The organism is Ramlibacter albus (genome assembly GCF_014297445.1).
In the GTDB taxonomy this organism is placed as follows: Bacteria; Pseudomonadota; Gammaproteobacteria; order Burkholderiales; family Burkholderiaceae_C; genus Ramlibacter; species Ramlibacter albus.
Map to the genome: position 1 here is coordinate 111,551 of NZ_JACORU010000011.1, position 56,479 is coordinate 168,029.

Genomic DNA, 56,479 nt, shown 5'->3' on the forward strand with positions numbered 1-56,479 from the left:
GAGAGATTGAGATGATGACTGCCACCTACCTGGCTCAGTACCAGCAAGCGAGTGATCGCATGGACTTCGTCGTGAAGTCGCTCAGCGAACGGCCCGGCCGCGCGCTGCAGATTGCGATCGACGCCGGCGGCGAACAAGCCGTGCAAGCGGTGTTCGACGCTGTTCTGGATCAGGGTCACCGTCAGGTGCTCGTCCAGGCGCTCGATTCCCCGTCGCTGCCCCAGTGGGTGCGCGACAAGCTCTCGACGTTCCTCTACGGAACGATCTCGCGCCGCCCTGCGGCGCTCTTGAGCTGCAAGGAACTGCACTAACAGCGTCGCCTTAGAGCGTCGCGGCAAGAGGCCTTCTCCTTCGGGGGAAGGCCTTCTGCATTTTCGGGGCGATAAGCGCTGCTGCCGCGGCGCCGCGGACTCGATCGCTTGCCGGCAATTGCTCCCCTGAGGAAAATCATCGCGTTCTCGGCGACTTGCCGCGACCCGACGTGCGTCTGTCACGTCATCTACCACCCGACCGGGACTCTCTCCCGGCAAGGGAAGGTCCTCGGTCTTCCACAAAGACAAAGGACTCTCCATGAGCAAAAGAGCCGAGGCCGAGCAATGGCTTCGCAGCATCGTGCGCCAACACATCGGCGCCAACATCCGGCGCTTTACCTGGGCCACCTGGCTCGCAGAGGTGCGACACAACGCGCTCGGTGGCGTCACCTACCTGCTTCCCTGCGAGGGCAAGGTGGTCGACGCGAACGACTCGTTCACCCTCGTGAAGACGGGGGCCAACTCCTTCTGCCTGGTCCTGAGCGAGCTGCTGTCGCAGCCCGTGGCGATCGGCGACAAGGTCTCGCTGAAGTTCTACAAGCTGCGCCGCTTCGACGGCACCGCAGCAGACGGGTCCGAGGACCCTTCGACCGACGGCGTGCGAACAATCTCGCTCACCGGCGCCGAGACACTCTTCCCGGTGAAATGGGAGGATCGCTACCTGGGCATCAACGAGAAGTACGCCGCGGCCTACCGGACGATCCAGAACCGGTACCTGCGAGATCTGATCGTCCAGTGCGAGAAGATGCGCGTCGACGGCGGCCTGCGCAGGGTGGTGAACATCCTGACCGATGCCAACCCGGCGGACCTCGACTTCATCGACCCGCCTGATGCCGAAAGTGGATCAACCCCTCCGGGTATCCAACTGCGCGTCACAACCGGGAAGTTCGCCGGCACCGTCGAGATCTATTACGACGTCGCCGACGACTACTACGGTCTGAAACTGCTGCCGGCTGGCGGCGACGCTCAACCTGTGGTGCTGACCGACATCTGTTTCGATGAGCTGGGCGAGGTGCTGCTCGACACCATCGACGACAGATCGTGGGCCAAAGTGGACGTGACTGTCCTCAAGGCGGCTTCCAAGCGGGCGAAAACCACGAGAAGTGTCGTGCTCTCGGCGACGGAGGTACCCGATGCCTCTTGACCTGACGGCGGCCGCGCTGGAGGGATACCATGCCCCGCCAGATGTCACGTGCCCGTACTACAGCACGAGCCCCAACGGCAGCGCGTGGCATGTGGGTCGGTGGATGAGAGCCAATGGAAAACCGGCTCCGCGCAACGCAGCGACGAGCCGCGGACACCGACTCCGCGTTGACGGCGCAGTCCTCGCGGTGAACGCAGAGGAGATCACGCTGGTCACGTAGAACAACAACGACTCGGACGAAGCCCCGCCCTTGTGGCGGGGCTTTGTCGTTTCTGGATTAAAGAAGCAGCGTCGGAAGCCAAATGCTCCAGCCGTTAAGCTCGCAACTTCTATGCGCCTCATCTTGCCGGACATCACGCGATGACAGCAGCTCGCATCTTCGCGGCAGTGGACGCCAGTGGCGCCATCCGGTTTGTCGGAGATGTGCCCGGCGGAAGCGCCTGCGGCTGTTTCTGCGCTGTCTGCGGCAGCCCGTTGGTCGCAAGGAAGGGAGACATCAATGTTTGGCACTTCGCGCACGAAGCGCAGCAAGAAAGGGTCGAGTGCCTGGTCGGCGCGATGAACTTGCTGCGGCGGGTGGCCGCGGATTACCTGAGGTCCCTGCCGCGTCTGGTGCTGCCGAAATACAGGCGCGATGTGTCACGGGTTTTGCAGACACGGCGAGCTTCGGAAACTGTGGAGTGGGATGCCCAGCCTGTCGCCGTCGACTGGTTGGAAGCCGGCGCACAGGACGCGCCAATCGCCCGCCTGAAGCTCGATACCGACGCCTTCGCGGACTTGTCGGTCGAGATCTCGGATTCGCCCCCTGTGCTGCGGTATCCGCCCGCCGACAACCACATCGGATCGATCGTTTTCTGGAGCACCGTCCCTGTCGACAGCGACTTGCGGAAAGAGATCTACGCGCGACAACACGTGCATCGCTGGGGCAGGATGGTGTGGCTCCATCAGCCGGACAGCTATGGCCTCATCGCCGACGCACAGGCGCGACTCGACGCAGCTGGACTGGCGGAAGAACGGCAACTTGCGGAACAGGCCAGGCGCGATCGGGAGCGGTTGGAGCGTTGGCATGCGGAGAACTCCAAGCGGCCACCGCCGCCGGCGCCGGCGCGAACGGAGCAGCTGCACCTGCCGCCATGGGCCAGGCACAAGAAGGCGAATCGGCCGTTTTTTGGTTTTCGGTTTTCCGGTTACGGAGCCTGGGTGCTTTTCGAAATGGAGGACGGCCGCGCGGCCATCAGGCAGCTCGATGGAAAGGACCGATGGTTCGACCTGGTGAAGGCGCCTGGAGCAGTATTCGACAGCGGCCTCGATGTGCTCGTGGTGCCCTCGTTCACCATCGGGCAGTCGATCCTTCGCGGCCCTCTGGAAGCGACGCGCATCTCGTCAGACTTCGCGGACATCCTGCAGCTGCGCTAGCAGCTTGGCGCTACGCCGCGGCGCCCGATTACTTCGAAGGAGGCACTAGCTCCAAGCGCGGCTTGCCAGCCGGGGCTTCCGCTGCATCCTCGAAGTCGGCCAGCTGGGCATCCGTGGGCCAGATGCCATGAACCTTCACGTATGCCATGCGGCGCTTGTCGAGGGGGAAGTTCACTTGGCCATCATCGCCAAACTTCATCGCGTCGATGGCGATCGCGTGCATGAATCCCGCGCCGTCTGTGTTGTCCGCGAGGTGACGGGCCATTCCCAGTTCGCACATCGCATTGAATTCCGCAATGGTGCGGGGTTGCCACGGAGCAAACGTCGCGGCGGCGAACTCCTGAAACTCGGCGGCGCTCATCGTGATCTTGTTGTCGGAAACCAGCATTGCTATGACCTTCTACCCGGTGAATTCGGGCGTATGAGATCAGCTTATCAGCGCGGTCGATCGCCGCAACCTTCCTGAGGCGACTGGCGGCGCGCACTCGCGTGCCGATAGGGTCTTCGGTGTCCAGATGACATGTAGCCGTGCGTAGTCGCACGAAGTCGGGGTTAGATCGGCTCCTAGCATCGTGAGAAGCCTTCCACTTTCGAACGGAAGGCGCACATCGCTCCATGGAAGACAACTTGTCCAGCTCGTCGCACCCCCCGCGCCGCGGGAAACACTGCCACGTTTCCAAGCTGATTTCCGCCGCTGCGGTCGCTTCGGTGATTTCACTGCTGCCGTGGAACGTGTACGCGCAGTCGGCTCATGTGCCTTTGTGGCCGGCGACGCATCCCGCCGACCACGCTTACTTCTGTGGCGTGGACGTCGACCAACCGATGCCTGATGGCTACGGGCCGCGTTGGAAAGAGGAGATGCTGCGAAGGAGCCGACTTCTCGGCGGCGACGATTCGAAGGCCCGGTCGCAACTGCTCAAAGACGCCAAGTGCCGGGAAGTGCAGCAGAAGGCGCAGATCCTGCGAAGCGCGAAACCCACCTGACGCAGCTCCGCACGCGCACAGCGACATGCCCCGTGGACGCCATCGGTAGCGTCGGCCGGGCGTGCATCGCAAAATCCGAGGAGTACTGCTCCCTCTGAGCATACGGCGTGCATTCTGCGCGCCATTCACCACACCCGTGCCGGGCCGAGAGCCCGCGCGGGCTCCGGCGTGGCACAACCACACGGAGATATTCGAATGCGACATTCAACGGCAGTGCCGGCGCGCGAGTGCCGCGCTCCGATGCCGGGACCAGCGCCGCAAGTGCAGGAACCCCCGCCCGAGCCGGCAGCTCCGAACAGAGAAGCGAGGCTCGCAATTGCGCAGGCGCTCGCGCGAAAAATCCTCGCTCAGCGCAGCTCGTCGGCATGAACGGAGATCAAGACACCGAGGGCGAGCTCGCCGCGTCCGATGCCTGGCTTGCAGACCAGGGCTACGATCTGGCCGCGCTCTCACGCGACCTCAACGCGGCCGGGAGCGATCAACATCAGCTTCCCGACCTCGACAGCTATGACCACGTGCTCGTCGCCTTCAGCGGTGGGCGCGACTCACTCGCATGCCTGCTGCATCTTCTAGAGCTCGGCGTGCCGAAGGAGAAGATCGAGGCACAGCACCATCTGGTGGACGGGAGAGAGGGCTCGACCTTCATGGATTGGCCTTGTACGGAAAGTTATTGCGAAGCCGTATGCAAGGCACTCGGCGTCAAACTCACCTTCAGCTGGCGAGAGCGCGGCTTCCTCGGCGAGATGTTAAGAGACGCTTCGCCGACCGCACCGATGTGGTTTCCTGGTGCAGATGGCGGCTATGCAAAAACCGGAGGGAAGGGTCCGCTTGGCACGCGGAAGAAATTTCCTCAGGTATCCGCCAACTTGGCCGTGAGGTGGTGCAGTTCGGCATTGAAGATTTCCTGCATGGATGCCTATCTCGCCAACAATCCGCGATTCCTCGGGAAGCGCACACTGGTGATCACCGGCGAGCGAGCTGAGGAGAGCGCATCGCGGTCCAAGTATGCACGATTCGAAGCGCACCGGGCCGACACCCGTTCAAGCAAGCGGGTTCCGCGTCACATCGATGTGTGGAGGTGCGTTCACGAATGGGCCGAGCAACGCGTGTGGGGGATCATCGCAAGGTGGCGCCTCCTCGCGCACCCTGCATACTGGCTTGGCTACTCGCGTTGCAGCTGCAGGCTGTGTATCTTCAGCTCACCCGACCAGTGGGCCACCGGCCGCAAGATCGCACCAGCAGCATTCGAGACCGTGGCGAACTACGAGCGCGAGTTCAAGGTCACTATCCACCGAACGAAAACAGTGACGGAGCGCGCCGATGCGGGGACGCCCTACGCCTTCGATGAGAAGTGGGTGGCGATCGCGAACAGTCGGACCTTCGACATGCCGGTCTTCATGGATCCTTGGATCCTGCCGCCCGGGGCCTACGGCAACTCCTTCGGACCGACATAGATCCGAAGAGCACAAAAGGGAAGAGCGGCGCCATCACACGATGGCAGCCGCTCTTTTTCGTTTTCGGATCGTTCCGGCATCAGGCGCGTGCACGACGCGCGCGCGCGGGACGCTTCACCGAAGCCAGGAAGCAACTCACCTTGCGGCGGTTGGCTTCCAGACGGTCGCAGTCCACAGCCCGGCCGTCGCGCGGCTGGCGGAGAAGCCATAGGGCGTCGGCGAGTGTGACACCTGCTTTTGCGAGCAGAGCGGGGCCCTGCGGCAGGATCATTTGGGTGGCAATCATCGAACTCTCCAATCAGATTCGGGCACGTCGCCCCCTTTGTGCTTTCGCCAAGAAAGCGCAAAAGGGGAGACGCGCACCGACTCGCATGGGGAGAACGATGTGCAAGCCTTCAAGCGCGGCGCGGGTTGGAGAGTTCGTTGCCGGCGGCAAGAACAAGCGCTTGAAGTCAGGGAAGCAGGGCGCCGAAGCGCCTTGCCAAAGAGGTAATCCGTTACGGGACGGATGTCGGCAGTCCGAGTGGACAACCGATCTGTTAATGCAGCCAGAACGACTGCCGATCAGTGCTGAGCACCGAAAGTAGAACAAAGGATACCACGTTCGCCGCAGCACGAACAAGCTAGCGGCGCTTGAACCTCTGGGGCTCTACCGCGCCTTTTCGCTTCACTTTGCGCCAGTTGTCCGAACGCCCGGACGTGTAGGGCGCGTCGAGCTTTTTCATCATCAGCCCTTCGAGTTTCAGCGGCAGGACGATCTGCTCGAATAGTTCCGCCTCCGCGGGGAAATGCTGAACGTACAGGACTCCCTTGCCGTTGATCGGAGTGAGCAGCTGCGACAGGGCGTCTTTTCGCTCGCTAAGAGGCCAGCTGGTGATGTCGCGCCCGTTCAACATGAGCAGATCGAAGGCCATGTAGCTGACCTGGGGCGCGCCCGGATACCACCGGCGCCGTGATGCACGTTGCTTCATCGCGTTGAAGTCGCTGCGGCCAAGGTCATCCTGGACCACGAACTCGCCATCCAGCACGTGCGGTCCCCCCGCGAGCGGCGCAAGGGCGCGAGCCACTTCAGGGTAGCAGTGCGTGACGTCCGTGCGGCTCTTGTGAAACAAACGCACAGCGCTGCCGTCGATCCGGGCCATGCCCCTGAAGCCATCCCACTTCACTTCGGCGATCCAGCCAGCAGCTGTGAAAGGCTTGTAGGGCCGTTGCGGCGCTCGCATCGGTTCGGGCACGGGATCGAACTTCACGCCCCATTTTGGCGGGGGGTGGACGCCATCGGTTGCCATCGCACCTCAAGGCGCAAAGAATCCCGCCAACTTCACCAGAAGTAGCAGGCCTCGCGCCTCGCACCAACCATCCGCCCGGCCGCACTCCGCGTCCGGCCCATGCCAGCCCATCTGCTGGCGCCTTTTTTTCATTCGATCATGAACTCAACCTCATTGAAGGGCGAGGGCGCCCGTGCGCTCGCGCCCAATCCGATGCAGGAACTGCTCGCGCTGTGCCGCGACGGCTCCTTGTTCCCGCTTGTTCGCGAACTGCTGTTCGACGGCGTCGCGCGCCTGCGAATCCGTGGCGCGCTGCCGTATTTCGAATACGAACTGGTGTTCCGGGAGACCGTGATCGCCAGAGACGAGCAGCTCGCGGCCGTGTACGCGCGCCTCGGCTCCGCGATCGGAAACCCTGACCTCAAGGCAACTCCGCAGATCCTCCCGGGCCTCGAAGCGCAGGAGACGCTCGTGTTGCCGTCAGCTGCGAAGGCAACCTTGATGCGCGTGTCCAACTCGCCGGTGAACTTGCGAACCCCGAGAACGGTGACCAGCTGGAAGGCGACTTGGACCATGGCTGACCTCGACAACTCGGTGTACCTGGCCACGATCAACTACGCACGTGAACCGGGCCAAACGCGCTGCCGATGCGGCAGCTGCGACTGGAACGGCACGGCCGCGGAGCTGGTGGAGATCGACGACTGCAGCCTCACGCCTGGTGACGCTTCGCCGGCGGGCCGATGCCCTGCATGCGGGGAACTCGCCTACGTCACGCCGTCCGAGGATGACGACGCGGTTTCGCTCGCCCGATGGCAAGCAATCTGCTCGCAGGAGAACTGGGACGGCGACCGGCGGGTCCGGGTCCTGCTTGCGTTTATCCGCGAGCGAGGGCTGCTCGAAAAACTCGCGAACTACGCTCAGGTCGAAGCCGACGGTCCGTAGGCGCCGCCGCGACGGACTTCGCAACCACAGCAGACGGCCGCCCTAGTGGCGGCCGTTTTGCTTTGCACGGCGTCTACGAGGAGAACGCCAGAGTGTCGATTACGCGCGACCAGTGAGCTGCCCTGCGCCCGAAAGCTCTCAGTTTCAAAAGACGCTCTGGTTGATCGCGCGCTGCCCTGTGAATGTTCTCAGCCCCACCGGTGCTATGTCCTCCAACGGGTGCAGCGCCGCAAGCAATGACGCGCGAGGGCCGACACTCCATGCCGGCAGCACCGCACAACCACGCTGGCCCAACTCGCGCCGAAGTTCGATGTCGCAAAGCACGCTGCCGTTGCGGATCGAAGTGAGATCATCCGGACGAACATTCGCGCAACTGGCCATGTCCGCAAGTTCGTCGAGGCGTGCCTGCAATTCCAGCTGCAGCCAAAACGGGCGTCCTCCAGCATCGAGCGCGACGACGCCGAACGGCTGCCCGATCACGATCCATTCAACGAACCTTGCGCGCAGGAACGCGGAGATCTCGCCACCGACTTGGGCGTCTCTGAGCACGGCCGCCTGGTCTGACTTGAGGGTGGATCGCCATAGTTGTTGGCACCGCGGATTCGGCTGGGCCATCAACCCGTCGATCGCAGCCGTGAGCTCGAGGCGGAAGACCGGTGCGCACTTGCTGAAGAACCGATCGATCTGGCCGGAGTTGAAGGCCGTGTACACCAGCCTATCGTCATTCGCGCCCGTGAGAAGCACCCGGCGCGCTTCGAGGCCAGGGAGCTCGCGCAGAAGCTCCAAACCCGTGAGTCCGGGCATTTCGTAATCGACCACGATGGCGCTGGTGTACATGCGGCGGTCCGTTGCCGCGGCGAAGTACCGGAGGATCTGCGGAAGCAGCGGTGCACCCAGGTGCTGGAGGTTGACGATCTCCTGCTGCGCCCAGAGATCCGCCTCCCATCGTTCCGGTTCGGATTGCAGTGCCACCAAGCACTGTGACGGCCTCGCGTAGGTCTCGATCTGCCAGGTGCGCGGGAGCGTCAATGCCAGCATCTCGACGAAGTCGGCGTCGTCATCCACCAGCACGATCTTTCCCGGCCGGTGAGACAACGCGAGCGGCCCTGACTCGGCGTCCGGCATCAGGCGCCTTGGACCGTGCGTGGACAGGTCGCTGTCTGCGCAGGCCGTGACGGGCGCGAGCACGGGTGCCAGGGGGTGCAATCTCGGCGAACCCACTCTCAACGCCCCAGCGCGCGACGCGTGATGTCGTCGATTTCGATGAAGCACGCCACGGTCAGCACCTCGCCGATCCGCAGGGGAGGGCCCAGGCGGGAGACATTCACACCTTGCTTCTTCAGCAGCCGCTCGATCGCGGTGGTCGTGACGGTAACGAAGCGCTCGACCCCATTGCGCTCGGCCCAGCGCGTTGCTTCGGCCATCAGCTGCACCGACAGCTCGCCAAAGCCGATCTGCGGGTTGCCGGCGTTTTCCGCAGCCTGCAGGCGGTCGGTGGCCAGCGCGAATCGACTCAGTTCCCAGACGTCGGCCGCCGCCGGTGCGGGCTCGCCATGAAGCAACTGAGGAAACACATCCCGCAGCATGTTGGGCCCGAGGGTCGGCAAAATGCGCCAGCAAGCATCGACGCCGTCTGCGGGGGATTGCGCGACGATGTAGTGCGCGCGCTCAAGTTGGTCGAACTGGTCGACCTCGAGGCCGTCCTGCGTCTCTACGTTCCACCCGAGCCGCTCATGGAAGACCTCGTACCGCAGCCGGAACATCCCGTTGCGGTCGGCGAGCGACAGCCCGCCCAGCGTGCTTGTGATAACCCTGTGCTGCATCCTTGACCCCGTGAATCGAACCCGCGGGCTCGATTCTTCGGAAAATGAGCACCTTCGTAACCTACGGAGTCCCGTGGGGCCCGCAAACCCGCTTTTACCGGTCTCCTGCTGGCAGTGCTGTGGCTTTATACAGGGGCATTAGACCGCGCCGCCGGCTGCCACGACATCGCCCCGATCACGCTCCAAAGAATTGCGTGCGTATCGTGCTCGGTGCGGTCATAGCCGCGGGCGTCGATCGGCTGGAGGTTGCTTCGAGGAGGCACACTGGTGTCGGCGATCAGCGTGCCGTCCTTCGTGCGCATCCAGTCCCAGCTCAGGGAAAGCAGGTGGCCGTCGAAGCGGGCCTGCCATTCCGTCATACCGGCGGATACCGGAGGCTCGCCGATGTGGTTCGAGTCGTCGAGAATGCTAAGGTCTTGCAGCGTACAAACGTGTTCAAAGACAATCGTGCGCAGCGGCTCCGTTTTCAGTCGAACACGGCGATCGAATGAATGGGAAGGAACGGACATGCCAGGACTCCTGTGGGGCGTCGACGCTCTCAATTGCGTGACAGGTTGATGGCGCCATGGGCGACGCGCAGCACCTGTTCACGATCGCTTCGGTCACATCCGCGACGGACGAAGCTGACTTGCTGCGCCGGCTGCAAGACGCTTCGCGGGTGCTCGGCTTCGACTACGTCCTCGCGGGCATCGAATGGCGCCGTCGCGCGCTGCCACCGATCCAGCACATCACGAGTGGCTGGCCGCAGCCTTATCAGCAGGTTTATGCGCAACGCGGACTGATCGCGGTGGACCCGACGGTGCCACACTGCCAGACGCACACCGAGCCGCTGGAGTGGTCTGAGGCCATGTACGTCACCGCCGCGTCCCGAGAGGTGTTCGAGGAGTCGCGTCGGTTCGGTCTGCACCATGGGTTGAGCGTGCCCGTGCACGAGAACGGCAACATCGTGAGCATGTTGAGCCTGGGACGCGACCGGGCGTTCGACTCGGATAACGAGAGGCAGCTGGTGGTAGCCGGCGGTCTGATCCTCGCGAACTGCACGCACGTCGTCATCAAGCGCGTGCTGTTCCCAGGGTTCGCCAAGCAGATCGCCAACGAACTCACAGGCCAGGAGCTCGAATGCCTGAAGTGGCTTGCCCAAGGCAAGAGCAATCCGGTCATCGCCGACATCCTCAACATCTCCGACAACACCGTCGAATTCCACATGAAGAGTCTGTTCCGAAAGCTGAAGGTCACCACGCGCGTTCATGCCGCGATCGTGGCCGTCGAGATGAACCTGGTGTGAGCACATACAGGAGGGCAGTCTATGCAGCAGACGCCGGAAAGGCACCTACGGAACTCCGTAGACGTGTCGCACTGGCGTCACGGTTGGATCGGCTCCGTGCGTTTCCGGCGTCGTATGCGGCTTGTGACGAGTGAGCGACTACCGATTGTGGCCAACGATTTGGCTGTCTCCACGTGATCCTGGTCGCCGGGATGGCGGCCCCAAATCACAGGCCGGCGGCATGGCGCTGGGCGCAGGATGCGTCTTCCCGTCGGGATGTTTCGCTTCGGCGCAAGACGAACAGGCCCCGGCTATCGTTCAAGAGATTCGACGATGAAGTTCGCCGCTGCGTACATGGTGTTGCACCTGTAGACCACTGCGCCGGCGCGCGAAAAAGTCACCCATTCGCCGTCCGACACGGCTTCACACGCGGGCCATACCGCGCTGTGTCCGTTCAGGCCCGCGCGAAGGAGCGACTCCTCCCGGCATCGCAGGACATACTGGCCTGCGGCTAAGGGCTTCGGCCCAAGCTCAGAGATGGGCGCAGTCACTTGGGAATTCCTGCTCATGGTCGGCGCCCGGCCGCGGGCTCGGTGAGATTCACGCGCAGGCGGCGAGCACGTTCCTGAAACGCGCGCTCACCGCCCTCCAGAATGGAACACACTGCCTCTCGAATCTTGGGATTCTCCAAGCCGCCGCCCTCGTAGCTGATCTCGGGCAGCGCATCCGGGCGATGAGCACCGCAACGCGCAACAATGACCTGGTCGACGTCGGTGTTCACGACCAGGTTCGCGTTGTGGGTGACGATGATGATCTGGCGCCGCTTCTTGGCCTCGCAGAAGGCCGGAACCAGCTCCTCGAACACCGACTGCGGGTCCAGATTCTCTTCTGGCTGGTCGATGATCAGCGGACGCTCGTCATGCGCGTCGATCGCGAGGTACAGCAGCAACAGCACGATGCCCCGCGTACCCGGAGACAACCGCTCGATGTCGACGTCGTCATAGCGCAGGCCGTAGCCCACTTGTACATGGTCCGTGCTGTACAGCCACTCCGAAACCGAGCGCGCCCAGTCAAGGTGAGGCATGTCTTCAAGCCGTTGTTGACGCAGCGATGTGGCGTGCTTGTCCATGAAGGCCTGCATCGCTGCTGCTGCCTCTTCGGCCGTGCCGTTGCGCCACGCCTTGCCCAACGATTCTTCGGCGGCCTTGTGTAGCTCACCGCGGCCGCGAAACGGACCTTTGCGCAAGTCCAGCAGCAACTCGCCGCGAGCAGCCCACGCATCGATGTCGACCTCGCGCCGAACGGAAAAGGAGAGCTTTTTCACCGCACGCGGGCCGATTGCGATACGTTCATGAAGCGGTGCGTACAGCGCTGCGAGCTCGCGCTCTTCCTCGATGATCGCCGCGAAGATGCCCTGATAGGCCTCCGTACGCGCCGCCCTCAACTGCTTGAGCATCTCGTCGGCCTTCTCGGCGCGATCGATCTCCATGTTCTGCTTCGCAAGGAGTGAATCGGTGCGGGTGATCTTCTCGGTCAGCAGCCGGTACCTGCGCGCGTTCTGTTCGTCGATACCTGCCAGCTTCTGCAGCCGGTCTCGCTCTCGAGTCAGCAAGCTCAAGGTGCGTGTGGACAGGTCCGTTTCGGGCGGGACAAGGGGCACATTGGGGTCGGGTGTCGGTGAGTCGGAAAGCGCGCGCGGTGCCGCGCCTTGGAGCCGGGCGGCCTCCGTTCGTGCCTGCTCCAGGCGCTGCCGCAAAAGCGCATCGACGTCGCCCGTGAAGTCCATCTTGAAGCGCGCCCACTCGTCCTCGGCCAAGCCTGAGTCGGCGCGCCGATCCTGCGCGTCGGACAGCCACTCCGGGGCGGTCTGCGTCCTGAAGGTGTTCACGTCGTCCTGCAACCCCGTCAACGCCTGGATGCGCGCCTGCACGCGGGCGAGGGTGCGGTGCTTGGTTTCCACAGCGGCAGTGACTTCTTCGAGCTGCTTGGCGCGCTCATCCTGGCCCTTGGGCACCAGCTTCGCGCGATCCTCCCGGTCCACCTTCAGCGCGCGCAGCGACTCGTCGCGATCTTTCACCAGCCTGGTCAGCCCTTCTTTTCGGGCGATCTCCGCATTGATGCCGTCGGTGGCGCGGCCCAGCGCGTGGCGATGGCGATCTCGGGCATCGTGGGCGGCTTGCATTCTCATGGCCAACAAGGCGCCGAAGTCCGCGGCGTCGAGGCGGTCTTCCTCCGGATGCGCCTCGAAGATCACACGCTGGATCTCGGCCACCAGCGAATCATCCAACCCTTCGGAAGAACACAGCTGCTCCACGAACTGCTGCGACAGATACTGGACGTGCGGTGCGTCCAAGAACGTCTCGGCATCGAGCGATTCCAGCGCGTTGGACGTGCGTTCGTTGTTTTCCCATTCCAGCTCGGCGCTGGTCGATTTAAGGAACTTCGCCGCGCGTCGCAGAAACGAGTTGGCACTCAAGCGCTCGGACACGCCGTAGGCGCCCATCGCGATGAAGTCGGCCAGGGCCGTCTTTCCGGATCCACGCGCTCCGATGATCGCCACCATGCCGGCGTTGATGGGCACCTCGCACGGCCGCATCCATTGCGCGTCGGTTACATGGACCAGTCGGATCGCGTTGCCCGGCAGGGCGCCCTGCGGCGGCGCTTCTCCGATATGCACACGCCCCTCTGGCTCGATCACGGCCTGACGCAGTGTGTCGAAGGTAAGGTCGCCATGAAGCCAGCACCGTCTCGCCTGATCTGGCAGGCCGACGCGATCGGCCGTGTGCGCGTCCGAACCGTGCAGGCAGGGCTTGCGGCCGCCCCACTTGGTTTCGAGGTCGTCGAGCGTCGCCGCACCTTTGCCGAGGTAAAACGCGACCTGCTTCGGGTTGGCCGAGAAGATGATGTCAGCGAACCGCTCGATGTTCTTGCGCGTTGCGGCCCATTGGCCACCATCGCCTTGCAGGCCTGACGTCCCGTCGCTGCTCCCGCCGGAAACAGCCACCAGGCAGTTGTCTCGCAGCCACGCGCTGTCGTTGAATGCATCCTGCAGCGCCGGCAGGCTGACCTTGAACTGGTTGATGCCTTCCCGGTAGGCTGCGGCGTCGTCCACCAGCGATGCGTTGAAAGCCCGGCCCAGGCGAATGAGGTCCGGGCGGGTGCAGCGGAACTTCTCCTGTTGGTGAGGGAAGGTCAAACCGCTGAGGAATGCTTCGATGCGCTCCACGTGGTCCGGTGGCTCCGGCGAAAACAGCAGGTGCAAGTTGATGCCCGCGCCCTTCGCCGTCTCGATCGACAACCGGAACTCGACGTTCGGAAAGATCAGGCCGACGCCCTGCAGGCGGCCGCCCTTCTGGCGCTTTACGGTCTCCACGTAGCAGTCAATGCCGCAGTAGTCGGTGATGCCCAGCGCGCGGATCGGCGGCTCGCTTTTCTCGACCTTGTCGAGGAACTCGGGCCAGGGGTCGGCGCCGCTGTAGCCGTCGTTCAGGGCGGTGCCAGGTGCATGGATGTGCGGGTCCCAGCGATGCCAGGCGGAGCCGCGCGGATGGACTGTCTCGATTCCCTCTGCCATGTGTTCTTCTTCGTGAGGTTGTCAGTGGCCCTCACATTTTGCAGCGTGGCGCGAAGCGCTCCTGGATGCGGCCGACGACGCGCTCGACGACGGAACAGCAGTAGGGCTGACACGCAGGGATTTGACCGTCAGGTCAAGCCGACGGCCGAGAAAATAGCTTTGGGATTGTGTCGATGCTGACGGAATGAGCCTCGAACGCGGCGGGCGGCATAGTCTCAAAGCCGCAAAGCTGGCCAACATCAGGGAAGTCGGACAGATAACCCACCTTCGCGTATAATATAGGTACTTTCTAATTAATACGATGTGCCTTATGTCAAATTCGGCGCACGCCGAATATTGGCTAAATGGCGAATATTCGGAGAATCGTCTATATTCGGCATATGCCGAATCTTCCAGATTCCTCCGTTGAGCAAGCCCTGCTGCCGAAGCTTGTGGACGCGCTTGACCAGGTTCCAGGTTTCGCCGTCGAGAAGCACATGATCGACAACCGCGAGCCCGATCACGACGCTCGGATCGAGCTGAACGCCGCCGGCCGGCCGATGGTCTTGCTGATCGAGTGCAAGCGAGAGATCTTCCCGCTGCAGGCCCGCGAAGTGCTCTGGCAATTCCGGCACCACCTGCAAAGCCGTTCCGACGTCACCCCCTTCGTGCTGGCCGAGTCGATCACCGGGGCCGCGCGAGACCTGTTAAAGGCAGAGGGGCTGGGGTTCTTCGACACCACTGGCACGCTGTTTCTACCCGCCGACGGTGCATTCGTGTTCGTCGACAAGGGCCTGCCGAGATCACGCACAACGGGCGAGCGCAAGCTGTTCGCCCAGCGCCGATCGCAGGCGGTACACGCGCTGCTGCGCGAGCCTTCGCGTTGGTTCGGGGTGAGCGAACTGGCCCAGGCCGCCGACGTGGCGCCCTCCACCGCTTCGGAGGTTCTCGGCCTCTTGGACAAACTGGAATGGGTGAAGCACCGCGGCCAGGGCCCGGCCAAGGAACGCCAGCTCAGCGAGCCGTCGCAGCTGCTCGATGCGTGGGCGGCTGCCTTCGCCGCGGCAAAGCGCGAACCGCTGCAGCGCTACTTCGTGCCGAAGCTCGGTTCGCAGGACCCGGAGCTGGCGATCGCCGCGGCATTCGAGAAGGCCAAGGTGCATTACGCCATCAGCCACGAGTCGGCTGCCCAGCGCTTCGCGCCGTTCCTCACCCACGTGGGAAAGGTTCGCATTCGTGTGGTGGCCGGGGTCGAGCTGCACGTCGCGAAGGCAGAACTGGGTGCACAGCGCGTGGACACCGGCTGGAACCTGGGCCTTTGGGAAGGGACCGAAGCGGACCTGATGTTCAGCGAGCGGATCGACTCGGCGTGGTTCGCCAGCCCATTCTTCGTTTACCTCGACCTCCTTCAAGCAGCCGAAGGCCGCTCGAAGGAAGCGGCCGAGCACTTGCGCAAGACGCGCATCGGATTCTGAACATGGCCACGAAACCCACCACGCTTGAGAGTTACACCGCCACCAGCCACACGCAGGACTGCGAGCGCGTGCTCGTGACGCTGCTGCGCGGGCTCGGTCCTTGGAAGGATTCGGTCTACCTGGTAGGCGGGCTCGTTCCCCGCTACCTTGTCGAAGGCCGTCCGCCGGCGGTGCCGCCGCACGCGGGAACCTCCGACGTCGACGTCGTGATCGACGTGACCATCCTCCTGGAAACCGAGGCGTATCACACGCTCGAGGAGAACCTGAAGAAGATGGGATTCGAACGCGGCGAGAACGACAAGCACCAGAAGGTGGCCTGGCGCTGGCAGACACACACCGACAAGGGCGCGCTGATCGTGATCGACCTGCTCACCGACGCACCGCAGCTCGCAGGCGGGAAAGTCGGTCCACTACCTACCGACGGGAACGTGTCGGCGCTGAACATCCCGCACTCCTCCATCGTGTTCGACATGCACGAAGTCCGCGAAGTGCGCGCCGAGTTGCTCGGAGAGAACGGCGTCGCCGTCGAGAAAGTCCGGCACGCCGACCTGGTCAGCTTCACTTGCCTAAAAGCCTTCGCGTTCGACCAGCGCAACGAGCGCAAGGACGCCCACGATCTGGTCTACTGCATCGAGAACTGGAAAGCCGGATTGGACGCGGCAAAGCAAATGTTTCGCGAACGTCTGGATGGGCCACACGGCGATGTGCTTCGCAAGTGCCTGGACATCCTGAAGGCGCGCTTCGCTGGTGACGCTCAGACGGAGGGATTCGCGAAGGATGGATGTGTGGCGGTTGCGAAGTTCGAGCTCACGGAGGTCGACGAGCCGGCAATCAAGGAAGCACGTGCGCTGCGTCAACGCGTCGTCGCTGATCTGGTGGAATCGTTTCTGAGAATGTGACGCCAAACGGCGTCCCAACGGCCAAGCCAACGATCAACACTCGACTAGCCTGCGCCCGAGAAGCGGGTCAGGAATTCGCGTCGGATGATAGTGCTCCACGATGTGGTCCGCCGGCAAGGGCCGCCGCACTTCGATGCCTGCGCCGCGGCCTGGGGGCGGGTATTCGTAGTCGGGGTCCAGCAATCGCTCGAACAACGTCTCGATGGCCTGGCCGGCGAAGTCTGCGACCCAGTTGAACTCCATGTACTCCAGCGGGACGTCGCATGCAAAGACAGTTGGCTTCCCGAACTCCTTTAGGACTTGACGCCAGTCGCGCGGCGGCGGGAGATGTGCAGCGACACCGCACAAGAATTCGCTCCCGTAAAGGAGATAGTGTCCGCAGTGTTCCTCGAGAAACTCGCGGCCGGTCTCGAAGTACAAGCGCCCTTCCCTGTACTTGAAGCCGACATCGGTGATTGCCTTTTCGAGCATCGCGGCATTGAGATCCGGGAAACGTCCCGAAAGAAAAATCTCGCTCGCGCGCCGGCGAGCTGAATCGGCCTCGAGAAGCGTCAGGCCGCGTTCATAGTACGTGGCAACATCGAGCGGCCGCGCCCCGTGGTAGCCACGAATCGCGTCGTAGCGATCGTGCAGGCGCATCGTCAAGTTCGACTTCATGTCGACCTCATAACCCCACACGCGTTCAACGATGTCATCGAGCCAACCAAGGTCGTCGCCCACGACATACTTCGGTGGCTTCGCCAGGAACGCACGCACAACCTGATCGTCGACCTCGGGCTCAAGCAGCTTGCGCACATCGTCCTTCCAGCTGTCCAAGTTCTCGAAGTGCCACACCCGTCTCTCGGTCATTTGAATCCTGCCGCCTGTGTATTGATCAGCGGGATTGTGACGTCACGACTGGATTTAGCTGACCGTGATCGATTGACAGCACGTGTTGGCGTGGGAGACTGCTTGAATGGACGATCTGGTTCAATCTGCACTTGCCGAGTACGACCGTGTTGTGGCCGCTGTGTCTGGCTACCGCGCGCGGCCTGGCCAGCGCGAGATGGTGTGCAGCGTAGCCCGCGCGTTTGCCACCGCAGATCTGCGCACGAACGAGCAAACACCATCATCGGATGCCGAGAATCCAGTTCCTCCCCCTGCTCGTCGAATCGAAGTCATTTCCGCCGGAACAGGCGTGGGCAAGAGCCTCGCCTATGTGGTTCCGGGTGTTCATATTGCGCGCGCGCGCGGCGTACCTCTGGTCGTGAGCACGGCAACGACAAGCCTGCAAGGGCAGCTTGTGGAGAAGGATCTGCCCGCTCTGTCGGCTGCGATGGAGCGGCCGATCACCTTCGCCATCGCCAAGGGCCGCAACCGGTACCTCTGCCTGTCAAAGGCGTTGCGACTCGCGGGAGATGGGCCGACTGCCGATCTTGCGCTTGATCACGAGGACGATGACGTGTCTGCGCCGACAGCCGAGACGGCAGGGCGGCCGGCAAAAGCTGCAGCGAACGAAAGCCGCATTGAGTTCGTTCGGGTGCTGCAGGACAAGCTCGACCAGGGTTGGGATGGAGATCGCGACACGCTGCTAGAGCCTCCGCCCGCGGATCTCTGGGCACAGATCTCCGCGGAACAGACTACCTGTACCGCGCGGGGGTGTCCGCAGTTTCGCGATTGCGCGTACTACAAGGCCCGCGATCGACTGCGCGCAGTCGACGTCATCGTGGCGAATCACAGTCTGGTACTCGCGGCGGTGGGGACCAAGATTCTTCCTCCCTTGGACGAAGCGCTCTGGGTCTTCGATGAGGGCCATCACCTGCCGCAGACCGCTGTCGACCAATTCGCGGCCGAAGTCGACCTGACCGCACTGCGATGGATCGATCGACTGCCCCGGATCATCGACAAGGTGGCTGCTGGCCTCGACCACACCACCGCGAGGCCCGCCACTCAACCTGCACACGAGCTGAAGGCGGCTCTCAGCGATGTCGGCCGCCTCTTGTTTGACTTGTATTCGTCCGCTCTGAGCAAGGGCAACACGTATCGCTTCAAGGGAAATCAGCTACCCGAATTCGCGCTCGAACCGCTTCGACTCGCAAACGCGCAGGCTATCGCCCTCCTCTCGATCATGGACGAGCTGGTGACCGTCATCCGCGAGCGGATCCGTGATCGGCCTGAACACAAGGCGCTTTGGAGCACCCTTTTCGCTTTGCTTGGCGCGCATGTCCCGCGCCTGCGCGCCGTGATCGAAACTACCGACCTTCTGCTCGATGAAGAAGTGACTGCGACGACTGCGCGCTGGCTGTCGGCAACACCCTCTGTGCGAGGCGTCGCCATCAAGCTGCATGCCTGTCCCGTCCTGCCCGGCCCGCTGCTTAGCCGTGAGCTGTGGGACGCGACCCGTGCCGCCGTGGTGACTTCGGCGACGCTCACCACGTGCGGTTCGTTCAATTGGTTCTTGGAGGAAGCTGGGCTCGATCAGGACATCGCGGTCCAGACCCAGGCAGTCGCCAGTCCGTTCGATTACCAGCGGCAAGGTGAAGTCGTTGTCGTACGAACCGACGCAAGCCCGCGCCAGCGAGCTAACTTCCAGAGTGAAGTGTCGACGCGACTCGCCCACGATCTTCTCTCCGTAAAGGCTGGCGCGCTGTGCCTGTTCACCTCCAAGCAGCACATGGTCAACACATACGAGCAGCTACCCGACGGGTTGCGCGATCGTGTCCTAGTTCAGGGTTCCAGGGCGCGCGCATCCCTCTTGGCGTCGCATCGCAGCCAAGTCGAAGCTGGCGACCCATCAATTCTGTTCGGACTGCAGTCCTTCGGTGAGGGTCTCGATCTTCCTGGACGACTCTGCGAATACGTGTTCATCGCGAAACTGCCCTTCTCCACTCCAACTGATCCTGTGGGCGAGGCCCGCGCGGACTACGTGGAGTCCAGAGGCGGTTCCGCTTTTGACGAGATTGTGGTGCCGGAAGCTGGTGTTCGCCTGCTTCAATGGACCGGGCGCGGTATTCGAACAGAGAGTGACGAAGCAACCATCGTGATCTACGACAAGCGGCTGACGCAGACTCAATTCGGCCAACGTATCCTCGGCGGGTTGCCACCCTACCCTGTACGCCAGCAGCCCAGCGCGTTTGGGGCAACGTGAATGAACGCCGTCCCAGCGCTCGCACGTCAGCAAGAACGATTTCCTGCTCCGCTCGGGCGTCTGGGGCGAAGGCAACGTCGTCGGTAACCGGTCTACGATAGGGGACCAAAAGCGCCGCGTCGAAGCTGCGGCATTAGCAGGAGGAGCAATGCCGGCCGGAGAACGCGGAAAGTACGCTTTGACGAGCACGCAGATCGGCGTGATCGGTGAGAACGTGGTGGCGAATGCGCTGCTGTTGGCGTCCGGTGGCCGGCTTTCACCGTTCTACTCCATCGCGGACGACGACGGCATCGACCTCCTCGTGTACGACAAGGAAACTGGCGTCGCGATTCCAGTCCAGGTCAAGACGCGTACGAAGACACTCAACAAGTCAGGCACGACGACCCCGGGAAGCGGAGTGCACTTCGAGGTCCGTGAGGCGGCGCTGCGCGAGTTCGACTACGCGCACCTGGTCGCAGTGCTCCTGCACGAAGACATGACCGAGATCAGGCGTTCCTGGCTGATACCGATGCCGGTCTTGCGCGGCGTCGCGAGGGTCGCCAAGGACAAGTTCGTCATCCGTCCGAATGCGGAACGATCGTCGCTCGATAAGTTCACGCCATTCCGCTGCAACTCACCAGCCAACCTGTCGGAGCGGCTCATCAAAACGGCCGAGCAACTTGCGGCGATATCCTCCAAGAAGAAGTCCAGCGCATAGGAGACTGGAGGAACCGATGCTCCGCGAGCACTGGTGCCGGCGCTCACCCCGTCCAGCCCGCTGGTGACGCTCGCCGATGACAATTGCAAGCGCGGGAGTCGCCCGCAACTTTGGAAACCTCAAAGGAGAGAGTCGATGGAGCTGAGCGCAATCTTCAAGACCGTGATCAAGAGCGACGCCGAGGACTGGCATCGCGTGTCGATGCAGACCGGACGAGAAGTCGCGTGCTGGCGGGGTGACGTAAACCTCCGAATCGAGACGTCGATCGACGATACCCATGTGCAGAACGACAATTTCTTCGCAGAGTGGGCGAACAAGAACCCCGACCAAGGCGCGAAGGGGTGGTTCTACGACCTCTACTACAACTCGACACTGGTCCACCGATTCGTGTTGGTGTCGGTCGATGGCGCCCGGGCGTCGCTGCCACTGCCTCGTAGCGGAACGATGGACGTGCCGCAACTGACCTACCGCGTCGCCGAGATTTTCGACGCGGGCGGCTTGGGCGAGTACTTCCCCCGTTCAGGCTTGGTGGTGGAGAAGAACTACGTGGAACCGGACTGAGCGCGCATCGGTCATCCCGTACATTGGTGAGATGAGCGATCCCGTCGGCCCAATCTCCAAGGTCCTAGAACTGGTGAGAAAGCTTCCGCTTTGGCTGTTTGCCGGCGTTGCACTCGCCTGCGGCATCCTGCTCAAGGCGGTTCCGGCAGCCGACCTTCCAACCGACGCGAGGCCGTGGATCGTCCTCTGTCTTGTAGTGAGCGGGAGCCTCGCCACTGCCAAAATCGTAGAGTGGGTGGTGTTCGCCATCAAAGCGGTGTACGCGCGCGCTACGGCACCGCCGGCGATCCACCTTTCACCCTGCCCGCATTGGGATTTCTGGACGATCGGCAAGGACGCAGACGGACCAACGACGCAGTTCCGCGTCGGTTTCCTGGCACGCAATACCTCGGACCAGCCTATCGCGCTTGTTTCCGCGAAGTTAGTTCGGCCCCGACTCGGCGTGACGTCGCACCATATCGATGTGATGGTTAAGAACGAGCGCACAGGGATGTCGGGCTCAGCGCGCACCGGCCACCTTGTAACCACGGAGGACCTCACGGAAGGTACGTCTCACGCTCTTCTCAAGGGAAAGCCGTGGTTCCAGAAGTTAGAGGACCCGCTCGTCGTTGTCGTCGAATTCACCGACGATCTCGGCCGCAAGTACAGGTTCAAGCGGAATGTACGAGGTGTCCCGCGCGCAAAGGCGAAGCCGGCACGCCCTCCCTTGGAACAGCTCGGCCAGCTCGCCGAGCCCGCCAAGACCGTGGCCGCTGTGCTTCAAGCGGAGCTGTCACGGTACGACCTAAACGGACGGCAGGGCGGAGGCTTGGGCAGCGTGCACCTCGTCCTAGACGGACGCGAATCTAAGCTGGGGACCGACTCCTGGACCTCGAACTCGCCCAAGAATCAGAGCCTGTGGCTCGGTGACGGCAGTGATGAACCAGCGGTGGTATCGGACAATGCAGACGCCCTCGTCGCGACGTACGACAAGCTGGAGGGACGCGACGACGAGCTTCCATTCTTCGATGCCTTGTTCGACCGCATGGGCGGGAACTACGCGCGTGTCGCGTACCTGGTCGTGCTTGTAGCGTTGCGTGTCGGTCAGCTGGAACGCGCCCTCGAGGCTGCCATTGAGAAGCTACCGGACGAGGATGGCGACGATCACGCGTTGAGCAACATTCAGATGCTGCTGAATGGCATGCTGAAGTTCCGGCATCAAGACTTCGGCGAAGAGGATCTCGACGCGGTGGAGTCCTTCGTCGGCCGCTTGAAGTCCCCTCCGACGCTGCGCATCCGAGACAAGGTCGCGTCGATTCGCGCGATTCGAGCAGCACATTGACCTGGCGTCCGCGTCGGCCCGCCGTGTGTTAGCAGCGCGACAAGGCCCGCCACGATGACTCCATGGTTCGGGGCAACCATCCTCGAAACAATGGTGTGAGCGCGTTCACGCGTTCCGTTGCAATGAACTGTCCGTGATCCTGCGCCACGACCAAAAGGATCTCCGGACGAAGCAACCACAGGTCGAGTGCGCTTCTCGCGCCCTGAACCAGCATGAGGGCCCCTACCCTACGCGTGCCCGTACAGTCATGCAGCGCATGCTCCATCTCTCGGCGGATGCAATCGAGTTGAACTGGTTCATCGAAGCCTGAGGGTTGAACGGACCCTTTGTTGTTTGAAGGCGGCCGAAGTCGCGCGAGAAGCCCACCGAACAACCGACTGAAAGCTTCTGACACGTGGCGATGGTTTCCCGCGGCGTGCTCCATCTCGCGGCCTGCAATCGCTGCGACAGGGAAGCGCTTCATGCCAGAACTCCTCGCATACCGTCCAACTGCCACTCTGTGGTAGCAGTCGCATGTGCTCCCTTCGCCTGCAGAAATTGTGGTTTGAGGATGGCGATCCATCAAACAAGAAAAATTCCGATGCGCTGATCGATTTTCCTTGAGTCCTCGAATTGCGTACTGCTTCCTGGAAGGTCAGATCGCGGGTTTCACTAGCGACAGTGCTTGGAGCGCAGCTTCGCGAACGGCAAGCACGCGATGCGCAAACGTATGCCGCAGCCACTGTGCCGATGCCGCCAGGAAGAGCTGGCGCCGCTCTGCCATGTCCTCTCGGGTAGCAACTCGCGCAAAGAAGTCCTTCAGGATGATGGCGATCGAGCCACTTGCCAGCCGCCCCGTCAGATTCGGCTGGCGCGGCGCGTCCGCCGGTGTGAGGCCAGGGCCAGCCACATAAGCCTTGCGTCCTTCACGAAGGATCCCGATCGCCGGCGCGTCCTCGCGTGCGATCGCCGCGTAGCCTGCCGGCAGCACGCCTTCTTCGATCAGCCGCAAGCGGTCGGCGTAGTGAGCTTCCAGCGCGGCCAGGGTGCTGCGCATGAGCGGGATCTCGCGCACCTTGTTGCCCTTGCCGACCACGCGCATCTTCATGACGTCGGTCAGCTCGTTTGCGATGCGCACCGGCTCGGGCGTGCCCAAGGTGAGGCGGTCGACCTCAGCGCGCCGCAGGCCCGACTCGAGGAACAGCGACAGGATCGCGCGCAGCCGCCGACGAAACTCGTCGTCGGGCATCGCCTCGAGCTCGCGGCGCATGGCCTGCAGGTCCTGCTCCGCGAAAGAGCGCCCCACGTCCATCGTCTGCGCGGGCTGCGGGGCGGGGGGTGCCGCTTCACCGGCGTCGCGCGCGCGCCGGTGCAACAGGCCGTGGGCCGGGTTTATGGCGAGGTATCCCGCCGCGTGCCAGGCGGCGTACAGCTGGCGCACCACGATCACGATCTGGCGTACCGACTGCTCGTCGAGGGGCCCGCGCAGCGGCCGCCAGTCCTTGGAGACGCGCAGCACCCGTTCGGTGGAGCACCAGTGCGCGGGCGGCTCGTACAGGAAGGTGACGAAGGCGTTGAGGTCGGTGGCTGACAGCGACGACAGCGCGCAGCGGCGCTCCAGCAGCGCCCAGAGCACCAGACGCTCGATCGCGCGCCATGTGACCTCCTGCGTGGCGGTCGAGCGCCTCTTGATCGTTCCCTGGAACCAGGCGATGAAGGCTTCGCGGTCGTTGTGCGCGTCCAGGGTGTTGATCGCGCCACCGCGGAAGCGCCCGTCCGCGCCCAGCAGCGCCGGTGGCCAGAAAAACTCCTCCAGCGGCACCAGCGCGTAGCTGAGCGCGGCGTCGGGCGCGCCGGCGAGCTCGCGCGCACGGCCCGCGAGCGCGAGCGAATCGTGCTTCTGCGCATGCGCGCGCGCGAGATCTGCGTGCCCGCGCGGCTGCACGAGCGCGAGGGTGCGCGCGCGCAGCGCCACGCCGATCGCAATTTCGTGCTGCGCGAGCCAGCCGACCAGGCGCAGCGCGCGCGCGCGGCCCAAGCCCGCCACACGCTCGTACCAGCGGTTGCCGTTGGCGTTGATGAAGGCCGCCAGCTGCGCCAGGGTGGTCACGCCATGGTCGGTGCGCAGCGCGGCACCCAGCTTCTCGCCGAACCACAGGGGTACCGGCGCGTCCGGGCCCGGCGCAACGGCCACCAGCGGCGCCAGCTGGTCGAGCATGGCTAGGCGGGCGTCCACCTGCAGCTTGTGGCGCGGCACCGGCGGGGGCGGTGCAGGCACTTCAGGCGATGCGTCTTTACGTTTTACGGAAATCGGCAGAACTTGGGCGGCGCCCAGCGCGGGCGCGGGCAGCAGCACCGCAAGCGGCGGCGGCAGCGCGGCGGCGGCCGGCCGCTCGGCCGCCTCGGGGTAGCGCTCCAGGTACAGCTCCATCAGCTCGGCCTCGCTGTACATGTCCTCGGGGAATTCGCTGGCGAACGCTTCGAGCGTTGGCAGCGCCGGCGCTGCGCGCGGCGCGGGCGCGGGCGCCGTTCTGATATCAGAGTTTGGGGATTCTGATATCCGAATCTCGGCCCTCTGAATTTCACTATCACAAGCAAAATCAACGACTTGCGCGGAGGCCGCTCCATGCGCATCCGGTGCCGGCGAGTGCGACGGGTCGGTGGCTCGCTTGCGCAGCACCTCGATCTCGGCGACCACCGCCTTGCGCGTGTCGGCTGGCAGCTGCAGCTCGGGGCGGGCGGCGGCGTCGGCCAGGCGCTGCAGCAGCTGGCACAGGAAAGGGCGCGCGGCGCGGCCGTCCTGGTGCTCGTCGCCGGGCAGATACTGCAGCGCGGCGTTGCGCGGCTCGACGCCCTGGACCACCGCGCGCAGGAACGCCATCTCGCTGGAGGTGATCGGTGCGTTCTTGTGGGCCACTCTCGCAAGCGCCTTGGGTGGGCGGCCGCGGCGGCGCTTGATCGGCGCGGCTTCAGTGGCCTCGAGCGCGCCGCCCTCGTCGAAAGTGGTCAGGCGCCCCGAGTTGCCCGTGGCCACGGTGCTGATCGGGGGGTTCGCATCCCTAGTGGGGGAGCTGCTGGGGGAGTTCGGCGCGCTACCAGGGGAGCTCAGGTCGCTACTGGGTGAGCTGGCGGCTGGCTCGGCGGTATTGGGCACGCCGTGAATTTATCACCTGTGCCCGCCTCTGTCATCTCTAGCGTTATCGCGGCGGAGGAAAAATGTTTTGGGGCTCTCTGGAGTCATGGCGCAAGGCCGTGCTGCCGCTTTGGAGATGTGAGATCCGTATTGTCCGTCAACCGCAGGCGCCCGTCTACAGGTGCTCGGGGCGTCAGCGAGCATGCACTTCGATGTCTGCCAAGAAGCTCCAACTAAGCCCCCTCCCCCGTCGGGCTCATACTGCTACGAGGCCAACGCGCCTTTGATCTTGGCAGCAAGCGTTTGTGATTGTTCAGCGGTGAGGCCCTTGAAACTCAGCTCGATGCGGCCGCCGTCTTCGAACGTCTTGATCTCGCCTTTGACGCCCGAGAAGAGAACATGCTCGGAGAGCCCCCGGGTACGTTTTACCGGCCCGTTTTCCAACTGCTTTCGACGAGCCGCAACGTCGCGGTACCCAAGATCATTCTTCACAATCTCGGCGACCAAATTCAGGGTCATCATCTCGGCGCTCGCGGCATCTTCTTTGGCAGCCGCGGCGAAGAACTCCCTAATGGCGTTCAGCATCCTGCCGGTGAGCAAGCTGGGAGCCTCCGAGAGCGCGACGACGATCTTCTGAGGCAGAACTCCCAACTGCATCGTGCGGCTTACTTCGTCTTCGCCCAGTCCGAGGGCACGCGCGATGGCGGCCTGGTTGGGGTACACCTTGCGTTCGATCAGTTCTTTCCAGCGGATGGCGTCGTCCAAGGCGGATCCGTCTTGGCGCTGCTTGTTCGCCGCCCTCGCCTCTTCATAGAGCTTTTGCTCGTCGGCTGGACGGGGCCGAATTTCGATACGCAAGGTCGGCGCCCCATTTGCCTTGGCACCTCTGAAGCGCGTCTCGCCTTCGATAAGAACGACATGCGAGCCATCGACATAACCGTTGGCCGCGGTGATCTGCCCATTCTCCTGGAGGGAGAGAGCCATCTCGTCGACCACCGAGTGTGGGTACAGCGCCTTCGGATTGACAGGATTTGACTTAATACGTCCTAGCGGGACATCGTAAGTCTGCCCGACCTCGTAGTCGCCTTGACCTTGGATCGATCCAAGGCTCGCCGCACCAGGCCCCGTCGCTGTTGCAGGTACCGCCTCTCTGGGATCAGCGAGCATCGGTGACGCAGCCGCTTGCGCGATCGCCTCGGCGACCTGACCGGGCGCGACCGGGCGCTTCTTGAACATGCTCGCCCCACTCATTGCGTGACCTCCTCTTCGGCGACACGGCGGGTGATCTCGTCGAAAACCGCCTGCATCTCATCAACCGCCTTCTGCGAGCGATCTTTGCCTTTCAATTCATGGACGGCTCGACCGGTACGCCCCGTGGCCAGCCAGCTGCTGCGGTGAGCGATATGCGAATCGAACACCGGCACTCCTTCACCGATGAAGTACTCACGGAGCTGCTTCGTCGCCCTCGAATTTTCGAGATTCGAAACGCGGCTCAGCACCACATATGCCTTCACCGGGACCGGGAGACTTCCAGGCGCCTGTGGCGGCCGGCGCAGATCCTTCAGATGATCGAAGACGTTCAGGGTCGACTCGATTTCCTGCTGGTCCGCTCCGCATGGCACCAGCACGATGTCGCTCAAGGAAGCGCATTCGAGCATCGTCCTGTAGTTCTGGGCACCGATATCCACCACGACGAGGTCGTACTTCGAAGAGAGGTTCTGGACCTCCTTCGCAGGGTTTGGCGGCAGAGCGAGAACTGGGAATTTCTTGAGTGTTTGGTCTTCGTCTTCGCCGCGGATTCGCGACCAGCTGATCGCCGAACCCTGCTTGTCCGTGTCGAGCAGCACGACATCGACACCCTCTCGTGCCGCAATTGCGGCGATGTGCGTCGACAGGCGCGTCTTTCCGACCCCGCCTTTTTCCGCACCCACAGTGATCACAGCCATAAGTTCTCCCGATATAAAACGGTGCAATGTTCACACACACAACTGAAAAAGCAAAGGACGGCAAAGAAAAAAGGGCGTGAGATGTTTCGCGACGGCAACGCCGAGGTCCCTTGGATCGATCCAAGGGCCCGAGACCTAGCTAACCCTTGGATCGATCCAAGACCAGTGGTCAAATCAAATAAAGGCTAATTTTGCCTAAATCGCGGTTAGGCGGGCTCTTGCGACTCGGCGCGATCCAAGCGCCACGCCAGCCATGCGTCGAAGCTTCTGTCCTCAGGATGGGCATAAAACTGCTCAAGGGTCGCCGGCCTTTCGTCAGCAAGCCATGCTCTTAAGCAGGCGAGGGCGCCAGCATTCTGCGGAGTCCATCCCTTAGCAACGAGGATCCCCGCTCGCTTTCCAGCAGAACTGGATTCGAAGTCCGAAAGCAAGGGCGCTCGCTCCAACTCCGGAAGCTCGAAGAACCTGGCGCTGAACACTTGCGCCTGGTGCTTGGCGAACTCCTCTTTGCGGCGTTCGTTGCGAGCTGCAGCGAGGCGCGCAGCCTCTTGCGCCTTTGCCTCCGCCTCGATCTTGGTCACGTTGAGGTCGTCTTCGGCCTCACCGGTCGCTACGTTAGCGAGGATGCCGGTGAAGTACGCCTTCTTGTTGGTGATCGTGCGACTCTGGGCTTTGAGTCGCCCCTCGGCCGCTTTCAATCGAACGAGCGTCTCCGCGACGACCTCGAACGAATGCGCTTGGCTCAAGTCCTCGACCTCCGAACTCGTGAACCCAAGGCTGGCGAGCACACGCAACACCTCATCGGGCCAAGTAACGGGTAGCCCCAATGACTCCTGCTTCTTCGGGACGAACTTGAACTGGAGTTTCGAGACACGCGTCCCCGAGCGCAACTCTTTCAATTCCAGGGTGTAGCCGAGCGCAGAAGTCTCGTTCACCCTATTGAGAGCATCCACGAGGACTCGGCGCTTGAAGTCGCCATAGTTGACGACACGCTTGCCGTGAACGGGGTCATCAACGACGTACCGCGAATGGCCAATCAGCAGCTCGATCCAAGTGGCGGTGGGCAAAGCTGCGGTTACCTTCGCATGAGTGTTCACATACCGCCACGCGTTCTGATACAGCGCATACGCAGGTCCGGTGCTGAACCCGTGCATTCGCTGCAGGCTCAACGTCGCCCAGTTACTGGGTTCGAGGAGGATCGCCAGGATCGATGGATCAATACTGAAGCGAATCAGGCCGCGGCGATGCCCCTTGCCATATCCGAGGGACGAAAGGAAGTGAGCCCTCATCTCCCATTCGACTTTCGAGTCTTCACCAACGATGTTCCATCGAAGGTCCATCTCGTAGAGCCGATCGAGCTCCTCGTAGATGCGGACATAGTTCTTGCCGGGGATACCGGCCAACCTGGCCAAGTCGGTGACTCGTGTCTCGAAGATCGGAGAGACGCGCTCCTCGCAGATCCTCTTGATCAAACCATCGCGCTTGCGGCAGTCGATCAGCGCGACCAGAATGCAGGCGTCAAAGAGCCTGCGATTGTTCAAGCTCTGGTTGTGCTCGGCCTTGACGGGTACCGCGTGAATCGCGCTGACGGCTTTCCTGAAGCTTCGCAGCGTTTCAGGAATGATCAGGTCTTCGGTCGGAAAGAGCGCCGGCTGGTCCGTGGACCTGCGACGCATGTCGAAATCCCGGTCCCCGTCTTCGATGGCAAGCGATGATGGAACAGGCACATCGCAATGCTAACCGATGGCAGCGAAAGCAGACCGCTTGCCATCGATGGCGGGAGTATGCAGTTCTGCCATCTCTCGGTTCCAAGATGGGCATGAACAGTATGCGGAAAGGTTGGCAGACAGCATCAGGTGCCATCGACAGTATGCAATTATGCGGAAAGCTGAGCTTAAACCGTTGATTTGAAAGGGAAAACCGCGACTGGAACATCCGGGATGTCCGTTGGAACCCTTGAGACTCAGGAACATGCCATCTCTCGATTCGCGGCCAGCTTCAATGTTGTGGTGTTGTTTTTCTGGTTAATTCAGACAGAAAAAGCCATAAAACCGCGCACCGGCACCCCCCCGACGAGCCTGCATACCGCGCATACCGCGCATACCGTACGGCGACCCATGGCACCTTTGCATACTTTTCGGAAAGTGATTCAGTATGTGGAGCAGCTAAAGGACGAGTAACAGGGGCTCGCTGTATCGATGGGGGTATGCAAGAATATGCGCCCGTACAGGCCATCAAGTGGATCCTCTCGACCCGAAGCTCAACGCCATCGTAGGTGCCGCCGTCCGCGCACTGGTGGAAAGTGGCGCGGACGACGAGCGCATCGGGGCGTTCGCAGCTGCGCACCGCGTGAGGGTCGCTGAAATTCTGGGTCTGTCGCCCACGCCGGCCGGCCCCCCAGATCTGATCGACGTAGTGCGTGAGGCCGTTCGCGGGGTCTTGTCGGAGTCAGGTCTTGCAGCCAGGCCTGTTCGTCAAACTGCGAAGCGCGTGTTTGTCATGGTCGCGGGCAAGCGAACCTCTGTGACCGTCGATCCTCGGCTCTTCCAGAAGGTGTCCGAATTGAATGGCAGCGATGCCAAAGCGCAGGCAGTGATCCGCGACCTTGCGACCAAGGCGCCGGCAGATACGTCAAACCGTTCTGGCTGGATCGAAGAGCGGCTGATCGCCATCACGCAGCTCCCATCCCAACCGGCGCCTGCAGGTAAGCCGCACTAGCGGCTTGAGTCAACTGGCGGCCAAGGCCTGGCGCCAGCCTTGCTTGTCGCTGAACTGCTGCCACGGCTCAATCTCGAGCACGTCGTCCCGGCCGAGGTCGGGCCACAGGCCAGCCTCGGTGCACGCCTTGAAGGTTGCAGCGCAGGATTGAAATTTCCGCAGTCCGTTCGCCATGAAGTTTTCGCCCGCGGTGAGAGTGCTGACCGAATGCGGCGCGGTGGTCTCAGTGGCAATGAACACGAAGGGGCGGGCTGACGTAGTGCCTTCGAACATCGCCCGAGCCAAGCTGTACATGAATGCCTGCAAGTCGTAGTGGAGATCGACGGCATCGCGAGCGAAGAGGTTCACCGCGCCATGGCGAGTCGACTTCAGGTCGAAATTCAGTTCAGGGTGGTATGCGTCGACACGAACCCGCATGCGCAAACCCGTCGTTGGCTCCGTGAAGTAGATCGTCGCCTCGGGAATCGACTCGTCAATGAACTTGCCGAGCGGCCGGCCCTTGAACAGGGTGCGCCGGATCTTCTCGACGACTTGTCGGGCGAGGGCAAACGTCGGCTCATCGAGGACGAGCTTTTCACAGTGGGCGAGCACGAACTCCTGGTACTCCTTCTTGCGTCCGTCAGCATTCCCGTGAAAGACCGCGAGCTCTTGCCCAGCGATCTCCGGTTGCAGGAGCAGCACGTGCAGCGCCGAGCCGAAGTCTTTCGCGCGCGACGAGGTGCCACATACGGCAAGTGAAGCCTGGAAGTGAGCTGGCGAGGTCAGCAACGGTTTCATGAGCGAGCAGCTCAATGCGTCGCGATCAGCGTGGTACTCGCTCGCCGCCATGTCCTTGAACATTCGTGTCCCCGCCGTCGCTCCGGCGATTCCATCCAGGCAGGCAGAGGAGGTCGGCGAGCCGCCGTCACCGATGACACCCGCAAGGGCTGCGTCGAGCGAGAGATGTTGATTCGAGTTCATGTGTTCAATTCCCAAACCATCACAACACGGAACTCGGGTGTGTCAAGGCCCGCAGCCGCCGCCAACGCACGCGGGTATGCAGTTTGGAGCGCCTTGACGTGCAAAGACCCCGTGCTACCTTCAAAGCAAGGAAATATCGACTGCATGAACCAACCCCTCGTTGCTCGCCCACAGCCGGAAGGAGACACCTCGAAGTGGCTCGTCGACGTGCAGGCGGCACTGCAATCCGGCGATGACGGCGCCCTGTGGCGCTTGGTCGACCAGCATCACGATCCCGCGGTCGCGCACCACAGCGTGGCCACCCTGGCTGCGCGCATTTCCTACCGCGTCGAGGGCAGGGCGCGCTTCTCGGAAATGTTCCTGCTCCCAGTGATCGACCAGCCTGGTGGAAAAGTCATCGGAGACGCCGTCGCGTTTCAGAACGCCGACTTCTGCATCAACGAGGCGCTGGATGGATGGTTGCCGCCCAAGACGAGAAAGACCGTATTCCGTGGCGTCCGTCCCTACGACTGGATTGGAGCTTGGCGGCCAACGGTGCTCCAGGGGCACTTGCACAGCACTGTTCCAGGATCCGAGCTCACCAAGCTCAATTTCCTGACCGAGACCATCGAGCTGCCGCCTGATGTCCCGAGGCTGGGCTTCGTCTGCATGGTGCTCACATCGGAGCGCGGGTGGCCCCAGCTGCCACCCGTCGATACGCTGCGCGACAACCGATTCAAGTCAGTTGTCTCGTTCGCCCTCCAGAACGGAAAGTCCGCGGCGCCCGTCGTTCTGCCGCCAGACCGCATGCAGTGCGCGGTGCCCGATGGGATCTGCCTGTGGCTGCATCAGATGCACCAGGTCGTGCCCATCACGGGATGGATCGCCTTGCCGCTGCAGGCCAGTTCAGATGTGGTGAAGATCACTCTCGCGCTCGCCAGTGAGGATGTCCCCTTCAGCCAGTTCACGTTGCGGAAACATCAACTGGGAATGCAGGGCCTGGACGAAGTCCTCGCAATGCTCAACGCACTTGCTCCGATGCTCGACCAGCCGATGGACATCCCATCGAAACGCGCGATGACGACGCTGGACCTGACATGAGGCTCTTCCATGTTGTCATGAGTGGGACCTAGAGGACACCACCCATGAACCTGAACCACATTGCATGTCACCCGCACGCCGTCGGCTTCATCAAAGTCGCATGCGAGGAAGTCTCACACGATGGCGCCATTCGGACCACCAACGCGTTTCTGGTGACATCCCGCGAGCACGAGTCGGTGCACGAAGGGACCACTGTGCCCAAGCTCGCCAAGCATCCGGTTTCTGCGCGCCTGGAAGAGGGGGAAGGCGAGGAAAGGGCCGTACGCGAGATTCCGATCAGGATGTTCTTCAATTCGACGGACAAGGCCCTCTCCATTCGCTATCAAGCGTATTCGCAGGCGTCCCGCATGCCCGCGTGCTCCGGCGATGGCAAGAACGCGCGTCGCCTCACGCGCGCAGCCGACTTGACTCCCACGTTTCAGGACCGGGCATGCCCTGGGCCCGAGTTGTGCGACCTTGTCGCCAGTGGCGAAGTGACATGCAGCCGGCAGGTGCGCATGCCCGTTCAGATCGTCGGCGAGGGCGACGGCACCACGGTATTCGAAGTTCGCACCGGTTCGCTGAATACGTTTCGAGCTCTGAAAGCTCAACTGAAGCTGATCGAAGGTCGGTTTGTCGGCCTGCGCCACGTGCCATTGAAACTCACGCTCTGGCGAGCCAGCAATGAAGCCAGTGGGTACCAGCCCTTCAGCCTCATGCAACTGCAGATTGCGGCGGCGAGCGACATCGAGGCGATGGCACAGGCCAAGACCGCGCGGCAAGAGCTTGCAGACGCTGGGATCAATGACGACGTTGACCGCTTCATGACAATCGAGGATTCCGAGGTCGAGACGTTCACGCGTGCGGCCGTGGACTTTCCCGCTGTGAGCGAGTTCTACGCGACTGCGGATTCCGGGCGCCGCGCCGGTGCCGAGCCGGTGACGCACACAGCCTTGTCGAATCGCGGCAGCGCAGTCGCCGCCACCCAAGGCGCGAATGCTGCAATCGCGAACCTTGTGAGTCAGGCGCAACTCCCTGAGCCGCAGATGGAAGACATACCGTTATGAGCAACGAGGCCATCACGCGTCTAGTCGTCGGTGACCGCTATGCGCTCACTCTCGGTCGACCCGTGGAGCAACGAGTGCGGACGAATTCAACCTCGGCGCTGATCTGGAAGAACGGAGAGTGGGTCGCCGCTGGCGCGCTCGCGGGCGTGGCGCGGTTGATGCGGCCAAGCCGCGGCGGCAGCACTCTTCGTCTCCCAGTCGGGGTCAAACCGATTGGAGCGGAGCGACAACCCGGTCGGAGGTGGCCCATGCAGGTCGCTGCGATCGGGCTCTTGGTCGTCGCGGCCGTGGGGTCCGTCGCGGTTCTTCGCCAACCTTCCAGCGAGCCTGCGCTTCCCATCGTTCCTAAGGCGGAGCATCGACAGTCGGTGCGCGTCGTCACCTCACCCTACGGCACCACGCAAGACACACCCGAGGCGCAGCGAACCGAAGGTGGCCCGCTCCCCTCCACGCTACCTCTTGCCGCACCGATCGCCTCGCAAATGCCTTCTCGGCCTGCGACTGTCAGCCCTCCAGGCGCGCCAGCCGCGCCGCGCACACCTGAAAAGGATGCTCGCCCAGCCGCGGTCGTGCTGGACGAGGGGCCTTCCGTCAAAGGTTCGGTTGCACCTCACCCACCTGCAGCCGCACCTGCGACCACGTCTTCGGGTTCGGGTTCCGACAGGGCGAAAACGCAATTGCCTTCGAAGGTCGCCGAGAAGGCTGCGGAGAAGCCATCTTCATTGCCCACCGTTCGCGGCGGCGGCCTCGTGGCGATTACGCCGGATGGTCGGTCGGCGGTCTTCACCAATCCCTCGACGCGCATGCCGCAGCAGTTCCGCGTCGGTGAGCAGCTTCCGAACGGGGAAACTGTTCGTTCAATCGACTACGAGAAGGGCAGGGTGGTCACCACTGCCAAGGAGTACGGCCTTGAGTGAGAAAGACAACGCAGAAGACTTGATCATCGACCCCCATGCGATGAACATCGTGAACCGGGTCGCACCGGGTTCGAATTGCGCGGGCAAGTTCACCTACGAAGGGGGCGTGCTGGTTCAAGGGCGCCTCGAAGGCAGCATAGAGGTCACCGGTGGTCCTCTGGTCCTGATGCCTGAGGGCGAGATCGTCGGCGACATCAATGTCAAAGGCGAGGCGTACCTCTTCGGGACGATCCTCGAAAAAGCACCGGGTGAGATGAGCGAAGTCGACGTCAACGATGCCGTCTTCCTAGCGAATTCGCTTAAGGCCGACGCAAACATCACGGCGGGGGCGATCAAGTCATACGAGGGAGCGCTGGTGAATGGCCGTATCCGAACGGTCCGCCGACAGGCCTGAAACGGGGTCGCCCGTCAGCGGCGGCTATCTTGCGCAGCTTCTACGCGACCGCGGCTATCCCGCGCCCACTGCACGCATGGCGCGAGCGTATGTCGAGAGCCTTGGTGCGAATGGCAGATCAGAGCTCGAAGCACTGATGCGCGCGCTGTCCTTCGGGACGGAAGCGACAAGCGATGTGACGACGTTGCTCGACCGCATCAATGCGTTGGAAAGCAGCGCCACTCTGGCCGCACCGTCGGAACGGCCGGTTCTGCCTTTGGCCCGAAAGCCGACCCGACGTGCGCCTGACCTGGCGCTGCTGCGCCAGCATGGTCTCCATGCTTACGCAAAGGCGGGCGCAGCGAAACTAGAACTGGATGTGCTCCAAATACACGGCGATGAACCGGCCACCTATACGGTGCGCCTTGACGTCGCCCCGTCACGTGCAGGTTCATACGACTGGGCCAGCAAGATCATCTTCCAGTTCACGTTGCGGGAACTGCCGATGCTGGGTGCATTTTTGCTTGGCTACACGGCAAGCAAGGCCTTCTCTGCTCGCAACCACGGCAAAGGCGGTACCAAGGCACTGCTGATCGAGGACCAGGGGGCGCATCACTTCCTTCGCGTGAACGAGGTCGGAAACGGTCAGGTGGCGATGCCGATCGCGCCGGCCGAGATCTTCGGCCTTGCCCAACTCGTTCTGACGGCTTTGGCGCTGAACCGGCCGGCCGTGCCCCCAGAGGCGACCCTGGAGCTGCTTCGACGCGTTGGAGGGTCGATGTGACGCGAGTTCTGCGGTTCGCGGCGGGTGCGCTTCTGGGTATCGCGATCGGCACCCTTGCGTGGGGTGAGGGGCGAGTACCTCTCCTCGCCGTTCTGCTGCCGTTCGCGCTCACGTTGTGCGCGACGCGCGCACAGGCATTTGCGTTCGCTTTCGGTTATGCGTGCGGAACTCTGCGCTACGTAGCGCCTTTCATAGCGGGCTGGTTCGACGGAAACCTGTGGATCGGCTTCGGAGCGCTATGTATCTACGGTTTGATGAGCGGCGCCGTGTGGTGCCTCGCCTGGAGCGAGTCCACATCCGGACTGCGGAGAGGTGCCGTCGTGGTGGCGGCATGGACCATTGCGCTCCTACCGCCTGCTGCACCCGGCGTCGCTGGCCATCCGGTGATCGCGATGGGGTACCTGTTGCCTGGCTCCGGGTGGTTCGGGGTGCTCGTCAGCATCTTGATGCCGGCCGGATTCGTCTGGGCATGCGCGCAAAGCCGCGTTCCGGTTGCAAGCCAGCGCGTAGGTGCGGTTACCGTTGCCGTCGTGCTTGTGGCTTGGGGCTTCACCTTGGGTGTGCCCTCCAGCTCGAGCACAGCGCACGGCGTATATGCCATGAGGACGTCGTTCGGTGCCTTGCAATCGCAAGACGATGCAATCTCTCGCATCGAAGCGATGGGCCGCGAGGGGCGTCCGCCGGGAGCAGTCGCCGTGATCTGGCCGGAAAGCATCATCGGGCGCTACGACACAGCGTTGTATCCAGTGCTGAAGCTGGAACTCCTGAGCCCTTCGCAATCCGTGGGAATCGCTCAAGTCGTGGGCATGGACATTCCGCTGCCGGGAGATCGCCTGCAGAACAGCGCGATCGCGTTCTATCCGGACGGGAGCGCCGCAACGGCGACGGCACGGCAGCCGGCACCGGTATCGCTCTGGAAGCCATGGCGCAGCGACAAGACGTTCATCGCAGACTGGACCAGCAGCAACATGCTCGCCCTCGGCCAGGGCGACCGTGCGGCGGTGATCTTCTGCTACGAGGAATACATGCCGGTGCTGTACTTGATCAATGAGCTGCGCGATTCGCCGACGCTCTACCTCGCGGTCGCGAACACGTGGGCAGCACGCGAAAAGGGCGCGGCGGAAGTGCAACGACTGCACTCCTTTGGGATGGCAAGGCTGTTCGGGCGCCCGTACTTGAAGGCGGAGAACCGGCCCCGGCCTGCCAGCGGGGCGCTGCAGGTATCTCCTCCGGCAGCCGCGGCCTCAGCACCGCCCCTCCCGTAACCCGCCTCCTACTCGGTGCGAGTGGACGTGATCGCTTGCCCGTGTTCCCGCCTCATCTGAGAATCACTGCGCCTACCTCTTTCTGAGGTGCTCGTGCCACGCGCACGACCAAAACACCCCGACGGGACCCATGTCCCGAGCGGGCCATGGAATTCCCGTCTCTCTTGGAGATTCCATGGCAAATGAAGCAGAAGTCCTGGAGCGGCCCGCGCAAGCGGGAGCCGCGCAGGCCGAGCCCGACATCTACGTGAAGTGCGGGCTGATCGACGAGGGCTTCAACTACCGCCGCAAGCGGAGCCCTCAAAAGGACGCCGAGCTGCGCGCCGACATGAAGCAGCGCGCTGCAGGGGATCCTCGCAACGCGTTGATCTACCCGGTGCTGCTGCGCATCCTCGACAACGGGCGATTCCAGCTGATCGCCGGCGGCCGCCGCACGCGCCAATTCCGCGAGGAATGGGGCGACGAGGCCGAGATCCGCGCCCGCGCCCGTCGCATGACGGACGTGGAAGCGACTGCCCTGATGATGGCGGAGAACGGTGGTCGCGAAGACCCGTCCGTGATCGAAGACGCCGAAGGCGCGGCCCGCATGCTGGGCTACTGCAACGGCGACAAGGACGAAGCTGCGAGCCGGCTAGGTTGGAAGCGCGAGAAGCTGGACAAGCGACTTGCACTGATGAACGCCCACCAGGCTGTGCGTGACGCCTACCTCGAGGAAAAGATCCACCAAGGCCATGTCGAGATCTTCGCTGCGCTCCGCCAGGATGTGCAGCAGGTCGTGATCGAGAAGATCCTCGCTCACGGCAAGGTCCCAACCGTGGAGCAACTGAAGACACTTGCCGAACAGGCGCTCCTGAGTCTCGAGGCGGCGATCTTCGACAAGACCGCGTGCTCCGGCTGCCAGTACAACACCGGCTTCCAGCAGGCCATGTTCGAGCAGAGCTTCTCCGGAAGCCGATGCACGAACAAGGAGTGCTACACGAAGAAGACGGAAGCCGAGCTCGAGGTCCGCAAAGCGCAGCTGGAGGAAACCTACCAGGTCGTTCGAATCGTGCGTCCCGGCGACAACTCCACCGTCATCGCCCTGAGCGCGACGGACGGAAAGCGCCCGGTCGGTGCAGAGCAGCTGACAGCGTGCCGCACGTGCGGGGACTTCGGCGCCTGCGTGTCGGGGGTTCCCGACTCGCTGGGTAAGGTGTACCGCGGCGTCTGCTTCAACAAGCAGTGCAACGACGAGAAGGTCGCAGCGTTCCGCGCGGCGACACAGCAACCGTCGGCGCCGAGTTCGGAGACCAGCGCACAGGCGCCAGCGGAAGCGGGTGCAGGCGCGAGCGAAGCCAAGAGCGGTGCAGCGCCATCCACGAAAGCGGAATCGGCATCGGCCCCCAAGGCGAGTCCGAACAGCGTCCGCAATCAAATCCGCGAGTACCGCGAGGGAGTGTGGCGTGCCGTCTACCAACGCGCCGTGCTGAAACTTCCCGTGAAGGACAGCCGCGCGCTGCTCGCGGCGTTGACCGCACACCACTCGTCCTACCTGGACGGAAAGGCCGCGGTCGACGCAGCAAGCAAGCAGATCGGAAGCGACCTGCCCACGATCTGCACCAACACGAAGAAGCAGCTCGCCGCGTTTTTGCCGCTGGACCAGAACCAACTGGCCATCGTCCTGCAGCACCTGCCGGCATTCGTGAGCAGCAGCATGCCCATCGGAGACATCGTCGGCTACTTGAAGGCGCTGGACATCAAGCTGGAGCAGCACTGGCGCGTCAACGAAGCGTTCTTCGACGTCCTGACCAAGACTGAACTCGACGCCGTGTGCGACGAGATCGGCTTGGCGAAGGCAGCTGGCAAGACGTACACCAGCCTCAAGAACGGCAGCAAGAAGGACTTCGTCGCCGGAATGCTGAAGGTCGAAGGCTTCGAGTACCTCGGGGCCATCCCCAAGCTGATGCGCTGGTAAGCCGCAGCGAACAAAACCAAGCACCGCCGCAGGCCGGCGGTGCCCCTCCACGAAGAGAGAAACCCATGAAATTGATCCAGCCGTTCGCGGCGCTCATTCAAAACGGCGTCGAGCTGACCTTCAGGCTGAAGGCGGCCGGCGACACCAACATCCAGATGGACATCCTGCCCACGGGCAAGGACTCCAAGACGGGCGTCGCCCTGCCGCCGAAGGCACTGATCGGCACGGCTGCCGAATTGGATGCAAGCCTCGAGGAATACCTCGGGAAGTACGCGGCCTCGGTCACCACCATCGCAGATGTGGTCGCCAAGGCGGACGAGGAGTTGCAGGCGGTCGAGAAGGCCTCCTCCGACGCAGCTCGCAAGGCAGTGGAGGACAAACGCAAGACCGGCAAGAGCGGCAGCGCGAAGACCTCCAGCACAACGAAGACGAAGAGCACCGACAGCGGCCTCATCGACGATGTCGGCGGTGACGACGACGACGATGAAGGCACCACGCTGAACACCACGTCGACGCCCCCTGCAGCGGCTCCTGCCGCTGACGGTGCCGCCACGGGTGACGCCCTCAGCAAAGAGCTGTTCATCCTGTGAGGTCCACATGAAAGTTGTCGATATCACCCGGGTGTTCAAGTACAACGGCGTCACGCTGCCCGATCCCAGTCCGTCGCTCGGTCCCGACCAGGTGCGCGAGTTCTACTCGACGCAGTACGGCGAGCTGCTGAACTCCGTGGTCGAAGGGCCTGTGACGAAAGGCGAAACCGCCACCTACACGTTCACGCGTGCGGCGGGGTCGAAGGGCGCGGCCCGCCCAGCCTTGCAGCCCGCGGCGGACCTGATCAAGCAGGCATTCGCCGGCCAGGCCAACCGGCTCACCATCGAAAGCCTGCTCGCGCAGGCTGAAGGCGGGCAACAGGGGCGAGCGGCAGCGCTGATCGCGGACGTCGTTCGTCGCGCATCAACAACCTCTCCTCCGATGACGATGCCAGCCCAGGCGTTCGGCATCTGGGGATAGGACCACAACCATCCGGGAAGCCCCGGCCGCACACAGCGGCCGGGGCTTTTCGCTTTCTGAACCGCATCGTTTGCGCACGTCCTGCGGAAGCGGCAGACTGGCGTTGTTTTCGCATTTGCGGACACGCGCGGGATCATGTCCCGCGCAACACAAACCCCTCGGGAACCCTCGTCCCGTTGGGGCATCGGGTTTCCCGCTTCAAACGGAGAATCCGATGTCATTCATCGAATCGCCGCCGCCCTTTGCGGCGGACGGCTGCTTCTCTCTTCCCACGATCGACGCTGCGGTGCCGGTCAGTCTCACCCGGGATCAGCAACGGGTGCGGACGCTCGCGCATCTGGCTCGGGCATCTGCTGCGCACGGCATTCCGCTTCCCAAGGGCAACTTCGCCACGATGGAACAGGTGGTGGCCGCGCAGTGGTCTCAGTACCTTTCAGAGGCCGCGGGCCCGCACGCGCATGCGATCGCAGGCCAGCCGACGCTGGAGGTTCAAGACGACAAGCTGTCCTTGGTGATCGGCGCCGACAGCAGCCTCAATTGCTTCCGGCTCAAGCCCGTCGTTGAACGGCTCGAAGGCGTACTCCCCGGGCTCGGGTGGTACGTCAACAAGGTGCTACGCGACGCGAGTTGCCACGGCCACAACATGTACGACATGAGCTGCGTGCAGTTTCTGATCCATCACTACGCGATGGAGATGGACGAGTTCACCGACGAGTCGTATGCCAGGGTCTTGATGCAGGACAACGGAGAAGAACCCCCGGAGACGATCTCGCAAGAGATGCTCGACAAGATGCGCGAGGAGTATGCATTTTGGCCGTCGCAGATGGCCGAGGACGTCGACGGATGGGTGCACCTGATCTGCGGCACTGCTGGAAAGAAAGCGGAGCGAAAGCCCGCTCGCTTGTCCGAAGCCGGTGCCCGGGCCTGGGCAAAAGCGAACCCTGCGCATCCGGACCTTCAACTTGTATCGTGTGCGCTTCGGCTGGCGGGTCTCCTGAAAAAGGACGATCGCTCGTTCTGCTGGTACGCGGCACACAAAGACGACGACACCGATTGCATCGGCGCCGCATGCTTTGTCGCTTGGGACGACCCGAACCTGCTGTTCGAGGCCATCTCGCACCACGAGCAGAACCAGTACCAAAGCGGACAGGCGGTCGAAGCCTTCGCCCGCTACGTGCTCCCGCTGCATGACGAGCCGACCCGCGATGAACTCGCGGCGCTGGTGAAGTCCTGCAAGCGCTACTTCCAACGATGGGCACTCCTTGCGGAGCTCCTGTCATTTTTCCCAACTACCGACGACGACGATGAAACTTGAAGTGGTCAACGAAGGCGATAGCTATGCCTTGAGCGCAGCTGTTCTGATCTACACCAATTCGCATCGGCAACACGCGTTCGCGAGCAAGCACGAAGTCGTCACCCTGGATCTTGGTCCGGGGCCGACACCGAGCATTCGTCCCGGAACGCCGTTTACCGACGACGACTACCGTACGCTCGTTCGAGCGCTGGCGCCCAAAGAGCAGCCTCGCATGCAGTGGAACGATCCCCGCGTTCTCGCGAAGGGTCTGGGCCGCGTCGTGTGGTGGTCTCCGCCTCAACGCCGCAGCATGTTCTTCAAGTGCAGCTCGCACGCGGGGAATGCGTTCGAAGCACGGGGCATCGCTCCGACACCCGGCCTGGTCTGGATGGGCACGCAGCAAGAGCTGTATGTCTGGGCCTACCGCGGCAACCAACCGCCCACGCGCGACACGCCGCTGTGCCAGGCGCCATTCTTCAATGTCTGGGCTCGTGGCCAGGTCTGCCTGGGTAACGCCGTCCTGCCACCCGAAGACCAGCGTGACGATCTGGACAAGTGGGAGCGCACCTTCTTCGGATCGCGCTTCACCCACCCGAATTTCACCCAGCCGGATCGGCTGACGGTGGGCATCAACCCCATCCAGTTCTGGAAGAACCAGATGGCCAAGCCGTCCAAGACCTTCCCCGAGAAGGTCCTGTACGACCTCAAACTGCGCGTCAAGGATCTCCTCGACGCCGACCTTGCGAGTGTGGCTGCTATCGGCACCGCACGAGGAGAGTTCTGATGAGCATCGACGAAGCCATCCAGCGGGCATTCCCACTGGTGGCTGTACCAACCGCGAGCGCGACGCCGCCTGCTACGTGCAGCGGCATGCGCTTCCTCGCAGGACGCAGCGGCGTCTACCGCGAGATCAACCTGCCGTGGATTCGCATGGTCCACTGCGTAGCACCTTCCTCACTTCCGCTGCCGTATGGCGGCGTGGACGAGTGCATCGAGCTGCGCTGCGGTTCCATTCCGGGTCACCTGATCCGGTCCTTCATGGAGGATGCCAAGAAGGCGTTTCCGCACGAGGCTGCCGCAGCGTTTCTGTGGAACGATCAAACCTTTCAATGGCGCTACGCGCGACGGGAGAGCTTGTTCGCATCGTCGGACGCGCTTCGGTATGCAGAAGTGACGCCCTGGGAAGGGGAACACCTGGTGGTCGACGTGCACAGCCATGGCCGACACGACGCGTTCTTCTCCGAGGAAGACGACCGCGACGATGCGGGCGCGATGAAGATCAGCCTGGTCGTGGGAAACCTCGATCGCGAGCTTCCTTCGTCGAAGATGCGGCTCTGCATGGCGGGCCACACAATTCAGCCGGCCTTTCTGGGAGCTGATGGCACTGTGGGGCTTGCAACATGACGGGGCCGCACTCGCACCGCCTGCCGGCCAAGCTGTTGTCAAGCAGGGTGAACGTGCTGCTCGTGGGCGCCGGAGGAACCGGCAGTCGAATCCTCGAGCGGCTGGTCTGCCTTCACCGTGCACTGATCGCCAAGGGGCATCCCCACGGCCTTCAGGTCACGGTCGCTGACCCGGATCGAGTGTCGCCGGCGAACATTGGGCGCCAAGCCTTCTACCGCAGCGACATCGGCTGCTTCAAGGCCGACGTGCTCGTCAACCGCGCGAACATGGCGTTGCAAGGGGCCAAGTGGACCAGCATCCCTGCGAAGGTCGATACACGTTCCGGCATGGAGAACGTCGACCTCGTGATCGGCGCCGTCGACAACCGGTCAGCGCGTCTGGGAATCCTGCGCAGTCTCGAAAACTGCTTCGGCGGTGTGCGGTACTGGCTGGACACCGGCAATCGTTCCGACGACGGCCAAGTGGTGCTTGGGCAGGTGCCGTCGCGCAAGCGTGAGACCGACGACAAGTTGCGTCTCCCTCACGCCGGCGAGCTCTACCCCGAGCTGATCGACCCAGCTGCAGAGGATCCCGATGAGGGGCCATCCTGCTCACTGGCCGAGGCACTGGAGAAACAGTCGCTCTTCATCAACCCTACCGTCGCGGACTTCGCGATGGCCATCGTCTGGAACCTGTTCACGCAGGGCCAGATCGACACGCACGGCGCGTTCATCAACCTGCGACGGATGATGGTCACGCCGCTGAAAGTGGACCCTGAGGTCTGGACACGATTCGGCGTCGTCCGTGATGGGCGGCGGCACACGGTGACCCGACCTTCGGCGAAGGCAAGACCTCATGGCTCGACACGACGCAAACGCGCGGCGGCCTGAGCAGCAACATCAACGAACAGTACGAGGGGCCCGCGCAAGCGGGCCCTTTGTCATTTGCGGAGGCCAGAGACTAACTGGCGTCGGAGGGCGCTTCGCTGGAGCTGCGAACCGCCTCGACGAGCGCCTGTTCCGTGTGGCGCGCTTGGATCTTCGCCTCGAGCAATGCCGTGTGCGTGCGACCGCTTGTCCAAGCGACGCAGCAGTCGCGCGCGCGAGTCAGCGCGACGTAGTAGAGGCGCCGCTCGGCCTCCGGATTGATCCCCGACCCGTCGTCCTCGTCGTTCGCATCGATGATGTGCACCGTGCGGAATTCCAGCCCTTTTGCTCCGTGCATCGTCATCAGCGTCAAGGTGGCGGCAGACTCCCGGTCCTTGCGTTGCACAAGTCGCAGCCGCTCCGAGAGCGTGTCGCGCAGGTCGGCCAGGATGGACGAGCACAGTGTCACGAGCTTCTTGCTGTGATCTGATTTCGTCCATGAAGCGTATTGCTCGCCGACGTCGAGGATGACCTCACGCACCGAGCCGTTGCGTGCGTCGGATAGCTGTCGCCGCCAGTAGGCGCAGTGCTCGGAAAGTTTCTGCAGGAATTTGATGTCGGTGGCGTCAGCGTCGAGGTTCGGCACCTGGCCATCCAGGAACGGGCCGGCATTCCCGCCGAGGGCGAACAGCAGGTCTCGCCGCACACTGTCAGCGACGTTCCGCATTTGCAGCACCGGCAGCAAGCCGGTGGGCACGCCATCGACCAGCATTTGGAGAAAGGCGAGGTAACCTGCGATCACCGCCTGCTGCCAGATCGACTGGCCGATGCGACGGTACGGAATCCCGCGCACACGAAGCACCATCTCCAGCTGGTCGAGCGACCGGTTCACGCGAGCAAGAACGGCGGCGTCTCCGTGCTGCTGGGGGCAGCTTGCGATGAGGTTCGCGAGTGTGGCGTTCTGATCCTCAGGTCCGGAGCAGTTGAATGCCGCGAGCACGCCTCCGCGGCCGCGGCGCGCGACCAGATGCTTGCCCAGGCGGCGACGGTTGTTCGCGATCATTGTCGCTGCCGGCCCGAGAATCTCCGCCTTGCACCGGAAGTTGTCTCCCAGCTCGATCCGGTGAGCCCGAAAGGTGTCCAGAAAGGAGCGCATGCCTTCGTAGCCGAGCGCGTTGCGCCACTCGTAGATGCTCTGATCGTCGTCACCCACGATCGTCACCCGGCAGCCGGCCCGGGCATGCGCGAAGATCCACAGGCGCTGCAGGTCGTCGGTGTCCTGGCCCTCGTCCACCAGCATGTCGGTGAAGGGTAGGGGAGCAAGGGCTCCGGAGTCGGCTTTCATCGCGCAATCGCGCATCACGCTGTAAAGGTCTGTCTGCCCGGTCGCCGACAGCAGCTCGCGGTACCGTTCGATCACCGCCATTGATTTCTCGTGTTGCAGGTCGACGTTGTCCTGATCCACGCTGTACATGAAGCGCTCGAAGTCGTGTTGGACCTCGGGCCACTCCTTTTTCGTCACGCCCGCGGAGAAGGTCGCATCGCGGAACAGAACATCCTGCGTGCTGGGGCTCAGCACCTTCACGCGAGGACCGCCCCGGCTCAGGTGGCGGATGGCGAGGCTGTGGAACGTCGCGACGATCAGCCGATCCTCGCCAGGCATCCGCAGCTCGGCGGAGCTGAGCGACTTGGCCAGGCGCTTGCGCATCTCCTCGGCGGCCTCCTTGGTGAAGGTCACCATCACGAGCGAGCGGGTGCGATCACGCAGGATGCGCGTCGCTTTCTTGACCGACGTGGCGGTCTTGCCGGAGCCAGGGCCCGCGACGATCAGGAGATGGCCGTCAAAGGCAACAGCCTCCTGCTGCGTCGCGGTGAGTTTGGATGCCATGGATCGAGGGCGCGCGCGTCAACGCGTGCGCACCGGCCTCAAGCCGCAGCACTGGGCACGGGTTCGGCGCCGGCCGGCGAGGCCGCGCCTTCCGTTCCCGCGCCTGCCTCGGGCGGCTTGCGCTTCGCCGGCTGGCGCTTGGCGGCCTTGCCAGCAGCCGTTGATTGGGCGGCGGCGGCGTCGATCATCGCGGCGGCTTCGTCACCGGTGGCCGCGGGGCCGTCTTCGTCGTCTTCCACGGCCGCGTTCGCCGCAGCGCCATGCTGCTCGACGGCTTCGACGAGTCGCGGGTCCAGCGGAGTGCCGGCATTGCGCTGCTCCTGCATGACGCGATGTGCTTCGCGATACAGTTTGATCACCTCGGCTTGAAGCACCGAACGGAAGGCGCGAACGGCCTTCTTCGAGATCGCCTCGGCCTCTGCTCGTTGAGACGAGGTGAGAACACCGAACATGTTCGCGGTGCCCGCCAGCAGGTAGACCTTCTCCAGGAGCCGGAGCGCGTCGAGGTACTCGTTGGCGTGAGCCGAGATGATGGGAACGTCCTTGACCATTGCGTTGGGCCACATCGACGTATCCAGGCGGTGGCCTTGGGGATCGAGCAGGTTCTGCATCCGGTTGATGTAGTTCTGCATCAGGATCTTGATGTTCTCCAGCTTCTTGGTAAGCAGGTCGCTGTAGCGCTGGAGAATTTCCTGGTTGAACCCGCGCCAGGTGCGGTACTGATATTCGAGGAACAGGTTCCGGGCGACGAAGGCGTAGTCCTTGCGGTAGAAGCGCGCGGCCACAGGGCACTCGAAGGTCTGATCCTCGCGTACGACGTAGGGGCTTGCCAGACTCCGCACGAACGGCTCGCCGAAGGTCTCCACGAGGGCCCGATGCCAGCGCGTGGCGCGGGCGGACTGGGTGGCCTGGACTTGGCCGGAATCGGCCGTTGCGGTACCGACAGGGGTCGGATTGGGATCAAGCATCGAACTCTCCAAGTGAATGCAGGAATTGCGCTGCAACGACTCTATGAAGGGTTCGGCTCCGAACGGCGGGTCGCAACGTACCTGCAACTGGTCAAAGCCACCGGAAAACTGCGTCGACACATCGGAGATGCTTCACGGTGCGCGGTGTGGACCGCGTCGGTTGCGCCCGCGGAGGGCGCCCCGCATAATCGGCGCGCCGGTCGGATTCCGACTGGCGGTGCACCTGGGACACTTGAACTTTCCGAGGCATAACTGGCCAGCCGCGACGGCGGGTGGCGACCCTTCACCGAAGGGATAACAACTACAAGACGACTGCCGAAGGCAGTCCATGGGGGGCGCTGTCGCGCCCTGTCCATGCTCGATTTGCGGGCAAGACGTGACGGCATTGACCGTGCCGTGACGTCTTTCTCGACGACAGTCGGAAAAGGCAGCGAGCAATCGCTGTTGCATGCCTTGTGCATGCCTCTACCAACGGTGGAATCGCGCTTCGGCACGACCCACCCTATTCCCAACCCACGCGGGCGTTCAGATGCCCGCTGGGTATCGTCGCTCGCATTTCCTTCCTGGAGACCCCGTGAGCGACAACGTGAAGTCCTGGATGTTTGCAGCCATGTACTTCGTGGCTGCTGCAGCTGTCATCCTGTTCCTTTGGCGGCCCGAAATGGCTGCCGTCTGGTTCTGGGGCGAAATGTTCCTTCTGCTCGCCATCTTCTTGGCAGCAGTTGGCTACTCGCACCGGCAGAAGCAGCTCGAGCACAACGGGCAAGTCGCACCGACCTGACGGTCGACGCACTGCGTCCGCATGGGTCCCTCTGGGCTCCATTCCCTTGGCGTGTCGCGATTCGCGCACGCCTCCCTCAACATTACCCACGGGCAAGCTCTTCGCCCGTCGGCGATGCGCCTGTACGTGGATTCCGATCTCGGAGTCAACATGAAAAAGGCAGCTTCCATCCTCGTCGTCATCGCGGCAGTGACGGTCACGTTCTTCGGAACCGGCACCGCCAAGGGCGGCAGCGCGACGCTCAATGCGCGCGCGGCCGTTCTCGAAGCGGCGTTGAAGTGAGACACGGGGGGCTCCGCCCCCCGAGTTCTCCGCTCTTCGATCAGCCTTTTGGCGTCACGATTGCAAAGTGCCCCCACAGCGGGGACGTTTCGCAATCCTCGATGTCACATCGAGCGAGCCAGCCTTAGCACTGGCACACACCTCTGCGGCGCCTGCCGCAGTCATCAACCCCGAGCCGGGACCCACGTCCCGACAAGGGACGTCCTGGCCCAAAGCTGGAGACCACGATGAACCCCATCTGCGTCTGCTTCCGGGAGGAATCCCATGCAGGCCGAGGCGCGTGACGCGCGCCCCTTTCAGCTGCACCTCTCCCTTTTCGAGCCTCACGAGATCAACGCGTGGCTTGAGGAGGAATGCCGCCGCGAGCGGCGCCTTGAGCAACGATCAAAGGAGCGTCCCAGACGTTTCTGGGTCAGGACCGACACCGCAACGCGGAATCTGTTCGACTCGATCGACCTTGCACTCCTGCATGCGCCCCTCGGGGGGCCGCAAGACGGCAACGAGCTCAACAGCGAATTGGACCCCCTCGGCGATGAGGCGGCCGCTGCCGAAACTCTCCACTCCCCGGACGCTGCGTCCGAGGAGTGGTCAGACGGTGCGGTCGACCAGTTGCACGAAGCGGTCCTTCACTACTCGCTGAAGGCGCTGCAAGCACGCGGCAACGGTGCAGAAAAGCGCGAGATCCTGCAGTGGATCTTCGCCCCCGAACCGATGGTGATCCAGCAGCTCAACGCTGCAGGCGCCGTCGAGGAGGTCGCCCTCCCTCAACACCTCACCCCGTTCTCATTCGAGCGCTGTTGCCGCATTTGCAGGCTGCGCTCGGAAAACCTGATGGATGGCCTTAGGCCCATCCTCGACGAGATGGGCCTTGGAAACTTCTTTAACGAACTAGCCAATGGACGCAACAACCCAAACTACCCAAGCAGCTGCAACGTCAACGGTCGAACCCAAGACCAAGATGTACCGCCTGCGCGAGACCTTCAACCTGCCTGACGTACCCGAGGCTGCCGAAATTCCGGGCTTTGAACCCGGGCTGCCGGGCGTGCCCAAGGTGAAGCCGTACGTGTTCGACAAAGAGCGGCTGCGCCAGCTGACGATGTTCTATATCGGTGGCTTTCGCGCGCTGATGCTCGAAGGCGACCCGTCGGCCGGAAAGACTTCGTTCGTGGATCAGTTCCACGCGCGGATGAATATTCCGCTGCACAAGGTGCCGTGCTCCGCGTCGACGACGGCGCAACAGCTGATTGGGCAGTTCCTGCCGAATCCCGAGACGGGCAAACTGGTCTGGATTCCCGGTCCGGTCACCCGCGCAGCGCTTGACGGCACCTCGGTGCTTCTTGACGAGTGGAACCTGGTCGATCCCGGAGAGGCCGGCGGCGTGAACATGCTGCTCGAGGGCTACTCCTGGACCATCCCGGAGACCGGCGAGATCATCGTGCCGAAACGCACGACGCGATTCTTCGCTACCCAGAACGCCGCGGACAGCAAGGCGCTGGTGGCGGGACGAAACCTGCACGATGTCGCAAGCGAAGACCGCTGGTCGTACATGGAGGTGGACTTCCTGGACCCGGTCCTGGAACAGAACCTGATCGTCAACGAACTCGTCGAGGGACGAATCCCGCAGCAACTTGCGACCCACTTCGCGCAGATCTGCGTGCAGGTGGCGAACAAGGTGCGCAGAGCCTTCCGCGGCGAAGACGAGACCGACCCGCAACTGGTAGCTCTCGCCGACGCCATCGACAAGCCGCTGTCCACGAGAGCCGTGTCGCGCTGGGCCAAGTACGCCGTGATGTACACGGGCGTGTTCAAGGCGAACAAGGAACAGCGAAGCGGACTGCACTACGGCATTCGCCAAGCGGTGCGCATGTCCCCGACGATGGCGATGGCCGTCAACGACATGATCACGATCGTCGCCGGCTTCGACGAGCGCACGGCGTCATGAGCGTGGTCTACAACGTCTACACGCACCCGACACAGGGCGCGTGGGGCTTCAGCGCGCTCAACGCGCAAGGCCTCGTGGCCACCGCTTTCATCGACCCCACGACGGGTTCGGTGTCCGTCAAGGACCTGGAGCCGCTGAAGGTCGCGCCGGCGATCCAACGTCTGGTCCGCAAGGGCTTTACCAAGGTCGTCCACGGCAAGTACCTGCATGTGGTGACCCGCGAGGGCGCACGCTTCGGTGAATTCGTCGTGAAGCATCCCGACCTCGGCGAGCACTTGGGCGTCGAGTGCGTGATGTTCGCAGGCGTGCCCGCCGAGACCGACATGGCTGCCGTGGCATCCGAATGGACATCGCGACTGGCTGAAGCAAGCGGCGGAGACGTGGCGCGAAGAACGTGGCTGGAACACGTGGCCGCGGTGAGCACCTACGTGCCCGTGTTCGCTTCCGGTGATGCGCATGCCGCGCTGCTGGTGGCGCAGTGGGCGCGCGAGAACAACCTGGTCCTCATGGCCAACAAGGGCACGCTGCCGATCGGTGCGCCGCAAGAGCGACGCTACGAGTGGCGAACGTTCCTGAGGGAGTGGCTCGATCCCGCTGGCGTCGATCGCGCTTTCGCAGAGCTGGACTGGCCGTTGGCTGGCGCGCTCAGCGTCGAACCCGAGGCGAAGGCCTCGGACAAACCCAATGACGCCGGCCTGCTTGCGATCGCGCAGCAGGCGGCCTTCTAAAAGGTAGGAAACATGGAAGACATTCTTGCGGTCTTGTGGATGCTCACGAAGGGCATCTTCAAGATCATTGGGCACGGCATCTACGGTACGTGCAGTTTCGTGGTGAAGACGTTTGCACCACAGAAGAAGCTGCCTGCCGCGGAGCCGGCGGCAACGCGCGCACCAAAGGTCGAGGCAGGTCAAGCTGCGGAGATCGAGGTGCCGGTGATCCAGATGGACCCGCTCGGAGAGACGGGGCCGTCGACCATCATCCAAGCAAGTCCTTTCGAGGTCGCAGACCGGATCGTCGGCGTTCGCCTGGAGCCTGCCGTCGGCATCATCCACCTGCGTGTGTACGGTGCCGCGCGTGTCGTCAAACGTGACCTGATCATCCACGAGCCGCAGTTGAAAGCGCTGATGCAAGGTCGCCGTCACGCATTCCCGGATGCGCCGTACGATCCGAAGGAAGGCCTCGAGGCCATCCGCGAGGAAACGATCGCGCTGGCCGAGAAGCTGATCAACGAACTGGGCAACCGATCCGTCAAGGGAGCGAAAGCGCCGCGCAAGGACTTCACACCCTCGCGGACTGAAGCTCCGCGCGAAGCAGTGCAACCGCCGCCGAGCGCGCGTCAGAGCGTGCCCCAGGCTGTTGCACAGCCAACAACACCGCACGTCGCGGCCCCTGTCCCGTTGCAGGGCCATGTCGTCGCACCACGAATCAAGACCGGATTGACCTACGTCGGAACACTCGTCCGGGCGGCTGCGGAAACGCAGTCACCCCCGGGCCGGATGCCGTTCGAGGTCTTCACCGCCACGCTGCAGCTGGACAACGGCGCAGAGATGGCCCTGCGCGGCGCGGAGCTGGAGCGAGAGCTTTCAGCGAATCGTTGCCGCGTCGGAGAGCGGGTCGCGATCACGCCGATGGGCAAGGTCCCCGTGGACCTGGCCAACGGCGAGCAAGGTGCGAAGAACCTGTACAGGGTTCAGAACATGGGGAAGACTGAAAAGTGATCCTCATCACCGTCAGCGCCCGGCTCGCATTTCAACCGGAGCTCAAGCTGCTGCCAGGCGGAGGAAGCGTCTGCGAGTTTCGACTGCTGGACACCCGGTTCGCCAAGGGTGAAGAGCACGTCGAGGCCGTGACCTTCTTCTGCTACGACGCGCTCGCGGAGGAGTTTTGCGAGAAGTGCGAGAAGGGGCAGCTGATCGAGGCTGGTGGCCACCAGGAAACGCAGAGGTACATCCCGAACGGCTCTCAGGAAGAGCGCACGGTCGTGAAGTACCGGATGGCTTGGTTCAAGCCGGGTCCGCGTCCGCGAGGGCAGGGCGGGGATGCGAAGGCTCCCCCCCAGCCGCAGCGTAACGAAGCGCCAGCGAGCCGCCGAGCGCAGCAACAGGAACGTAGTCGGCCTTCCGGGGCGTCCACGCAACGCAGGGACGAATCCTCGAAAGACGGATTCTTCTAGGCACATCAACACCCGCCGGGGCAACGTCCCCGCGCGGGACTTGCCTCCGGCAATCACGGAGCAACAACATGTGCACGGCACAAGATCTCACCAATGAGGTGAAGGCCTTTCAACGAAGAACGGGCCAGGAGACCATGCTGGTCATCGTCGAAGGTGACGATCAGCAGATTCGCGGGCTGCACCACGTCGGATTCGATCCGGCGCTGGGACTGCTCGTGGACGGTCGACCGCCATCGGTCGCCTGGTACCAGCATCTGGACTCGTTCCGGGCGCTGGACGCGGCACCCGCCGTTCTCCACTGAACCACCAGCCGCGGCCGCAGCGCGCGGACGCGATCGCTGGACAGCCCCCGGGAGGACTCACAAAATCCCCTGCAAGCCACCTCGTGTGCCTTGCGGAAAGTGCCTCGTGAAATGGTGCTTTCCGCAAAGTTCACCACTCCTTCGGGAGCCGAAGCGGAGCTGGAACACCGCGCCCGACAGGGCATCTCCAGCCACTAACAGCCGCGCTTCCTTGAGGGGCGCGGCGAACGCGGGCCCAGTCGCCCCGTTTGCCTAGCAGCCATGGACCCGCACCGCGGGCGCGTGGCCACTAGCGCGCCCCTCAAGCCCATCTTGTTTTTTTGCTTGGAGCAGCTGCGCACCCGCATGGGCAGCAGTTCCAAGGTTCATCCATCCCCCCAAAGGAACCGTTCCCATGAAAAATGACATTCTCAACGTCGCCGTCGTCAAACGAGACGGCAACACCGTCGCTTTCAACGCGGCGAAGATCACAACCGCGATCACCAAGGCCTTCATCGAAGTCAAGGGCAAGGACGCGGCCTCTGCCATGCACCACTACGCCTCGTCCGTTACGGACGAGGTGGTGAAATCGATCCTGCGGCGTGGCCACGCGTCCATCGGGATCGAGGACATCCAGGATCTGGTGGAGCTGCACCTGATGCGTAGCGAGCACTTCGACGTCGCGCGCGCCTACATCGTGTTCCGCAGCCAACAGGCGAATCGCCGGGTGCCGTCGGAGCCGCAGGACCACGCGCTGAGCGTCGTCGGCGACGATGGCAACATCGTCACGGTCGACATCAAGCAGCTTGCCGAGCGCATCCGCGCTCACGCACAAGGGCTCGAAGTCGATGTCGATGCGGCTGCGCGGCAGGCGTTGCGCGACCTGTACAACGGCTGCAGCATGGCCGATGTCCGCAAGGCCCTCCATGGTGCCGCCCGGACACTCATCGAAGTCGACCCGGCGTACTCGAAGCTGGCCGCCAGGCTGGTGATCGCCGATCTGCACGCCGAAGTCCTGGGCGACGCCGTTCACCAGATGAGCGATGACGAGGCGTCGGCAGCTGCATTCGTGTCCGGCATCCGTGCCGGCGTGGAAGCAGAGCTGCTCGACCCGCAGATGCTTCAGTTCGATCTCGACCAACTCGCTTCGGCGATCCGGGCCGAGCGGAACGCGCAGTTCGAGCTGCTGGGCATCCAGACGCTCTATGACCGCTACCTGCTGCATGTGCAGAAGCGCCGCATCGAAGCGCCGCAAGGCTTCTTCATGCGGATTGCCATGGGGCTCGCGTTGCGGGAAGTCGATCGCGAAGCGAAAGCCATCGAGTTCTACAACCTGCTGTCGTCGTTCGACTTCATGACGAGCACGCCCACGCTGTTCAACTCGGGCACGCTGCGGCCGCAACTTTCCAGCTGCTTCCTCACCACGATTCCGGACGATCTGGCCGGGATCTATGAGGGCATCAAAGAAAACGCGCTGTTGTCGAAGTTTGCCGGTGGACTGGGTAACGACTGGACGCGCGTGCGCGCGCTCCGCTCCCACATCAAGGGAACCAACGGCGAGTCGCAAGGTGTCGTGCCCTTCCTGAAGGTCGCGAACGATACCGCCGTGGCGGTCAACCAGGGCGGCCGCCGCCAAGGCGCCGTCTGCGGGTACCTCGAAACGTGGCACCTCGACATCGAAGAGTTCCTCGAGCTGCGCAAGAACACTGGCGACGATCGTCGCCGGACCCACGACATGAACACGGCCAACTGGATTCCGGACTTGTTCATGAAGCGGGTGATCGAGCAAGGCAACTGGACGCTGTTCACGCCGAGCGAATGCCCCGACCTGCACGAGCTCTACGGCCGCGCGTTTGAGAAAGCGTATGTCGCCTACGAAGCGAAAGCTGCGCAGGGCCAGGTTGCCAACTTCAAGGTGATCCCGGCCGAAGTTCTGTGGCGCAAGATGCTGACGATGCTGTTCGAGACGGGCCATCCGTGGATCACGTTCAAGGACTCTTGCAACGTCCGCAGTCCGCAGCAACATGCCGGCGTGGTGCACTCGTCCAACCTGTGCACCGAGATCACGTTGAACACCAGCGATGGCGAGATTGCCGTGTGCAATCTGGGATCCGTGAACTTGGCGCGCCACATCAAAGGCGGCGGGCTGGACCTCGAGAAGCTGCAAGCTACCGTCAAGACGGCAATGCGGATGCTCGACAACGTGATCGACATCAACCTCTACACGGTGAAGAAGGCGCGCGACAGCAACCTTCGGCATCGCCCGGTCGGCCTCGGCGTCATGGGCTACCAGGACGCGCTGTTCGAGCTGCGCCTGCCTTTCGACTCCGAGGAGGCGGTGCAATTCGCAAACGCATCGGCCGAGGCACTGTGCTTCTATGCCTATTCCGCTTCGGCGGACTTGGCGCGGGAACGCGGCGTCTACTCCACCTTCAAGGGATCGCTGTGGGACCGTGGCGTGCTGCCGCAGGACTCGCTGGCCATCCTCGCGGAGGAGCGCGGAAGAAGCATCGCGGTCAGCGTGTCCCCGTCCATGGACTGGGACGCCCTCAGGTCGAAGATCGCAACCCACGGGATGCGCAACTCCAACTGCGTGGCGATTGCGCCAACTGCAACGATCGCCAACATCGTCGGCGTCGACGCGTCCATCGAGCCGAAGTTCGGCAACCTGGCCGTCAAGTCCAACCTAGCCGGCGAATTCACCATCGTGAACCGCCAGCTGGTGGCCGACCTCAAAGCCCGCGGCCTCTGGGACGCAGCGATGCTCGTCGAGTTGAAGCACTTCGACGGCTCGGTGCAACCGATCGACCGCGTTCCTGCGGATCTGAAGGCGCTCTACAAGACGGCGTTCGAGATCGACACGCTGAAGCTGATCGAAGCCGCGGCCGTTCGCCAAGTGTGGATCGACCAGGCTCAGTCGCTCAACATCTACATGAAGGGCGCCTCGGGCCGGAAGTTGCACGAGACCTACATGGCCGCGTGGGACAAGGGCCTGAAGACCACTTACTACCTGCGCACCACCAGCGCCTCCCAAGCCGAGAAGGCGACGGTGGACGCGGGCGCGCTCAACGCAGTCAGAACGCAGGAGGCTGGCAAGGCCTGCCGGATCGACGATCCGACCTGCGAGGCCTGCCAGTAACACAAACCCCCGGTTCGGCGCTTCGGCGCCGGACCAGAAAGGACACCATGCTGCTCGATGAGCACACCTTCAGCGCAACGACAGCGCCATCCTCGCCCGGCCGGGTGAGGGCCGCCGACAAGCGCATCATCAACGGACGGACCGACGTCAACCAGCTCGTGCCGTTCAAGTACAAGTGGGCGTGGGAGAAGTACCTCGCCACCTGTTCGAACCACTGGATGCCGCAGGAAGTGAACATGGCACGCGACATCGCCCTCTGGAAGAGCCCGTCTGGGCTGTCCGAGGACGAGAGGCGGATCATCAAACGCAACCTCGGGTTCTTCGTGACCGCCGACTCACTTGCGGCCAACAACATCGTGCTGGGCACTTACCGCCACATCACGGCGCCTGAATGCCGGCAGTTCCTGCTGCGGCAGGCGTTCGAGGAGGCGATTCACACCCATGCCTACCAGTACATCGTGGAGTCCCTGGGGCTCGACGAGTCCGAGATCTTCAACGCGTACCACGAGGTGCCTTCGATCCGGGACAAGGATGCCTTCCTGATCCCGTTCATCGACGCGATCATGGACCCGAACTTCCACACCGGCACGCCGGAAGCCGACCAGAAACTCCTCAAGAGCCTGATCGTGTTCGCCTGCCTCATGGAGGGGCTGTTCTTCTACGTGGGGTTCACGCAAATCCTCGCGCTGGGACGGCAGAACAAGATGACCGGTGCCGCGGAGCAGTACCAGTACATCCTGCGCGACGAGTCGATGCACTGCAACTTCGGCATCGACCTGATCAACCAGATCAAGATGGAAGAACCGCATCTGTGGACTCCCGCTTTCAAGGCGGAGATCCGCAGCCTGTTCCAGCAAGCGGTCGACCTCGAGTACCGCTATGCGGAGGACACCATGCCTCGCGGCGTGCTCGGCCTCAACGCGTCGATGTTCAAGACCTACCTGCGCTATATCGCCAACCGGCGCGCGGCGCAGATCGGGCTTGAACCACTGTTCGCGGGTGAAGAGAACCCGTTCCCCTGGATGAGCGAAATGCTCGATCTGAAGAAGGAACGCAACTTCTTCGAGACCCGCGTCATCGAATACCAGTCCGGCGGCTCGCTGTCCTGGGACTGAGCAACATCGGCGCCTTGTGCGCCACAGGCCCTTCCATCGGAAGGGACCTGTCTTGAGGCCTGCAGGTCAGGCTTCAAGACAGGTAGTGCGCTGCCGGCGGCCGGACCGCATCGTTTGTCAGGTCGCCGAAGCGAAACTACAGTAAGGACGTTCGGTCCATCCGACGGCAGGGCTCGCCTCTGCACAAACCACTTCACCCACCCGGGAACCAGCTTCCCGGTGGGGAGCCGGGTTCCCTTCACATGGAGAACCCATGGATACCTCACAAATCAAACGCAGGGACGCCCACGGGCTGATCTGCGTTACCTTGGACGTCCATCTGTGGTCGGGCCGCAAGCGCCTTCGCAAGGAAGCGCTGTTGGCCAAGAACCCCGAGTTCAAGGACCTCCCCCCCGAGTCGCTCGCGACCCTCGGGTCGATCAAGATCGCCGACCCTGACGATCTCGCTCCCTTCACGCGCCTGAAGCGCGAGGCCGAAAAGCTGCTGAACACCAGCGGCCTCCCGTTCCTCGGAACGACAGGCATCCCCGAAGGCAAACTGGATCGCGTGTACGCGGGCCTGGTGGAAGTCAAGGCCAAGTTCGATGAACGCCGGCACCAGCTCCACCGCAACTTCGAGAACCGTGTTCAGGAGTGGCGCAACAAGGACGACAACGGTCGCTGGGCGCACCTGATCAACGATATTCCGACCCCGGAATACGTCGCTGGCCGGCTTGCGTTCGGGTTCCACCTGTGCCGCGTGTCGGCACCGAGCGGCGAGGATGCGAACCCCGCCAACGTGCTGTACGGAAAGCAGGTCACCGGGCTGAAGGGCGAGCTCTTCGCTGACGCAGGACGTGAAGCTCGAATCCTGATGGAGCGCTACCTCACCGGTCGCGATTCCAACGGTGCAGTTCGGCCGCGCGAGAAGATCACGCAGAAGACGCTGGGGCCCTTGCGCCGTGTCGCCGACAAGCTCCGAA

53 protein-coding genes (1 of these 53 only partly in view) are annotated in these 56,479 nt (G+C 63.1%); 38 read left to right on the plus strand and 15 right to left on the minus strand.

All coding sequences use genetic code 11. The features are described 5' to 3' along the window. Positions 1-11 precede the first annotated feature (11 nt). The 3 genes from H8R02_RS24045 to H8R02_RS24055 all read left to right on the plus strand — a co-directional run bounded on the left by H8R02_RS24045 (position 12) and on the right by H8R02_RS24055 (position 2,871). Positions 12-311: a Rossmann-fold NAD(P)-binding domain-containing protein gene (locus tag H8R02_RS24045; RefSeq protein ID WP_187084043.1), complete on the plus strand. Its 300-nt coding sequence runs from the start codon at positions 12-14 to the stop codon at positions 309-311. A gap of 259 nt (positions 312-570) precedes the next feature. After that, positions 571-1,455 carry a hypothetical protein gene (locus tag H8R02_RS24050; protein WP_187084044.1) on the plus strand — a complete coding sequence of 295 codons (885 nt, stop codon included), beginning with the start codon at positions 571-573 and terminating at the stop codon, positions 1,453-1,455. 360 nt (positions 1,456-1,815) lie between these two features. Beyond that, positions 1,816-2,871: a competence protein CoiA family protein gene (locus H8R02_RS24055; protein ID WP_187084045.1), complete on the plus strand. Its 1,056-nt coding sequence runs from the start codon at positions 1,816-1,818 to the stop codon at positions 2,869-2,871. Between the two features lie 28 nt (positions 2,872-2,899). On the opposite strand, the gene H8R02_RS24060 is transcribed toward H8R02_RS24055, so the two are convergent. Continuing rightward, positions 2,900-3,259, minus strand: a complete 360-nt coding sequence (locus H8R02_RS24060) for a hypothetical protein (protein WP_187084046.1) — start codon at positions 3,257-3,259, stop codon at positions 2,900-2,902. Between the two features lie 227 nt (positions 3,260-3,486). On the opposite strand from H8R02_RS24060, the gene H8R02_RS24065 reads away from it, so the two are divergent. Both H8R02_RS24065 and H8R02_RS24070 read left to right on the plus strand, forming a co-directional pair. Next, complete coding sequence (locus H8R02_RS24065; RefSeq protein WP_187084047.1) at positions 3,487-3,855, plus strand: hypothetical protein; 369 nt, start codon at positions 3,487-3,489, stop codon at positions 3,853-3,855. Between the two features lie 365 nt (positions 3,856-4,220). Continuing rightward, complete coding sequence (locus H8R02_RS24070; RefSeq protein WP_222622620.1) at positions 4,221-5,309, plus strand: adenine nucleotide alpha hydrolase family protein; 1,089 nt, start codon at positions 4,221-4,223, stop codon at positions 5,307-5,309. Between the two features lie 79 nt (positions 5,310-5,388). On the opposite strand, the gene H8R02_RS24075 is transcribed toward H8R02_RS24070, so the two are convergent. Together H8R02_RS24075 and H8R02_RS24080 are read right to left on the minus strand one after the other, a co-directional pair. Beyond that, positions 5,389-5,595 (minus strand): hypothetical protein, encoded by a 207-nt coding sequence (locus H8R02_RS24075; protein ID WP_187084048.1) that lies wholly within the window; start codon positions 5,593-5,595, stop codon positions 5,389-5,391. 337 nt (positions 5,596-5,932) lie between these two features. Continuing rightward, positions 5,933-6,559 carry an ATP-dependent DNA ligase gene (locus H8R02_RS24080; protein ID WP_187084049.1) on the minus strand — a complete coding sequence of 209 codons (627 nt, stop codon included), beginning with the start codon at positions 6,557-6,559 and terminating at the stop codon, positions 5,933-5,935. A 138-nt stretch (positions 6,560-6,697) separates the two neighbouring features. Here H8R02_RS24080 and H8R02_RS24085 point away from each other — a divergent pair, with 138 nt between their 5' ends. Continuing rightward, the gene (locus H8R02_RS24085; RefSeq protein WP_187084050.1) at positions 6,698-7,519 is read left to right on the plus strand and encodes a hypothetical protein; all 822 of its coding nucleotides are present in this window, start codon (positions 6,698-6,700) and stop codon (positions 7,517-7,519) included. 144 nt (positions 7,520-7,663) lie between these two features. Here the strand turns inward: H8R02_RS24085 and H8R02_RS24090 are convergent, their stop codons facing one another. The 3 genes from H8R02_RS24090 to H8R02_RS24100 form a co-directional block, all read right to left on the minus strand. Further along, entirely contained in the window at positions 7,664-8,644 is a 981-nt protein-coding gene (locus tag H8R02_RS24090) for a response regulator (protein ID WP_187084051.1), read from the minus strand. A 98-nt stretch (positions 8,645-8,742) separates the two neighbouring features. Continuing rightward, complete coding sequence (locus tag H8R02_RS24095; RefSeq protein WP_187084052.1) at positions 8,743-9,342, minus strand: acyl-homoserine-lactone synthase; 600 nt, start codon at positions 9,340-9,342, stop codon at positions 8,743-8,745. A 125-nt stretch (positions 9,343-9,467) separates the two neighbouring features. Then, positions 9,468-9,851: a DUF4902 domain-containing protein gene (locus H8R02_RS24100; RefSeq protein ID WP_187084053.1), complete on the minus strand. Its 384-nt coding sequence runs from the start codon at positions 9,849-9,851 to the stop codon at positions 9,468-9,470. A 56-nt stretch (positions 9,852-9,907) separates the two neighbouring features. Here H8R02_RS24100 and H8R02_RS24105 point away from each other — a divergent pair, with 56 nt between their 5' ends. After that, on the plus strand, positions 9,908-10,627 hold the full coding sequence (locus tag H8R02_RS24105) for a LuxR family transcriptional regulator (protein ID WP_187084054.1): 720 nt from the start codon (positions 9,908-9,910) through the stop codon (positions 10,625-10,627). Between the two features lie 544 nt (positions 10,628-11,171). Here the strand turns inward: H8R02_RS24105 and H8R02_RS24110 are convergent. Continuing rightward, positions 11,172-14,180 carry a TrlF family AAA-like ATPase gene (locus H8R02_RS24110; RefSeq protein ID WP_187084055.1) on the minus strand — a complete coding sequence of 1,003 codons (3,009 nt, stop codon included), beginning with the start codon at positions 14,178-14,180 and terminating at the stop codon, positions 11,172-11,174. A 344-nt stretch (positions 14,181-14,524) separates the two neighbouring features. Between H8R02_RS24110 and H8R02_RS24115 the strand changes: the two genes are divergently transcribed. Continuing rightward, positions 14,525-15,634, plus strand: coding sequence for a type IV toxin-antitoxin system AbiEi family antitoxin (locus H8R02_RS24115; RefSeq protein ID WP_187084056.1), 1,110 nt, complete (start codon positions 14,525-14,527; stop codon positions 15,632-15,634). A 2-nt stretch (positions 15,635-15,636) separates the two neighbouring features. Continuing rightward, entirely contained in the window at positions 15,637-16,533 is an 897-nt protein-coding gene (locus H8R02_RS24120) for an antitoxin (protein WP_187084057.1), read from the plus strand. 33 nt (positions 16,534-16,566) lie between these two features. Here H8R02_RS24120 and H8R02_RS24125 read toward each other — a convergent pair whose 3' ends face one another. Next, positions 16,567-17,382 (minus strand): hypothetical protein, encoded by an 816-nt coding sequence (locus H8R02_RS24125; protein ID WP_187084058.1) that lies wholly within the window; start codon positions 17,380-17,382, stop codon positions 16,567-16,569. Between the two features lie 106 nt (positions 17,383-17,488). Between H8R02_RS24125 and dinG the strand changes: the two genes are divergently transcribed. From dinG to H8R02_RS24145, 4 genes are all read left to right on the plus strand, one after another. Beyond that, positions 17,489-19,660 (plus strand): ATP-dependent DNA helicase DinG, encoded by a 2,172-nt coding sequence (dinG, locus tag H8R02_RS24130; RefSeq protein WP_187084059.1) that lies wholly within the window; start codon positions 17,489-17,491, stop codon positions 19,658-19,660. Between the two features lie 148 nt (positions 19,661-19,808). Further along, positions 19,809-20,357 (plus strand): hypothetical protein, encoded by a 549-nt coding sequence (locus tag H8R02_RS24135; RefSeq protein WP_187084060.1) that lies wholly within the window; start codon positions 19,809-19,811, stop codon positions 20,355-20,357. Between the two features lie 135 nt (positions 20,358-20,492). Then, entirely contained in the window at positions 20,493-20,918 is a 426-nt protein-coding gene (locus H8R02_RS24140; protein ID WP_187084061.1) for a hypothetical protein, read from the plus strand. A 31-nt stretch (positions 20,919-20,949) separates the two neighbouring features. Then, positions 20,950-22,239 carry a hypothetical protein gene (locus tag H8R02_RS24145; protein ID WP_187084062.1) on the plus strand — a complete coding sequence of 430 codons (1,290 nt, stop codon included), beginning with the start codon at positions 20,950-20,952 and terminating at the stop codon, positions 22,237-22,239. Between the two features lie 634 nt (positions 22,240-22,873). On the opposite strand, the gene H8R02_RS30870 is transcribed toward H8R02_RS24145, so the two are convergent. The 4 genes from H8R02_RS30870 to H8R02_RS24165 form a co-directional block, all read right to left on the minus strand. Next, on the minus strand, positions 22,874-25,372 hold the full coding sequence (locus H8R02_RS30870) for a phage integrase family protein (RefSeq protein WP_187084063.1): 2,499 nt from the start codon (positions 25,370-25,372) through the stop codon (positions 22,874-22,876). A 243-nt stretch (positions 25,373-25,615) separates the two neighbouring features. Beyond that, entirely contained in the window at positions 25,616-26,587 is a 972-nt protein-coding gene (locus H8R02_RS24155; RefSeq protein ID WP_255429523.1) for a ParB/RepB/Spo0J family partition protein, read from the minus strand. An 11-nt stretch (positions 26,588-26,598) separates the two neighbouring features. Continuing rightward, positions 26,599-27,297 carry a nucleotide-binding protein gene (locus H8R02_RS24160; RefSeq protein ID WP_187084065.1) on the minus strand — a complete coding sequence of 233 codons (699 nt, stop codon included), beginning with the start codon at positions 27,295-27,297 and terminating at the stop codon, positions 26,599-26,601. 206 nt (positions 27,298-27,503) lie between these two features. After that, positions 27,504-29,024 (minus strand): replication initiation protein, encoded by a 1,521-nt coding sequence (locus H8R02_RS24165; RefSeq protein ID WP_354004969.1) that lies wholly within the window; start codon positions 29,022-29,024, stop codon positions 27,504-27,506. 511 nt (positions 29,025-29,535) lie between these two features. Here H8R02_RS24165 and H8R02_RS24170 point away from each other — a divergent pair. Beyond that, positions 29,536-30,015 (plus strand): hypothetical protein, encoded by a 480-nt coding sequence (locus H8R02_RS24170; RefSeq protein WP_187084066.1) that lies wholly within the window; start codon positions 29,536-29,538, stop codon positions 30,013-30,015. Positions 30,016-30,024: 9 nt separating this feature from the next. Here H8R02_RS24170 and H8R02_RS24175 read toward each other — a convergent pair whose 3' ends face one another. Continuing rightward, complete coding sequence (locus H8R02_RS24175) at positions 30,025-30,975, minus strand: PD-(D/E)XK nuclease-like domain-containing protein (RefSeq protein ID WP_187084067.1); 951 nt, start codon at positions 30,973-30,975, stop codon at positions 30,025-30,027. 144 nt (positions 30,976-31,119) lie between these two features. Here H8R02_RS24175 and H8R02_RS24180 point away from each other — a divergent pair, with 144 nt between their 5' ends. From H8R02_RS24180 to H8R02_RS24240, 13 genes are all read left to right on the plus strand, one after another. Further along, a complete protein-coding gene (locus H8R02_RS24180) occupies positions 31,120-32,055 on the plus strand; it encodes a hypothetical protein (RefSeq protein ID WP_187084068.1) in 936 nt (311 codons plus the stop codon). 44 nt (positions 32,056-32,099) lie between these two features. After that, positions 32,100-33,101, plus strand: coding sequence for a recombination directionality factor (locus tag H8R02_RS24185; RefSeq protein ID WP_187084069.1), 1,002 nt, complete (start codon positions 32,100-32,102; stop codon positions 33,099-33,101). 677 nt (positions 33,102-33,778) lie between these two features. Beyond that, entirely contained in the window at positions 33,779-34,018 is a 240-nt protein-coding gene (locus H8R02_RS24190; RefSeq protein WP_187084070.1) for a hypothetical protein, read from the plus strand. Then, positions 34,011-34,412: a polymer-forming cytoskeletal protein gene (locus H8R02_RS24195; RefSeq protein WP_255429524.1), complete on the plus strand. Its 402-nt coding sequence runs from the start codon at positions 34,011-34,013 to the stop codon at positions 34,410-34,412. Before H8R02_RS24190 ends, H8R02_RS24195 begins: the two co-directional genes overlap by 8 nt. Then, a complete protein-coding gene (locus tag H8R02_RS24200; RefSeq protein WP_187084071.1) occupies positions 34,378-35,175 on the plus strand; it encodes a hypothetical protein in 798 nt (265 codons plus the stop codon). Before H8R02_RS24195 ends, H8R02_RS24200 begins: the two co-directional genes overlap by 35 nt. Then, positions 35,172-36,440: a carbon-nitrogen hydrolase family protein gene (locus tag H8R02_RS24205; RefSeq protein ID WP_187084072.1), complete on the plus strand. Its 1,269-nt coding sequence runs from the start codon at positions 35,172-35,174 to the stop codon at positions 36,438-36,440. The genes H8R02_RS24200 and H8R02_RS24205 overlap by 4 nt, the downstream gene beginning before the upstream one ends. A 175-nt stretch (positions 36,441-36,615) precedes the next feature. Then, positions 36,616-38,394 carry a PRTRC system ParB family protein gene (locus H8R02_RS24210; RefSeq protein ID WP_187084073.1) on the plus strand — a complete coding sequence of 593 codons (1,779 nt, stop codon included), beginning with the start codon at positions 36,616-36,618 and terminating at the stop codon, positions 38,392-38,394. 65 nt (positions 38,395-38,459) lie between these two features. Beyond that, complete coding sequence (locus tag H8R02_RS24215) at positions 38,460-38,984, plus strand: PRTRC system protein E (protein ID WP_187084074.1); 525 nt, start codon at positions 38,460-38,462, stop codon at positions 38,982-38,984. A gap of 7 nt (positions 38,985-38,991) precedes the next feature. Next, positions 38,992-39,405 carry a PRTRC system protein C gene (locus tag H8R02_RS30875; protein ID WP_187084075.1) on the plus strand — a complete coding sequence of 138 codons (414 nt, stop codon included), beginning with the start codon at positions 38,992-38,994 and terminating at the stop codon, positions 39,403-39,405. A gap of 214 nt (positions 39,406-39,619) precedes the next feature. Then, the gene (locus tag H8R02_RS24225; protein WP_187084076.1) at positions 39,620-40,720 is read left to right on the plus strand and encodes a PRTRC system protein F; all 1,101 of its coding nucleotides are present in this window, start codon (positions 39,620-39,622) and stop codon (positions 40,718-40,720) included. Continuing rightward, on the plus strand, positions 40,710-41,483 hold the full coding sequence (locus tag H8R02_RS24230; RefSeq protein ID WP_187084077.1) for a PRTRC system protein B: 774 nt from the start codon (positions 40,710-40,712) through the stop codon (positions 41,481-41,483). The genes H8R02_RS24225 and H8R02_RS24230 overlap by 11 nt, the downstream gene beginning before the upstream one ends. Beyond that, complete coding sequence (locus H8R02_RS24235) at positions 41,483-42,103, plus strand: PRTRC system protein A (RefSeq protein ID WP_187084078.1); 621 nt, start codon at positions 41,483-41,485, stop codon at positions 42,101-42,103. The genes H8R02_RS24230 and H8R02_RS24235 overlap by 1 nt, the downstream gene beginning before the upstream one ends. Further along, positions 42,100-42,972: a PRTRC system ThiF family protein gene (locus H8R02_RS24240; RefSeq protein WP_187084079.1), complete on the plus strand. Its 873-nt coding sequence runs from the start codon at positions 42,100-42,102 to the stop codon at positions 42,970-42,972. The genes H8R02_RS24235 and H8R02_RS24240 overlap by 4 nt, the downstream gene beginning before the upstream one ends. A gap of 70 nt (positions 42,973-43,042) precedes the next feature. On the opposite strand, the gene H8R02_RS24245 is transcribed toward H8R02_RS24240, so the two are convergent. Then, complete coding sequence (locus H8R02_RS24245; RefSeq protein ID WP_187084080.1) at positions 43,043-44,836, minus strand: ATP-dependent helicase; 1,794 nt, start codon at positions 44,834-44,836, stop codon at positions 43,043-43,045. A 38-nt stretch (positions 44,837-44,874) separates the two neighbouring features. Continuing rightward, positions 44,875-45,924, minus strand: coding sequence for a hypothetical protein (locus tag H8R02_RS24250; RefSeq protein WP_187084081.1), 1,050 nt, complete (start codon positions 45,922-45,924; stop codon positions 44,875-44,877). A gap of 454 nt (positions 45,925-46,378) precedes the next feature. On the opposite strand from H8R02_RS24250, the gene H8R02_RS24255 reads away from it, so the two are divergent. The 11 genes from H8R02_RS24255 to H8R02_RS24300 all read left to right on the plus strand — a co-directional run. Beyond that, entirely contained in the window at positions 46,379-46,585 is a 207-nt protein-coding gene (locus H8R02_RS24255; RefSeq protein ID WP_187084082.1) for a hypothetical protein, read from the plus strand. Positions 46,586-46,735: 150 nt separating this feature from the next. Continuing rightward, complete coding sequence (locus H8R02_RS30545) at positions 46,736-46,867, plus strand: hypothetical protein (RefSeq protein ID WP_255429525.1); 132 nt, start codon at positions 46,736-46,738, stop codon at positions 46,865-46,867. A 264-nt stretch (positions 46,868-47,131) separates the two neighbouring features. Next, positions 47,132-47,860 carry a hypothetical protein gene (locus H8R02_RS24260; RefSeq protein ID WP_187084083.1) on the plus strand — a complete coding sequence of 243 codons (729 nt, stop codon included), beginning with the start codon at positions 47,132-47,134 and terminating at the stop codon, positions 47,858-47,860. Next, positions 47,826-48,809, plus strand: coding sequence for an AAA family ATPase (locus H8R02_RS24265; protein ID WP_255429526.1), 984 nt, complete (start codon positions 47,826-47,828; stop codon positions 48,807-48,809). The genes H8R02_RS24260 and H8R02_RS24265 overlap by 35 nt, the downstream gene beginning before the upstream one ends. Continuing rightward, positions 48,806-49,537 carry a hypothetical protein gene (locus H8R02_RS24270; protein WP_187084085.1) on the plus strand — a complete coding sequence of 244 codons (732 nt, stop codon included), beginning with the start codon at positions 48,806-48,808 and terminating at the stop codon, positions 49,535-49,537. The genes H8R02_RS24265 and H8R02_RS24270 overlap by 4 nt, the downstream gene beginning before the upstream one ends. A gap of 12 nt (positions 49,538-49,549) precedes the next feature. Next, on the plus strand, positions 49,550-50,527 hold the full coding sequence (locus H8R02_RS24275) for a hypothetical protein (RefSeq protein WP_187084086.1): 978 nt from the start codon (positions 49,550-49,552) through the stop codon (positions 50,525-50,527). Next, positions 50,524-50,982, plus strand: a complete 459-nt coding sequence (locus H8R02_RS24280; RefSeq protein WP_187084087.1) for a single stranded DNA-binding domain-containing protein — start codon at positions 50,524-50,526, stop codon at positions 50,980-50,982. Before H8R02_RS24275 ends, H8R02_RS24280 begins: the two co-directional genes overlap by 4 nt. 134 nt (positions 50,983-51,116) lie before the next feature. Then, positions 51,117-51,284, plus strand: coding sequence for a hypothetical protein (locus H8R02_RS24285; protein WP_187084088.1), 168 nt, complete (start codon positions 51,117-51,119; stop codon positions 51,282-51,284). A gap of 394 nt (positions 51,285-51,678) precedes the next feature. Further along, on the plus strand, positions 51,679-54,402 hold the full coding sequence (locus tag H8R02_RS24290) for a ribonucleoside-diphosphate reductase subunit alpha (protein ID WP_187084089.1): 2,724 nt from the start codon (positions 51,679-51,681) through the stop codon (positions 54,400-54,402). A gap of 47 nt (positions 54,403-54,449) precedes the next feature. Continuing rightward, positions 54,450-55,517: a ribonucleotide-diphosphate reductase subunit beta gene (locus H8R02_RS24295; RefSeq protein ID WP_187084090.1), complete on the plus strand. Its 1,068-nt coding sequence runs from the start codon at positions 54,450-54,452 to the stop codon at positions 55,515-55,517. A gap of 253 nt (positions 55,518-55,770) precedes the next feature. Further along, on the plus strand, positions 55,771-56,479 hold the 5' portion of the coding sequence (locus tag H8R02_RS24300) for a DUF3150 domain-containing protein (protein ID WP_187084091.1). 359 nt of this gene lie beyond the right edge of the window; only the first 709 of its 1,068 coding nucleotides appear in the window; it begins with the start codon at positions 55,771-55,773; the stop codon falls past the right edge of the window.

Excerpts from the sequence above, each read along its gene's own strand:
- H8R02_RS24270 (WP_187084085.1), top strand. The coding sequence starts at position 48,806 with ATGAGCGTGGTCTACAACGTCTACACGCACCCGACACAGGGCGCGTGG.
- H8R02_RS24235 (WP_187084078.1), top strand. The coding sequence starts at position 41,483 with ATGAGCATCGACGAAGCCATCCAGCGGGCATTCCCACTGGTGGCTGTA.
- H8R02_RS24275 (WP_187084086.1), top strand. The coding sequence starts at position 49,550 with ATGGAAGACATTCTTGCGGTCTTGTGGATGCTCACGAAGGGCATCTTC.
- H8R02_RS24125 (WP_187084058.1), bottom strand. The coding sequence starts at position 17,382 with ATGACCGAGAGACGGGTGTGGCACTTCGAGAACTTGGACAGCTGGAAG.
- H8R02_RS24175 (WP_187084067.1), bottom strand. The coding sequence starts at position 30,975 with ATGAACTCGAATCAACATCTCTCGCTCGACGCAGCCCTTGCGGGTGTC.
- H8R02_RS24140 (WP_187084061.1), top strand. The coding sequence starts at position 20,493 with ATGGAGCTGAGCGCAATCTTCAAGACCGTGATCAAGAGCGACGCCGAG.
- H8R02_RS24135 (WP_187084060.1), top strand. The coding sequence starts at position 19,809 with ATGCCGGCCGGAGAACGCGGAAAGTACGCTTTGACGAGCACGCAGATC.
- H8R02_RS24055 (WP_187084045.1), top strand. The coding sequence starts at position 1,816 with ATGACAGCAGCTCGCATCTTCGCGGCAGTGGACGCCAGTGGCGCCATC.
- H8R02_RS24160 (WP_187084065.1), bottom strand. The coding sequence starts at position 27,297 with ATGGCTGTGATCACTGTGGGTGCGGAAAAAGGCGGGGTCGGAAAGACG.
- H8R02_RS24110 (WP_187084055.1), bottom strand. The coding sequence starts at position 14,180 with ATGGCAGAGGGAATCGAGACAGTCCATCCGCGCGGCTCCGCCTGGCAT.
- H8R02_RS24145 (WP_187084062.1), top strand. The coding sequence starts at position 20,950 with ATGAGCGATCCCGTCGGCCCAATCTCCAAGGTCCTAGAACTGGTGAGA.
- H8R02_RS24285 (WP_187084088.1), top strand. The coding sequence starts at position 51,117 with ATGCTGGTCATCGTCGAAGGTGACGATCAGCAGATTCGCGGGCTGCAC.
- H8R02_RS30875 (WP_187084075.1), top strand. The coding sequence starts at position 38,992 with ATGAAAGTTGTCGATATCACCCGGGTGTTCAAGTACAACGGCGTCACG.
- H8R02_RS24290 (WP_187084089.1), top strand. The coding sequence starts at position 51,679 with ATGAAAAATGACATTCTCAACGTCGCCGTCGTCAAACGAGACGGCAAC.
- H8R02_RS24295 (WP_187084090.1), top strand. The coding sequence starts at position 54,450 with ATGCTGCTCGATGAGCACACCTTCAGCGCAACGACAGCGCCATCCTCG.
- H8R02_RS24240 (WP_187084079.1), top strand. The coding sequence starts at position 42,100 with ATGACGGGGCCGCACTCGCACCGCCTGCCGGCCAAGCTGTTGTCAAGC.
- H8R02_RS24230 (WP_187084077.1), top strand. The coding sequence starts at position 40,710 with ATGAAACTTGAAGTGGTCAACGAAGGCGATAGCTATGCCTTGAGCGCA.
- H8R02_RS24245 (WP_187084080.1), bottom strand. The coding sequence starts at position 44,836 with ATGGCATCCAAACTCACCGCGACGCAGCAGGAGGCTGTTGCCTTTGAC.
- H8R02_RS30545 (WP_255429525.1), top strand. The coding sequence starts at position 46,736 with ATGAAAAAGGCAGCTTCCATCCTCGTCGTCATCGCGGCAGTGACGGTC.
- H8R02_RS24105 (WP_187084054.1), top strand. The coding sequence starts at position 9,908 with ATGGGCGACGCGCAGCACCTGTTCACGATCGCTTCGGTCACATCCGCG.
- H8R02_RS24180 (WP_187084068.1), top strand. The coding sequence starts at position 31,120 with ATGAACCAACCCCTCGTTGCTCGCCCACAGCCGGAAGGAGACACCTCG.
- H8R02_RS24085 (WP_187084050.1), top strand. The coding sequence starts at position 6,698 with ATGCCAGCCCATCTGCTGGCGCCTTTTTTTCATTCGATCATGAACTCA.
- H8R02_RS24045 (WP_187084043.1), top strand. The coding sequence starts at position 12 with ATGATGACTGCCACCTACCTGGCTCAGTACCAGCAAGCGAGTGATCGC.
- H8R02_RS24260 (WP_187084083.1), top strand. The coding sequence starts at position 47,132 with ATGCAGGCCGAGGCGCGTGACGCGCGCCCCTTTCAGCTGCACCTCTCC.
- dinG (WP_187084059.1), top strand. The coding sequence starts at position 17,489 with ATGGACGATCTGGTTCAATCTGCACTTGCCGAGTACGACCGTGTTGTG.
- H8R02_RS24060 (WP_187084046.1), bottom strand. The coding sequence starts at position 3,259 with ATGCTGGTTTCCGACAACAAGATCACGATGAGCGCCGCCGAGTTTCAG.
- H8R02_RS24070 (WP_222622620.1), top strand. The coding sequence starts at position 4,221 with ATGAACGGAGATCAAGACACCGAGGGCGAGCTCGCCGCGTCCGATGCC.
- H8R02_RS24155 (WP_255429523.1), bottom strand. The coding sequence starts at position 26,587 with ATGTTCAAGAAGCGCCCGGTCGCGCCCGGTCAGGTCGCCGAGGCGATC.
- H8R02_RS24095 (WP_187084052.1), bottom strand. The coding sequence starts at position 9,342 with ATGCAGCACAGGGTTATCACAAGCACGCTGGGCGGGCTGTCGCTCGCC.
- H8R02_RS24225 (WP_187084076.1), top strand. The coding sequence starts at position 39,620 with ATGTCATTCATCGAATCGCCGCCGCCCTTTGCGGCGGACGGCTGCTTC.
- H8R02_RS24100 (WP_187084053.1), bottom strand. The coding sequence starts at position 9,851 with ATGTCCGTTCCTTCCCATTCATTCGATCGCCGTGTTCGACTGAAAACG.
- H8R02_RS24075 (WP_187084048.1), bottom strand. The coding sequence starts at position 5,595 with ATGATTGCCACCCAAATGATCCTGCCGCAGGGCCCCGCTCTGCTCGCA.
- H8R02_RS24265 (WP_255429526.1), top strand. The coding sequence starts at position 47,826 with ATGTACCGCCTGCGCGAGACCTTCAACCTGCCTGACGTACCCGAGGCT.
- H8R02_RS24215 (WP_187084074.1), top strand. The coding sequence starts at position 38,460 with ATGAAATTGATCCAGCCGTTCGCGGCGCTCATTCAAAACGGCGTCGAG.
- H8R02_RS24120 (WP_187084057.1), top strand. The coding sequence starts at position 15,637 with ATGGCCACGAAACCCACCACGCTTGAGAGTTACACCGCCACCAGCCAC.
- H8R02_RS24065 (WP_187084047.1), top strand. The coding sequence starts at position 3,487 with ATGGAAGACAACTTGTCCAGCTCGTCGCACCCCCCGCGCCGCGGGAAA.
- H8R02_RS24115 (WP_187084056.1), top strand. The coding sequence starts at position 14,525 with ATGGCGAATATTCGGAGAATCGTCTATATTCGGCATATGCCGAATCTT.
- H8R02_RS24210 (WP_187084073.1), top strand. The coding sequence starts at position 36,616 with ATGGCAAATGAAGCAGAAGTCCTGGAGCGGCCCGCGCAAGCGGGAGCC.
- H8R02_RS24200 (WP_187084071.1), top strand. The coding sequence starts at position 34,378 with ATGGCCGTATCCGAACGGTCCGCCGACAGGCCTGAAACGGGGTCGCCC.
- H8R02_RS24050 (WP_187084044.1), top strand. The coding sequence starts at position 571 with ATGAGCAAAAGAGCCGAGGCCGAGCAATGGCTTCGCAGCATCGTGCGC.
- H8R02_RS24090 (WP_187084051.1), bottom strand. The coding sequence starts at position 8,644 with ATGCCGGACGCCGAGTCAGGGCCGCTCGCGTTGTCTCACCGGCCGGGA.
- H8R02_RS24185 (WP_187084069.1), top strand. The coding sequence starts at position 32,100 with ATGAACCTGAACCACATTGCATGTCACCCGCACGCCGTCGGCTTCATC.